The sequence below is a fragment of the Streptomyces muensis genome (assembly GCF_021474425.1).
In the GTDB taxonomy this organism is placed as follows: Bacteria; Actinomycetota; Actinomycetes; order Streptomycetales; family Streptomycetaceae; genus Streptomyces; species Streptomyces muensis.
In genome coordinates this window covers 1-47,427 of the sequence record NZ_JAKEIP010000040.1, presented here as the reverse complement: position 1 = coordinate 47,427, position 47,427 = coordinate 1, and the positions used below count along the sequence as shown (strand labels likewise).

Annotated in this window: 40 protein-coding genes and 3 pseudogenes; 29 read left to right on the top strand and 14 right to left on the bottom strand. The window is 69.7% G+C overall.

Annotated features, from left to right (window positions below):
* The first annotated feature begins 158 nt into the window (after window positions 1-158).
* Window positions 159-521 (top strand): hypothetical protein, encoded by a 363-nt coding sequence (locus L0P92_RS13615; RefSeq protein WP_234762844.1) that lies wholly within the window; start codon window positions 159-161, stop codon window positions 519-521.
* 142 nt (window positions 522-663) lie between these two features.
* Here L0P92_RS13615 and L0P92_RS13610 read toward each other — a convergent pair whose 3' ends face one another.
* Entirely contained in the window at window positions 664-831 is a 168-nt protein-coding gene (locus L0P92_RS13610; RefSeq protein ID WP_234762843.1) for a hypothetical protein, read from the bottom strand.
* 634 nt (window positions 832-1,465) lie between these two features.
* Between L0P92_RS13610 and L0P92_RS13605 the strand changes: the two genes are divergently transcribed.
* The 3 genes from L0P92_RS13605 to L0P92_RS45475 all read left to right on the top strand — a co-directional run bounded on the left by L0P92_RS13605 (window position 1,466) and on the right by L0P92_RS45475 (window position 4,318).
* Window positions 1,466-2,059 (top strand): hypothetical protein, encoded by a 594-nt coding sequence (locus L0P92_RS13605; protein WP_234762842.1) that lies wholly within the window; start codon window positions 1,466-1,468, stop codon window positions 2,057-2,059.
* Between the two features lie 463 nt (window positions 2,060-2,522).
* Window positions 2,523-3,161, top strand: a complete 639-nt coding sequence (locus tag L0P92_RS13600; protein WP_234762841.1) for a LysE family translocator — start codon at window positions 2,523-2,525, stop codon at window positions 3,159-3,161.
* 389 nt (window positions 3,162-3,550) lie between these two features.
* Window positions 3,551-4,318 (top strand): class I SAM-dependent methyltransferase, encoded by a 768-nt coding sequence (locus L0P92_RS45475; protein ID WP_372497254.1) that lies wholly within the window; start codon window positions 3,551-3,553, stop codon window positions 4,316-4,318.
* 309 nt (window positions 4,319-4,627) lie between these two features.
* On the opposite strand, the gene L0P92_RS13590 is transcribed toward L0P92_RS45475, so the two are convergent.
* On the bottom strand, window positions 4,628-4,831 hold the full coding sequence (locus tag L0P92_RS13590) for a hypothetical protein (RefSeq protein WP_234762840.1): 204 nt from the start codon (window positions 4,829-4,831) through the stop codon (window positions 4,628-4,630).
* Between the two features lie 626 nt (window positions 4,832-5,457).
* Between L0P92_RS13590 and L0P92_RS13585 the strand changes: the two genes are divergently transcribed.
* Window positions 5,458-7,227: a C40 family peptidase gene (locus L0P92_RS13585; protein ID WP_234762839.1), complete on the top strand. Its 1,770-nt coding sequence runs from the start codon at window positions 5,458-5,460 to the stop codon at window positions 7,225-7,227.
* Between the two features lie 63 nt (window positions 7,228-7,290).
* Here L0P92_RS13585 and L0P92_RS13580 read toward each other — a convergent pair.
* Window positions 7,291-7,422: pseudogene (locus L0P92_RS13580) on the bottom strand (IS701 family transposase); the annotation flags it as partial.
* Between the two features lie 35 nt (window positions 7,423-7,457).
* Here L0P92_RS13580 and L0P92_RS13575 point away from each other — a divergent pair.
* On the top strand, window positions 7,458-7,808 hold the full coding sequence (locus L0P92_RS13575) for a type II toxin-antitoxin system PemK/MazF family toxin (protein WP_234762850.1): 351 nt from the start codon (window positions 7,458-7,460) through the stop codon (window positions 7,806-7,808).
* Window positions 7,809-8,233: 425 nt separating this feature from the next.
* Window positions 8,234-8,428 (top strand): hypothetical protein, encoded by a 195-nt coding sequence (locus L0P92_RS13570; RefSeq protein ID WP_234762838.1) that lies wholly within the window; start codon window positions 8,234-8,236, stop codon window positions 8,426-8,428.
* 377 nt (window positions 8,429-8,805) lie between these two features.
* Here L0P92_RS13570 and L0P92_RS13565 read toward each other — a convergent pair whose 3' ends face one another.
* The 4 genes from L0P92_RS13565 to L0P92_RS13550 form a co-directional block, all read right to left on the bottom strand.
* Entirely contained in the window at window positions 8,806-9,258 is a 453-nt protein-coding gene (locus L0P92_RS13565) for a hypothetical protein (RefSeq protein ID WP_234762837.1), read from the bottom strand.
* Window positions 9,259-9,497: 239 nt separating this feature from the next.
* Window positions 9,498-10,151: an NUDIX hydrolase gene (locus L0P92_RS13560; RefSeq protein ID WP_234762836.1), complete on the bottom strand. Its 654-nt coding sequence runs from the start codon at window positions 10,149-10,151 to the stop codon at window positions 9,498-9,500.
* Window positions 10,152-10,478: 327 nt separating this feature from the next.
* Window positions 10,479-11,216 (bottom strand): dienelactone hydrolase family protein, encoded by a 738-nt coding sequence (locus L0P92_RS13555; RefSeq protein WP_234762835.1) that lies wholly within the window; start codon window positions 11,214-11,216, stop codon window positions 10,479-10,481.
* 338 nt (window positions 11,217-11,554) lie between these two features.
* Window positions 11,555-12,013: an SRPBCC family protein gene (locus L0P92_RS13550; RefSeq protein WP_234762834.1), complete on the bottom strand. Its 459-nt coding sequence runs from the start codon at window positions 12,011-12,013 to the stop codon at window positions 11,555-11,557.
* 354 nt (window positions 12,014-12,367) lie between these two features.
* Between L0P92_RS13550 and katG the strand changes: the two genes are divergently transcribed.
* From katG to L0P92_RS45220, 5 genes are all read left to right on the top strand, one after another.
* Window positions 12,368-14,557: a catalase/peroxidase HPI gene (gene katG, locus L0P92_RS13545; protein ID WP_234762833.1), complete on the top strand. Its 2,190-nt coding sequence runs from the start codon at window positions 12,368-12,370 to the stop codon at window positions 14,555-14,557.
* Between the two features lie 158 nt (window positions 14,558-14,715).
* Window positions 14,716-15,954 (top strand): esterase/lipase family protein, encoded by a 1,239-nt coding sequence (locus L0P92_RS13540; RefSeq protein WP_234762832.1) that lies wholly within the window; start codon window positions 14,716-14,718, stop codon window positions 15,952-15,954.
* The gene (locus tag L0P92_RS13535; protein ID WP_234762831.1) at window positions 15,938-18,229 is read left to right on the top strand and encodes a VMAP-C domain-containing protein; all 2,292 of its coding nucleotides are present in this window, start codon (window positions 15,938-15,940) and stop codon (window positions 18,227-18,229) included. The genes L0P92_RS13540 and L0P92_RS13535 overlap by 17 nt, the downstream gene beginning before the upstream one ends.
* Window positions 18,226-19,257, top strand: a complete 1,032-nt coding sequence (locus L0P92_RS13530) for an AAA family ATPase (protein WP_372497253.1) — start codon at window positions 18,226-18,228, stop codon at window positions 19,255-19,257. Before L0P92_RS13535 ends, L0P92_RS13530 begins: the two co-directional genes overlap by 4 nt.
* Window positions 19,254-21,872 carry a TIR-like protein FxsC gene (locus L0P92_RS45220; protein WP_234762830.1) on the top strand — a complete coding sequence of 873 codons (2,619 nt, stop codon included), beginning with the start codon at window positions 19,254-19,256 and terminating at the stop codon, window positions 21,870-21,872. Before L0P92_RS13530 ends, L0P92_RS45220 begins: the two co-directional genes overlap by 4 nt.
* Before the next feature lie 9 nt (window positions 21,873-21,881).
* Here the strand turns inward: L0P92_RS45220 and L0P92_RS13520 are convergent, their stop codons facing one another.
* Entirely contained in the window at window positions 21,882-22,589 is a 708-nt protein-coding gene (locus L0P92_RS13520; RefSeq protein ID WP_234762848.1) for an FAD binding domain-containing protein, read from the bottom strand.
* A 195-nt stretch (window positions 22,590-22,784) separates the two neighbouring features.
* Here L0P92_RS13520 and L0P92_RS13515 point away from each other — a divergent pair, with 195 nt between their 5' ends.
* The gene (locus L0P92_RS13515; protein WP_234762829.1) at window positions 22,785-23,087 is read left to right on the top strand and encodes an ArsR/SmtB family transcription factor; all 303 of its coding nucleotides are present in this window, start codon (window positions 22,785-22,787) and stop codon (window positions 23,085-23,087) included.
* Complete coding sequence (locus L0P92_RS13510; protein ID WP_234762828.1) at window positions 23,084-23,476, top strand: VOC family protein; 393 nt, start codon at window positions 23,084-23,086, stop codon at window positions 23,474-23,476. The genes L0P92_RS13515 and L0P92_RS13510 overlap by 4 nt, the downstream gene beginning before the upstream one ends.
* A gap of 88 nt (window positions 23,477-23,564) precedes the next feature.
* Here L0P92_RS13510 and L0P92_RS13505 read toward each other — a convergent pair whose 3' ends face one another.
* Window positions 23,565-24,665 (bottom strand): AI-2E family transporter, encoded by a 1,101-nt coding sequence (locus L0P92_RS13505; RefSeq protein WP_234762827.1) that lies wholly within the window; start codon window positions 24,663-24,665, stop codon window positions 23,565-23,567.
* 125 nt (window positions 24,666-24,790) lie between these two features.
* On the opposite strand from L0P92_RS13505, the gene L0P92_RS13500 reads away from it, so the two are divergent.
* Window positions 24,791-26,425: a PQQ-binding-like beta-propeller repeat protein gene (locus L0P92_RS13500; RefSeq protein ID WP_234762826.1), complete on the top strand. Its 1,635-nt coding sequence runs from the start codon at window positions 24,791-24,793 to the stop codon at window positions 26,423-26,425.
* A gap of 30 nt (window positions 26,426-26,455) precedes the next feature.
* Here L0P92_RS13500 and L0P92_RS13495 read toward each other — a convergent pair whose 3' ends face one another.
* The 3 genes from L0P92_RS13495 to L0P92_RS13485 form a co-directional block, all read right to left on the bottom strand.
* Complete coding sequence (locus L0P92_RS13495; protein ID WP_234762825.1) at window positions 26,456-27,550, bottom strand: carboxylate-amine ligase; 1,095 nt, start codon at window positions 27,548-27,550, stop codon at window positions 26,456-26,458.
* A gap of 154 nt (window positions 27,551-27,704) precedes the next feature.
* Window positions 27,705-28,499, bottom strand: a complete 795-nt coding sequence (locus L0P92_RS13490) for an SDR family NAD(P)-dependent oxidoreductase (RefSeq protein WP_234762824.1) — start codon at window positions 28,497-28,499, stop codon at window positions 27,705-27,707.
* A gap of 132 nt (window positions 28,500-28,631) precedes the next feature.
* The gene (locus L0P92_RS13485) at window positions 28,632-29,300 is read right to left on the bottom strand and encodes a hypothetical protein (protein WP_234762823.1); all 669 of its coding nucleotides are present in this window, start codon (window positions 29,298-29,300) and stop codon (window positions 28,632-28,634) included.
* 277 nt (window positions 29,301-29,577) lie between these two features.
* On the opposite strand from L0P92_RS13485, the gene L0P92_RS13480 reads away from it, so the two are divergent.
* The 6 genes from L0P92_RS13480 to L0P92_RS13455 all read left to right on the top strand — a co-directional run bounded on the left by L0P92_RS13480 (window position 29,578) and on the right by L0P92_RS13455 (window position 36,433).
* Window positions 29,578-30,207, top strand: a complete 630-nt coding sequence (locus L0P92_RS13480) for a TOPRIM nucleotidyl transferase/hydrolase domain-containing protein (protein WP_234762822.1) — start codon at window positions 29,578-29,580, stop codon at window positions 30,205-30,207.
* Between the two features lie 150 nt (window positions 30,208-30,357).
* The gene (locus L0P92_RS13475) at window positions 30,358-31,629 is read left to right on the top strand and encodes an N-6 DNA methylase (RefSeq protein ID WP_234762821.1); all 1,272 of its coding nucleotides are present in this window, start codon (window positions 30,358-30,360) and stop codon (window positions 31,627-31,629) included.
* Complete coding sequence (locus L0P92_RS13470; protein ID WP_234762820.1) at window positions 31,626-32,798, top strand: hypothetical protein; 1,173 nt, start codon at window positions 31,626-31,628, stop codon at window positions 32,796-32,798. Before L0P92_RS13475 ends, L0P92_RS13470 begins: the two co-directional genes overlap by 4 nt.
* A complete protein-coding gene (locus L0P92_RS13465) occupies window positions 32,786-33,727 on the top strand; it encodes a hypothetical protein (RefSeq protein WP_234762819.1) in 942 nt (313 codons plus the stop codon). The genes L0P92_RS13470 and L0P92_RS13465 overlap by 13 nt, the downstream gene beginning before the upstream one ends.
* Window positions 33,728-33,858: 131 nt before the next feature.
* Window positions 33,859-35,853, top strand: coding sequence for a spermidine synthase (locus L0P92_RS13460; RefSeq protein ID WP_234762818.1), 1,995 nt, complete (start codon window positions 33,859-33,861; stop codon window positions 35,851-35,853).
* 130 nt (window positions 35,854-35,983) lie between these two features.
* On the top strand, window positions 35,984-36,433 hold the full coding sequence (locus L0P92_RS13455; RefSeq protein ID WP_234762817.1) for a hypothetical protein: 450 nt from the start codon (window positions 35,984-35,986) through the stop codon (window positions 36,431-36,433).
* A gap of 51 nt (window positions 36,434-36,484) precedes the next feature.
* Here the strand turns inward: L0P92_RS13455 and L0P92_RS13450 are convergent, their stop codons facing one another.
* On the bottom strand, window positions 36,485-37,660 hold the full coding sequence (locus L0P92_RS13450) for a DUF418 domain-containing protein (RefSeq protein WP_234762846.1): 1,176 nt from the start codon (window positions 37,658-37,660) through the stop codon (window positions 36,485-36,487).
* 292 nt (window positions 37,661-37,952) lie between these two features.
* Between L0P92_RS13450 and L0P92_RS13445 the strand changes: the two genes are divergently transcribed.
* From L0P92_RS13445 to L0P92_RS13410, 8 genes and pseudogenes are all read left to right on the top strand, one after another.
* Complete coding sequence (locus L0P92_RS13445; protein WP_234762816.1) at window positions 37,953-38,780, top strand: helix-turn-helix domain-containing protein; 828 nt, start codon at window positions 37,953-37,955, stop codon at window positions 38,778-38,780.
* 53 nt (window positions 38,781-38,833) lie between these two features.
* Window positions 38,834-39,907, top strand: coding sequence for a methyltransferase (locus L0P92_RS13440; protein ID WP_234762815.1), 1,074 nt, complete (start codon window positions 38,834-38,836; stop codon window positions 39,905-39,907).
* Between the two features lie 345 nt (window positions 39,908-40,252).
* Window positions 40,253-40,459 carry a hypothetical protein gene (locus L0P92_RS13435; protein WP_234762814.1) on the top strand — a complete coding sequence of 69 codons (207 nt, stop codon included), beginning with the start codon at window positions 40,253-40,255 and terminating at the stop codon, window positions 40,457-40,459.
* A 17-nt stretch (window positions 40,460-40,476) separates the two neighbouring features.
* Window positions 40,477-40,605, top strand: a pseudogene (locus tag L0P92_RS45470) (DUF4291 family protein); the annotation flags it as partial.
* Between the two features lie 263 nt (window positions 40,606-40,868).
* Complete coding sequence (locus L0P92_RS13425) at window positions 40,869-43,127, top strand: tetratricopeptide repeat protein (RefSeq protein ID WP_234762813.1); 2,259 nt, start codon at window positions 40,869-40,871, stop codon at window positions 43,125-43,127.
* Between the two features lie 131 nt (window positions 43,128-43,258).
* Window positions 43,259-43,720: a hypothetical protein gene (locus tag L0P92_RS13420; RefSeq protein ID WP_234762812.1), complete on the top strand. Its 462-nt coding sequence runs from the start codon at window positions 43,259-43,261 to the stop codon at window positions 43,718-43,720.
* Window positions 43,721-44,053: 333 nt separating this feature from the next.
* Window positions 44,054-44,332: pseudogene (locus L0P92_RS13415) on the top strand (DUF4291 family protein); the annotation flags it as partial.
* A gap of 183 nt (window positions 44,333-44,515) precedes the next feature.
* Window positions 44,516-44,977 carry a nuclear transport factor 2 family protein gene (locus L0P92_RS13410; protein ID WP_234762811.1) on the top strand — a complete coding sequence of 154 codons (462 nt, stop codon included), beginning with the start codon at window positions 44,516-44,518 and terminating at the stop codon, window positions 44,975-44,977.
* A gap of 50 nt (window positions 44,978-45,027) precedes the next feature.
* Here L0P92_RS13410 and L0P92_RS13405 read toward each other — a convergent pair whose 3' ends face one another.
* Window positions 45,028-47,208: an FUSC family protein gene (locus L0P92_RS13405; protein WP_234762810.1), complete on the bottom strand. Its 2,181-nt coding sequence runs from the start codon at window positions 47,206-47,208 to the stop codon at window positions 45,028-45,030.
* Window positions 47,209-47,427 lie beyond the last annotated feature (219 nt).

Here is a 47,427-nt window from a genome sequence, read left to right as displayed (position 1 = left end):
GGACAGGCGGGAGCGGAAGCTCCGGTGAGGGCGGGAGCACCGGTGGAGGCGGGAGCACCAGTGGGGGCGGGGCGCAGGCGAGTCCGTCGGTGTCAGCCTCGGTGGCGGACAAGGCGCTCGCCGCATTCGTGCGTGGCAGGTGGGGAGTCAGGACGGAGATGCCTGACGAGTCCTCGTTCTCCTGTACGGCGACCATCGATGACGGCACCTGGACCCTGGACTTCGGCGACGGCAAGACCACGAGGGGAACCTGGGCCCTGCAGGGCGGGCGGTTGGCACTGCAGGTTCCCGAGGACCTGGGCGGCGGTGGTCCCGGCGACATGGAGGAAGCCGCAGCCGAGAACGTGCCCGCTTCCGTCGGCGACTCCCTCTCGCTGTTCCTGCCCTGGCAGCCGCCCGGCTTCCCCGGCGTCAGCGACGACCAGCGGCTCGACGTGAACTACTCCGGCAAGAACGGTGTCCTGCGGATCCGGCACATGGAATCGAGCGGAATGACCATTCATACCTGCACCCGACTGTGAACACCGGTCGGGCCAGCCACGCACGCAGGGCAAGGGCGTTGTGCCGGTGCCGAGTTGACAGTGTGATCAGCGAGGCGCCCGCATCCCGCTGACGGAGATCACCGACCTGACACCCACCGAACACCGCGTCTGGGAGGCATTCTCACAGGGGAAAGGCGTCGACTTCCGTGAGGACACCGATGTAGATGTCACTGGCGGTGCGTCGTGGGGAGCCGAGCGCACCGTACGCGCCACGGTGCTGCGTATTTACGGACGGCTGGACCTCAGGTACGGCACGGTCGAGCACCCGGTGCGGCTGCGGTCCTGTCACTTCGAACAGTTTCCGCAGCTGTACGGGGGCAGATCCGTGCCCTGGTCCTGAGCGGCTCGGGGCTGCCCAGGCTCAGTGCGGCGACCCTCCGAGTCGACGGCGTGCTGCGGATCAGCGGCTGCCGTATCGCGGGGCCCGTCCGGCTGCGGGGCGCGAAGGTCGCCGGCGGGTTCTTCCTCGACAAGGCGCGCCTGGGCACCCGTTGCGGCGGACGGTCCCGAAACGGCGGACTCGGCAGCCCACGAGGCGGATACAGAACCGATCCTCCAGCTCAACCATACGGAGATCGGGACCGATGTATGGGCCGTCGGCCTCGTCACCCACAGGCGGGTCCGGCTGGACGGGGCCACCGTCGGCGGACGGGTGAACCTGGAAGACGCCGTACCGTCCGCGCCCGGCGGCATCGCCCTGCACGCCGACGCCCCGGAACCAGGTCACCCGAGGTCGACGTCTGCGCACTCAGTCCCCGACGCCCGGCGAGGCCCGTATGACGAGACGAGCAAGACCCCGACCCAGGCTGCGGTTACGGCAGTTGCCTCCCAGGCCGCCGCTCCGGCACCAGGGGGAGACAGACCGGAATAGTCAGGAGGAGCCGACAGGCCGCGCCGCTCGCAGGACTCGGGCGGCGGCACGCTTGCACGCCTGGTACGGCACCGCGGACATCGGCCGGCATACGGCTGTTCTTGCCGCCGTCGTCGCAGCCGCAAGCCTCGCGGTGTCGGCCTGGGGCACGTACAAGACCGCGCAGGTGGCCGATGACCAGCTCGCTCAGTCCCGGGCCAGCGAGAAGGCAGCGACACGCCATCAGGTCTCTCAGGTCACGTTATGGCCGCAGACGATCGGCGGGCAGAGAACGTACGTCATCGCGAACCGGTCTTTGGACGCCGCCTACCTGTATCTGCACGTCGAAAGTGGTCCAGTCGGCAATGAGGCGGCCCACCTGGTCAGGCTCGGTGCAGCTCCGCCTTGTACCAGGATGGAGCTGAGCGTGCGTACCGCGCATCTCTCGGTCCGCGACCCGGATCGGGAACGGCCCTCGACAACGTCCTTCCGCCTCCTGGGGCTGATCGTCAGGGATGCCAGCGGGAAGGTCTGGGAACGGGAGGACACGGGTGGCCTGTCGCTCCTGCGGAAGGTCCCCGAAGTCGCCCGCACAGAACAGCATCACGTCCCGTTCGACGAGCTGACCCTGGATTCCCTGGACCAGTGTCACAGCGGCACCTCGTGAATGCCGCTGCTGTGACCTCCAGCGACAGATGGCCAGAGACGGCGGGAAGTCCCCTGGTGAGCAGCGGGTGCTCAAGCAGTTGGTCTTCTCCCCTGCGCCCGGGCGTCAGCATCGGCTCCGCGTTCACCGCGGCGGCCGAACCGGCGCCGTGCTCTCCCTGCACGTGGCCGAATCGTTGAAGCACGCGGTCGATTCTGGTCGCCGTGGGAGATCCCGACGCGACGACGTCATACCGAGAAATCGCACGCGCACTGGGCCTGGACGTCCCTTCGGACGACGACGACCTACGTGGCGTCCTTGACCGCAGGAACGTGAAGTGGCCTCACTTGGGAGCCAGTTTGGGGCCCTGTTTGGTGTTCTTGAGGGGTGGTTTGGGGAGTGAGATTTGGATCCCCTCGGGAGGTCGGGCACGGGTGAGAAATCGGCTGGAAGGGCGAGCTCTCCTCGTGCTTGCATGGGCTGCATGGTGTCTGCCGACCGTTTGCTGGCCTTCGGGGCCATGTCGTTCCTGCTGATCGTGATTCCCGGCCCCAGCGTGCTGTTCGTGATTGGACGGGCGCTGGCGCAGGGGCGCCGTGCCGCGCTGACCACGGTCGTGGGGAACACGATCGGCGCCTATGTACTCATCGTGGCCGTGGCGTTCGGGGTCGGGTCATTGGTGGAACGCTCGGTTCTGGTCTTCACGGTGCTCAAGCTGGCTGGTGCCGCCTACTTGGTGTATCTCGGCGTCAAGGCATGGCGCGGGCGTGGTTCGCTGCACGCCACTGTCACAGGTGCGGGCGCTGCGCAGGGCGGTCGGCGCACGTTTTGGGAGGGTTTCGCGGTTGGCGTGACCAACCCCAAGACCATCGTGTTCTTCGCTGCCGTGCTGCCGCAGTTCGTTGATCGCGGGCAGGGCCATGTCGCGGTGCAGATGCTGGTGCTCGGCCTGGTCTTCAACATCATTGCCATTGCTTCCGACATGGTGTGGGGGCTCGTCGCGGCCACCGCTCGGGACTGGTTCGCCCGCTCACCGCAGCGGCTGTCCCTGGTCGGCGGGATCGGAGGGCTGACCATGATCGGCCTGGGTGTCACCGTCGCTACGACTGGCCGTAAGGACTGACCCCACGCTCGCCCGATCACGGACGCGGTCGTGGCTCGAGAGCTGCTGTTGCGCCAGGGATTAGCGTGATGCGGCCCTGATGCCGCGCCGGCATGGGCCGTCGGCGTCGTCCCGTACGAGAGTGGCGAGGCAGTCGCCCACGCTCACGTCGCGGTCCTGGCGCGAGCTCTGGCCGGTTCTGCGATCTCGTCGTCGACGCGGGCGCGTGCGCGGGCGCCATGTGTCTTCGCCACCCCCCGGTGGGGACAGCTGTTACCAGGAAAGTGGTGTACGGGACGGGCGGCGTCAGGGTATGGAGCTTCGCGTGCTGTACGGGCGCGCCTGTCCGATCCTGCGCGGACATCGCCGCGGCCTCTTGCCGTGCCCTCGGAAGGGGCATACTGCGGCGTATGGCGACTTACGACCGCATCGGGGCGGCCTACGCCGGCACTCGGCGTCCGGACGCCCGGATCGCCGCGAGGATCCATCGGGCTCTGGGCGATGCCACTGCCGTGGTCAATGTGGGGGCCGGCAGCGGCTCCTACGAGCCGCCGGGGACCGTGTGGGCCGTGGAACCCAGCGCGGTGATGATCGCCCAGCGTCCGGCCGGTTCCGCTCCCGCGCTGCAGGCGTCCGCGGAGTCGATCCCGCTGCCCGACGACTCGGCCGATGCGGTGATGGCCCTGCTGACCGTGCACCACTGGAGCGATCTGGAGGCCGGGATCGGGGAGTTGCGCCGTATCGCGCGGGAACGGATCGTCATCCTCACCTTCGACCCCGACGTCAATCACCGGTTCTGGCTGCTGGAGGAGTACCTGCCGCAGGCAGCCGTGTTCGACAGCACCCGAGCGGTCGCGGTCGACCGACTGGTCACACTCCTGGGAGGAGCCCGCGTCGAAACCGTCCCCGTCCCGCACGACTGCACCGATGGATTCCTCGCCGCGTACTGGCGCCGGCCCGAGGCGTACCTCGATCCGCAGGTGCGGGCCGGTATCTCGTTGTTCGCCCAGATCAGCGATGACGTCCTCCGCCCTGGCCTGGCCCGGCTGGAGGACGACCTGTCCTGCGGCAGGTGGCACGACCGCCACGCCGACCTGCTCGGCCGCGAAGCGCTCGATGCCGGGTACCGGCTCGTTGTCGCCGAACTGGAGAAGCAGCAGGGGCAAGTGAGCCGCTGACCGGCTGCGTAGCTGAGCCTTCATGTGGAGCCGGTCGGAGCGGTCCGCTGCAGTTGACGGCCAATACTGGTACCGGTTCCTGGCGGCCGCACGGGGTGCTGGCGTGCGTGCCAAGGGCGCTTAGGAACAAGCCTGCCGCGTCGGTGGGTTGGTGGTGGTCGAGGGTCGTGATCGTCCGAGAACGCCGCGCAGGGCCGGGTGGCGGGGCGGGGCAGTGAAGCCGACGTAGGCCAGACCGGGCGATCCGGACGATGGCTGCGAGAGGGCCGACAGGTCCCGCTCGGCGGCCGTGAGCCAGGCGTGGGACCGTCAGCCGGTCAAGCTGAGGTTGAGTGCGGCGGCCGCCAGCACGTCCAGGAGGCCGACGTCGTCCGTGTCGAGCGCGGCAAGGGCCAGCAGGCCGACAGGTACAGGCGAGGTGGGTAGGTCCTGCACGGCGTCGGCGAGACCATGAGGGACGGGCAGGGCAGGGCAGGCCAGGTCGTGAACCGCCTGGAGCCGGTCGACCACCACGCGGGCAGTGCCATGCCATGGACGTCAGGGACAGTCGAGGCGATCACCGCGGCGTCCACGGCATCCTCGGCACCCCGGCATCTGTGGCGGCGAGGAGCAGCCAACGCCTCGGCGAACGGGGCAGGACGCCGCGGCACCGGTCTCGGCCCCATCATGGACACAGGCAGGCACAGGCACGCACGCCGCAGCGGACGCCCCCACAGGCCCGACGCGGAATGCGGCCACAGACGGCATCCACACACGAGCGCGGACCGAATCCAACCCCACAACTGCCGCATCAGGCACCCACGCCGGAACCCACAACCACCCGCCGCCAACCCCTCCTGCCAGATCCCCCAGCCTGCACAGAACTCGCCGCCCGGGACAGGCACACCAGAGCCTGCACCACACCGAGAGACTGGCGAGATCGTCCACCACCCGCAGCCACCCGACCTCCGCTCCGAGCAGCCCGCGTGCTCCCGCCGGCCAACCTCACGGAACTCGGCCGAACAACCGGACCCCAGCCGCAGGCCGGACCTGGGAGAACCGGAGAACCGGAGAACCGAAGAGCTGGAGAGCTGGAGAGCTGGGTAATCTCACTCCTCGCACGATCATCCGATCATGCGTTTTCCGCAGGGGGGCCTCAAATGTCCGCACCGAAATTCTCACTGAGCCGCAGAACGGCCCTCACCGCCCTCGCGGGAGTCGCGACGGGCAGCGCCCTGCCGGCCGTCGCAGCACCGACCGCGGAGGCCGCCGCCCCCGCCCTCCCTCAGACACTGACCGCGGCGGCGGCAACGGCGGCCTCGGAGACTGTCGCGCAGCCGCCCGGCTTCCGCGTCCCGGTACTGATCGACCCGGCCGACCCCTGGCACTACGCCCCTCACCCGGCCGGCGCCCTGACCACCCGTACGATCACCGGCGGGCTGGAGGTCTCGGACGACACGGGCGTGATCGCGACGCTGACCACGGGGGCGCGGACGGTGACGCTGAGCGGGGCGCGGCGCTGGTTCACCGAGCAGAAGAAGGCGGTCCGCGACGCCTTCGACCGGACCCCGCCCACCGGCGGCTGGGGCATGTCGCCCGGCGGTGGGACGTGGTCCCACCACAACGGCACCGACACGGACTACTTCATCGACAGCGGCCGGGCCGCCATCACGCTCGCCGCCGGCAAGAGCCGCTACAGCCTGCTTCCCGACCGCGGCATCGGCGACGTGTACGCCGCCGCGCGGTTCTCCTTCGACAAGCTGCCCGCCGGAGCGCCCGTCTCCCTCGGCCTCGTCCTCACCGCCAAGGACGTCAACAACCACTACCGGGCACGGCTGATCGTCACCCCCGCCGGCGAGGTACAGCTGGTCCTCGAAAAGGAACTCGCCGACACAACGACCACCCTGAGCACGGCCGTCACGGTCGGCACCGGCTTCAAGCCGTTCGACCACTGGTGGGTGCGGGCCGAGAAAACCGACGACATCCTGCGCGCCCGGGCCTGGCGGCATTTCACTACAGGTGTGGACGACGAGCCCACGGACCTGTGGCACCACAGCGTGCGCGACCCGGAGAAGGCCCCGGATGCCGTCCTGCGCTCGGGCACGGTCGGGGTCCGCGGCCTCGCCTCAACCGGTGCCACCGTGCTGCCGCAGGCACGCGTGTACGACTTCCGCATCGACACGGCGACCTGGGCCGACCCGCCCGTCATCACCCACAGCACCTGGGTACGGCTCCTCCCGGAGCCCTTCGACGGCACGTGGACCGCCGCCCTGGAACAGCGGATCCGCGCGTGGGCGGGCGACACCTCGCCCGACGCCCTCACGTACTCCTCGATGTACCGGCCGTTCGCACCGCCCGTCACCGACCCCGCACGCCAAAACAGACAGGTACTCGGCGAATCCGGCTACAGCGAACTGCTGGACACCGGACTGCGTGAGGTGGGCGCCGACTTCCACGAGTACATGGGGCTCCCATGGACGTTCCCCAGCGGCGAGAGCGCCCAGACCCCGGATCCGAAATGGGTCAGGCACCTCGACTGCTCAGGCTTCGTCCGCATGGTCTACGGCTATCACCTCGGCGTCCCCATGAGTCTCGACCCCGACCCCGCACATCCCGGCTTCCTGCCCCGCACATCACAGCAGCAGGCCGCCGCCGGCCCCGGCATCATCGTCGCCCGGACCACCGACACGCCGCCCCCGCTCGACGCCCTGCGCATCGGCGACCTCCTCTTCTGGAACGACCCCGACGACGGCGCCGTATCCCACACCGGCATCTACATGGGTCGCGACCAACACGGCAAACACCGCTTCGTCTCCAGCCGTAAAACACCCAATGGACCGACCATCGCCGACATCGGCGGAAAATCAATCATCGACGGCACCGCCAGCGACCTCTACACCGACCAACTACGCGTCATCCGCCGCCTCTGAACCAACCCAGCCGAACCCGTCACCGATCCCAACGGACGCACAGGCCGGAAACGGACAGGGCTCATTGGCGTCCCACTTTGCCCGCCCGAGCAGGTGCTGCAGCCCGTCCGGGGTGGTTTCCCGGATGCGCTCGGCCATGGTCCAGCAGTTCTTGCGCGGCAGGTCCGAGAGCAGTCCAAGGACCAAGTCCTGCACCCGGCGCCGGGGGTCAACCCGCGCGAAGCGGCCCGCTGCTGCCGGGAGACGAGGCGTCCGGGCTCCGGGCGATGCAGGTCGTCGCTCCGGCGGGCGTCGACATCAGCGGTCTGGGCATCGAAGTGGCGGTGGGTGCCACGGAAGGACTGCCCTTTGAAGGGGTGCTGCGGTTCGCGTTCCCGCGTCCAGGCTTCACCTCTTGCACGTGGCTGACCATCGTGTCCCGGGACGACCTTGTCGAGCGGGCAGGCGTGCTGTCCTCCGTGAAGCTCACGGAGATTGAGGACGCCCTCCGTGTTGCTGGACAGCCGCAGGAGTTTACCGGGACGGCAGCCGCGAAGCTCAGCGAGATGAAGGATGCCCTCCGCCTCGGTGGACTGGAGTAAGCGGGCAAGGGACGGACGCCGCCGACGGTGTGGGCGATCTCGTCCAGATGATCAACGCTGGCCATCTCCGCGGCGTCCCACTCCAGCAAGATCACGATCCACGGCTGACGCATTCGCGAACGCTTCGCCCGGACCGGCGTCAGGCAGCAGACTCACCTTCACGTCCTTCGTCTCGATCAGTGCACCTTGGTCGGAGTACATGATCAGACGAAGGCCGCCCCAGCGTCCGGCGAACGCCATCCGTACGATCAAGTTCGACGGCTCGTTCGACTGTGACGACGAGGGGCGTAATGCCGGAGATCGTTCAATGGCTCATGGACTGGCGTGCCGCACAAGAGCACGAACTCCGCTCTCGCGGGATCAGCCCCACGGTGAATCAGCCAGCCCCTGGGGCAGCAACCAGAGGGCGTCCGAAGGCGACGGCCGTGAGCCTCACTCTGGAGTCGGACGAGCGCCTGGGGAAGCTGTTCGTATGGGAATCGGGAAGCGCTTCACTGCTCTTCATCGACTCCAAGATCGAGTACACCTGGCAAGACCAGCAGGTGGTCACCTCGGAGGACGACCTGCCCCGGATCCTGGCTCCGCTCCTGAAGCTTGTCGAAGGATCGTCAATTATGTGAATTGAGCCGGAGCCGCTTCTTCCTGAACCAGCGGCGGAACTTCCCAACCTCTTTCTCACGCCCGAGTTCCTCGAGTAAATCCGCCAGCAGGCCCAGTACGAGGTCAAGTTGGGGAACCAAGGAGGGCGGCGTATCAATGCCGGTCGTATAGCTCCGCAGCCGCCTCAGTCGCGGTGGGGGCCTCGCGGCGGTGTCCTGCCTCGGCCAGGCAGACCTCGAGGTTGGACAGTGAGCTGAGAAGATGTAGGTTCCCGCGATCCGTGTCATCTGCCGCACCTCTGACCTCGACGGTTCTCGGGCTTCGCGCCGTGTCATCCTTCTGGCTCGCCCAGCCAAGAACGCCGACGCGGTTGCCCAAGATGTGGTTCACCGGACGGTCAGAAGCTCCAGCTGTAGAGGCCGCCGCCCGTGTTCACCGCAGACGCCGCAAGCCGGGACACTCCCCGCAGGACCGCCAGCAGATCATCGTCGGTCATTTCGTCCCCGTGGGCAGACCTGAGCCTCGCGGTCCAGCGATCTGCCAGCTCCTCCAGGTCTGTGGAAGTGGCGTCGGCCAACGCCCGGATCAACCGCGGCGGCAGAGCGAACACCTCGACGCCATCGTTCAAGGGGGAAATGCCCCACTCCGGCCACGACCATCCAAGGAGCTGCTCGATCGGCGGAATCTCGGCAGAGAGCTCCTCGAAGTACATGTCCCACTCAGCGATGGCACTGTCCGGCTCAATGAAATGGCAGGTCACAGACTCAAACGCCTGACCAGGTCCCCGCCGGCGCGTCGCAGCGGCACTCTCATCGTCCGGAGCGAGGAAGATCACTATGTCGTGGGCCATCTCAGCATGGTGGCAGCCTGCCGAGCTGAGTGCCGATAACGGGTATCGCGACCAGTGACCGTGCTGCTCTCTCAGGGGTGGGCCAGGCCACGTTCGAGCGAGCTGCCCAGGACCCCGACGCTCTGGCGGAGCGCTGGGACGTGCGAAATGAGATCGAAGCGTTGCGCAGGTTGCCGCAGCCGAGTTCCAAGTTCCCGATCACAATGCGGCCCTGAGCTGGCGAAAGGGTCGCCCGCCGGTCAGCTTCCCTCCGCTCTCTGAAGCGGGGTATGGCTGGCGGCCTGATGCCTTCCGGTCCGGGCGTGCTGCAGCTTGTGGGTGAAGCGGTGCATGTGGGGGTCGAGCAGCTCGTCCGGCTCCTCGAGCACCTCCTCGTCGGTCAGCCACCGGATCGCGTTGAACTCGTCCTGGTCGTAGGAGGTGATGGTGTCAGCGTCGGCTGTGAGGAGATACCAGAGCGAGACGTCGGTGTGTGCGCCCTGCCCCCGTGTTTCTGTGACGGTGAGGAAAAGGGGGAGCTCGCCGGTGATCGGCGATGCCGTGGCGTGGATACCCAGCTCCTCACGACATTCACGGACCACCGCGGCCCATGGGTCCTCACCCGGCTCGACGTGTCCGCCGGCCGGCAGCCACAGGCCCGCCTTGCGGTGCGCGACGAGCAAGAGCTGACCGCGCGTGTCGTCGAGGACGACGAAGTAACTCACCAAGTGCATCGCGGGAACATCAGGCTTGTGCACCCGGTAGACCGGGGCTCCGCCGGCGATCCACTGCGCGGCGGTCTTCAGGTGAACGCGCTCCAGACTGTCCCAGGGTTCAATGCCGCCAACCAGCTCCAGAAGGAGGGCACGCGACTGATCGTCGTTGTCGGTGAGCGGGTGGCCAGTTGAAGTCATCCGCGCATCCTGCCAGGAGGCACTGACAGGCGATGTCGATGTTGGATCCGTACCGTGGGTTCATCGAAGGCGCGTGCACGCGCTGCTCCCACTGACCCTGCGAGCGCAGGCCTCGTCCCCGGCAGCTGCAAGACACCGTTGGCGGGCTCCTGTGTCAACGGAGGTTGGTGATCACTAGTGCCGCATCAAGGAACGTTGGCTCTGGTTGTCGCCCGGCCCCGTCGGCTCGATCGGGCCGACGCAGCAGATGGGCGGCGCCCATCCGGCTCCGGCGAGGACCTCTTCGGCGTCGATGACTCGTTACGGATCCATGCATGCCTGCCTGTGTCATGCTCCCAGGTCCTCCGTCACGGGCAGGCACTCGGCGAGCAGGTCGACCACGTCGCGCCAGGCTCGCTGCGCGTGCTGTGGGTGGTAGCCGACACCGGGGACCACGGGGTGGTCGACCGGCGGGTGGTGGAAGGCGTGCAAGGCGCCGCCGTAAATCGCGAGGCGCCAGTCGACGCCCGCGGCCTGCATCTCAGCGGTGAACGCGTTGCGTTGCGCGGGCGGCATGATCGGGTCTTCCGATCCGACCCCGGCCCACACCGGGCAGCGGATGCGCGCTGCCTCGCCCGGTCGGCCCGTGGTGGTTGCGTTGACTGTCCCGATCGCGCGCAGGTTGACGCCGTCGCGCCCGAGTTCCAGCGCGATGGCGCCCCCGGTGCCGTAGCCGATGGCGGCGATCCGGTCGGGGTCGGTCCGAGGCTCGGTGCGCAACTCGTCGAGTGCCGCGTGGCCGATGCGCCGCATCCGGTCGGGATCAGCGAGCAGTGGCATGCAACGGGCCAGCATCTCCTCGGGGTCACCCAAATAGCGCCCGCCATGAAGGTCGAAGGCCAGCGCTACATATCCCAGCTCGGCGAGAGCATCGGCCCGGCGGCGCTCGACGTCGCTGAGCCCCATGCCCTCTGGTCCGATCAGCACTGCGGGCCGGCGGTCGACACCGGCCGGGAGCGCGAGATGCCCGATCATCGTCAAACCGTCGGCCGGGTACTCGACCGTACGCGTCGTAATCGTCGTCATGAGGCCGGACTGTAGTGATCGTCGAGCCAGGTCCGGCCGGTGTTCTGCCGCTGGCAGAACAGCGTAGGTGTCCCTCTGGAACGCGGAACGGGCCCGGCGTCCCGGGCGTCCCGCAGAGCGATCACCCTCGCCCGCACCCGGCGGGCCTGGTGCCAGTGCCTGGAACGACACACCGCCGAACAGAACCGGGCCCGCGGGTCGGCGTCCGACCGAAGCCGTTCACCACGGGCCGGGCAATACCGGGCAGCCACCCGGCCGACCCTCACCGAGACGCCTGGCCGTAGCCTGCGCTGCGGTTCTCCGCAGCGCCCCGATCCCTCTACCGGCCAAGGGCCGGCTCAACCTGGCGTGATGCGGCCCCGCCAGCTTCCGGTTTCACTTCCCCGGTGCTCGATGTAGTCCTTGAAGCGTCGCATGTCACCCTTGACGCGCCGGTCGATGGTCCCCAGCACATCGGCGGCCTTCTCCGCGGCGCCGCTGGCCTCGACGTCCATGACGAGTTCCACCCGGGTGTGGGTGTCGTCCATTCGCTGGAATCGGACCGTGCCCTTCTGTCGGGTGTCACCGCTGGTGGTGCGCCACGTGATCCGCTCGTCAGGGAGCTGGTCGACGATCTCGGTGTCGAACTCACGCCGTACCCCACCGATCTTGGTGGTCCAGTGATTGTGGCGGTCGTCGAGCTGCCTGACCTCCTCGACGCCTTCCATGAAGTTCGGGAACTCCTCGAACTGCGTCCACTGGTTGTAGGCGGTGCCGAGGGGTACCTCGACCTCCACTGCTTCCTTGACCGTGCTCATCTCGTTGCCTCCTTTCAGCGCCGCGAGCACCCACGAGCCCGCTCCCTACAGCGCCGCAGGTCACCGACGTCCCTGCTGGGCGCCACCTGGTCGGCGAGGTGCGCGGTCCGTCGGCGAAGCGCCGGCCTCCCCCGCCGCGCCCTGCCGGAACACCGCTTCTTCCCGGGCCCGATTAGCAAACGGGAACCCGACGCGCACCGGAAAAGGAGGCTCTTCCCGCCCGGTTGTTGTGCGGGCGCGCTCTGCGTGTTTCGTCGCCGTCCGCTTTGTGGTGCGCGACCATACGGACAACGCCGACACCTCACGATCATCGGCATTGCGTGCGGAATCATCAGACCAGAAAGAAGGACGTACGTGTCCGGCAGCGAAAGCGAAAACCCAGCAATCGCGTCCCCGACCCCGACGGCGACTCGGCCCAGGACGAACCGGGACTGGTGGCCGAATCAGCTGGATCTTCAGATTCTCCACCAGCACTCGTCCCGTTCCAATCCGATGGACGAGGACTTCGACTATGCGAGCGAGTTCGCGACCCTCGATCTCGACGCGCTGAAGCAGGATGTCTTCGACGTGATGACGGCGTCGCAGGATTGGTGGCCTGCCGACTACGGGCACTATGGGCCGCTCTTCATCAGGATGAGCTGGCACGCCGCGGGGACGTACCGCATCGCCGACGGTCGGGGCGGTGGCGGCAGCGGTGCTCAGCGCTTTGCCCCGCTCAACAGCTGGCCGGACAACGCGAGCCTCGACAAGGCGCGCCGGCTGCTCTGGCCGGTGAAGCAGAAGTACGGGCAGAAGATCTCCTGGGCCGATCTGCTGGTCTTCGCCGGCAACTGTGCCATGGAATCGATGGGGTTCAAGACGTTCGGGTTCGGCTTCGGGCGAGAGGACATCTGGGAGCCGGAGGAGATTTTCTGGGGGCCCGAGGACACCTGGCTCGGGGATGAGCGTTACAGCGGCGACCGGGAACTGGCCACTCCGTTCGGTGCCGTGCAGATGGGGCTGATCTACGTGAATCCGGAGGGGCCCAATGGAAATCCGGATCCGTTGGCCGCCGCCCGGGACATTCGCGAGACGTTCGGGCGTATGGCGATGAACGACGAGGAGACGGTCGCGCTCATCGTCGGCGGTCACACCTTCGGCAAGTGTCATGGCGCCGTCGACCCCGAGTACATCGGTCCGGAGCCCGAGGCCTGTCCCATCGAGCAGCAGGGTCTCGGCTGGCGGAACACGTACGGCAGCGGCAAGGGCGGCGACACGCTCACCAGTGGGCTCGAAGGGGCGTGGACCCCCGAACCGACCAGGTGGGACAACGGGTATCTGGACACGCTGTTCGGGTACGAGTGGGAGCTGACGACTAGCCCTGCCGGTGCCAAGCAGTGGACGCCTACGGATCCTTCGGCCAGGGACACGGTGCCCGACGCTCATGATCCGGCGAAGAGGCACGCTCCGATGATGCTGACGACGGACCTCGCACTGAAGCTGGATCCGGTGTACGGGCCGATCTCGAAGAGCTTCCACGAGAACCCGGACCGGCTCGCCGACGCGTTCGCCAGGGCGTGGTACAAGCTGTTGCACCGTGACATGGGGCCCCTGACCCGCTATCTCGGCCCGTGGGTGGCCGAGCCGCAGCTGTGGCAGGACCCCGTCCCGGCCGTCGATCATGAACTCGTCACGGACGCGGACGTCGCCGCGCTCAAGGACAGGATCCTCGCCTCGGGGCTGTCCGTCTCCCAGCTGGTCACCACCGCGTGGGCGGCGGCAGCGAGCTTCCGCGGCACCGACAAGCGCGGCGGGGCCAACGGGGCACGGATCCGGCTCGCGCCGCAGCGGGACTGGGAGGTCAACCGCCTGCCCGAGGTGGCCGAGGTGCTGGAGAAGCTGGAGCAGATCCAGCAGGACTTCAACCGCTCCCAGGCCGGCGGAACGAAGGTCTCGCTCGCCGATCTGATCGTCCTGGGCGGGTCCGCGGCCGTCGAGCGGGCCGCGAAGAACGCCGGCCACGACATCACGGTGCCGTTCGCCCCGGGGCGCACGGACGCCTCGCAGGAGCAGACCGACGTGGAGTCGTTCGCCGTACTCGAACCCAGGGCGGACGGGTTCCGCAACTACCTCCGGGCGGGCGAGAAGCTGTCGCCGGAGACCCTGCTGCTGGACCGCGCCAACCTGTTGACGCTGACCGCTCCCGAGATGACCGCGCTGGTCGGCGGCATGCGGGTCCTGGACACCGGCTTCAAGCGGTCCCCGCACGGCGTCTTCACGGACCGGCCGGAGACGTTGACGAACGACTTCTTCGTCAACCTCCTCGACATGGGCATGGAGTGGAAGGCGTCGACCTCGGACGAGAACGTGTTCGATGGCCGGGACCGCGCCACGGGCGAACTCAAGTGGACCGCCACCGCCGTCGACCTCATCTTCGGCTCGAACTCCCAGCTCCGGGCCGTCTCGGAGGTCTACGCCGCCCAGGACGGGGGCGCCAAGTTCGTACGTGACTTCGTGACCGCGTGGACCAAGGTGATGAACCTCGATCGGTTCGACCTGTCCTGAAGCAGCTCCGGCGGCGGGCACGCGTGCTTCATCCATAGCACGCGTGCCCGGCGCCTGGGCGTGACTCCCGGGCATCCGTTGTCCGTTCTGTCCAGTGGGGGTCGGATTGAGGGTGGCTCTGCCACACTGACCGCAAGGGGACGGCCACGGGGGGTTGTATGACGAGCGTTGTTCTGGTGCATGGCACAGGTGTCCGTGAAGACGGCTATGCCTCGCTCTTCGATCTGGTCTCGGGGAACCTGGCGAAGCTGAACCGCGATCTGAAGCTGGTGCGTTGCTTCTGGGGGGATGCGCACGGCGCTCGTCTCCACCGCGACGGCGCGTCTATGCCGCCCCGGGCCGGGGAGGACGAGGCGCGGGCACCGGATCCGGGCCGGCCTGCCGAGGACGTACGTCTGGCGTCCTGGGCGTTGCTGGACGCCGACCCGTTCGCGGAACTGCTCCTGCTGGCCGAGGAGGACGCGCGCCGCGGCGCGAAGTACGTGCCCCTGGACGTGACACCGGCGGAGGACCTGTGTCCCCGCCTGGACAAGTTGCGCGACGACGCCGCCGTCAGGGCGACAGCCGACACGCACGGGCTGTTGATCGAGGAACTCGCAGGCGCGGCCGACGAGGTGTCCGGCATCCTGGCGACGACCTTGCGGGAGTCGACGGCACCGCTGTCGACGGTGCGTCAGGTCGCGGCGCGTGCCGTGATCGCGGCGGCGCTCGCCTCGGCGGATCGGCGATGGGACTCCGCGGGAGCGAGCCTCGACGGGAACGCGCTCGACGCCCTGCTCGAGGTGGTGCTGAGGGCGCTGGGCGAGCCGGGTGCGGCGCTCGGCATCGTCTCCGATGTGACGCGGCCGGTGTGGCTGCCGTTCTGGCGCAGTGCGGAGTGGACGGCTTCCTGGCGGGTGCGCCGGCGCCGGTCCGACCTCAGCCGTCAGGCCGCGCCGCCCATCGGTGACATCCTGCGCTATCAGGCCCGGGGTGAGGGGCTGCGCCGGCACATCGCCGAGGTGCTGCGGGAGACGCCCCCGCCGGTGGTCGTCCTCGCTCACAGCCTCGGCGGCGTCGCGTGTGTCGACCTGCTGGCCACCGAGGACCACCGCGACCGGGTCGAGGCCGTGGTGACGGTGGGATCGCAGGCTCCGTTCCTGTACGAGCTGGACGCGCTGAGCTCCTTGTCCTTCGGTGATCCGCTGCCGTCGTTCTTCCCGGAGCGCTGGCTCAACGTGTACGACCCTCGCGACCCGCTCGCCTACGTGGGCGCCGGGGTGTTCGGCGCCGACCGGGTCAGGGACGTCGCGTTCAACACGCGCCGCCCGCTGCTGCGCGCGCACTCCGCCTACTGGGATCACGCGCCGTTCTACCAATGGCTCGACAAAGAGCTCTTCGATGCCCCACGTGATTGATCCACGGCGTACGCACGCACTGGTCGTCGCCGTCGAGGAGTACGAGGACAGTGAGTGGAACGTCTCGGGCCCCTATGCGGACGCCTGCGCGTTCATCTCCTGGCTGGTCGACACGTGCGACGTGCCCGACACGAATGTCACGCTCTTCGCCTCCCCGCTCGACTCCAGTCTGCCCGGGCCGGAGGACGCCCCTCTTCTCCCGGCGGGTGTGCGGTCTCAGGATGCCTCTTCCGCTGTCGTGTCACGTCATCTGCAGGAGGGCTTGCGGCACCTGGAGGCCGACCTTCTGTGGGTGTTCTGGTCCGGTCACGGCCTGATCGACAGCAGCGGCAGTCATGTGCTGGTGCTGTCCGACAGTTCGGTGGACACGAAGCGGGTGGTGGATGTGGACGCGCTGCAGCTCGCTCTTCAGTCCACCCGGGTGGGAGTGCGCGAGGGCAGGGGGGTGCCGAAGGTGGCCGTCGCCGTCAACGCCTGCCAGAACCAGCCGCGCGAGGACTGGATCAGCAAGGTCGAGGTGGGTGTCCGGCACAGCTATGTCACCGAGCGCGGTCTGTTCGTCATGCACGCGTGCAGCACGGGCCAGCGGGCACGCGTGGCACCACGGGACGGGCAGAGACGGGGTGCGGCCGCCAGTCTCTTCCCTCGCGCTCTTCTGCGGTTCCTCGACGACGGCACCCGCGACGTCCTGCCGGACCTCCACCGGGTCAGCGACCGCGTCGACGCCGAGTTCGAGGTACTGCGAGAGCAGCAGCTGACCTGGCAGAAGCCGAGTCTGTTACGGCGTAACTGGGACGGGCGGACCGTGGCCACCGGCGAGTTCCTCGTGCCGCCCACGGTGGAGGAGCAGCGTCTGGCGGCGCTCCTGGACGCGGCGCTGCCCGACGGGGCGGCGCGTGAGGCGTGTGCCGCGCGGCTCAAGGAGCGCGTGCCCGTCGTGGTGCCGGTGAGCGTGGGTGCGCGGGAGCCGACGGCGCAGCAGATCGTCACAGCGGCGGCCCGGACGCCGCACGGGGTGCCGACCCTGCTCGACCTGCTGGCCGTCCTGCCGGAGGCCCGGGTCGACGACGAGGCCCTGCGCACGGTCCGGGAGGCGGGGCGGGACCTGCGTCCCAACGAGTTCCTGACGAGCGAGGAGCACTCCCGCCTCGTCGGTCTGTTGTCCGCCCCGGGGCTGCCGGACGTCCGTGCCACCGCGCTGTACGACAGGAGGCTGCGCCATCATGTCGCTGCGGCCGTGGACACGGATGCGCTGGTGCGTTCGTTGGAGGCCGCCGGGTGCCGCAAGGACACCGGGGCCATTCCCCCGCTGTTGCGCTTCACCTCGCTGCTGGCCGCCGAGGCGGAGGCACGTGCGAACCACGTCGCGGGTCTTGCGGAGTGGGGCACGCGGGTGGCTCGGCGGACCGGGCACGGCATGGCCCTGGCCGCCCGGCTCGCGACGGTGCGGCGTGAGGCGGTGCGCCGGCGCGGCAGCAAGGCCTGGCTGCTGGTGCGTCTCGACGTCGACGATCCGGAGGCCCGGACCGGATGCGCGCGCTATGTCCACTCGGCCTGGCTGATCGATCCTGTCAGCGGACCCCCGCAGGCCCTGCCGTGCCCGTCCGGGGCGGAGTTCTCCACCTGGCGCCACACGCAGCTGGCCCTGGCGGAGCTGATCGAGCCGTTGATCGACATGCGGCACGAGGGCGCGCGAGGGCAGATCGACCTCGGTGTGGAGTTCTTCCTGCCGCACAACCAGCTGGAGCTCCAGGTCGAGCGCGTCCCCGTGTGCCATCGGGAGGTGGACGGCGTCCCGCTGGGCCAGATCGCGACGGTCGTCGTCCGCTGCTCCGGACGGCGCACGCCCTGGCGCCATCGATGGGACGCGTGCCACCGGGACGGCGCTCCCGGCGACCACCACTGGCTGCGGCAGGACGCGAACGATCTGGTGGCGCTCAAGGCGGCCCTCGACAAGCAGCCGCACATCGGGTGCGTCGAACTCACCGGCACCTGGCTGGAGTTCACTCCGGCGCTCGCCTACTGCGCCGAGGCAGGAGTGCCCGTCATGACATGGCATCGCCGTATCGACGGCCGGCGGCGCGAGGACGACCTCGCCGATCTGCGGACGATCGTTCATCCGGGCCATCTGCCGGAGGAGGTCCGGCAGTTGCGCGGCGAGGCGGACGAGGCGAGCGCGCACAGCCGGAAAGATCTGGTTCTCCTGTGGGACGATCCGGGCCGTCTGCCCCCACGGATCCGCCCCCGCGTTCCCGGAAGGATCCCTCGCTCGTGACCAGTTCCGATTCCCCGCAGGGGCTGTTCGGTGACCCTCATGACACGCTCCCGGTGCGGCTGCCTCCCGGCCCGCCCTGGCGGCGGTTCGGGCCCCAGCGGCCGAAGCGCCCGGCCTATGTGATCAGGCCCGAGGACACCGATGTCGTCAACGCGGCCCTCCAGCTACGGCGGCCGCTGCTGGTCACCGGCTTTCCCGGAGTCGGCAAGTCGTCCCTGGCGTACGCGCTCGCGGACGACCTCGGCCTCGGCGACGTACTGCACTGGCCCGTCAACTCGCGCTCGGTCCTCACGGAGGCGCTCTACCGTTACGACGCCGTGGCCCGTCTCCGGGACGCCACCGCGCCCGAGCACTCGGGTCGTCGTCTCCCGGTGGAGAAGTACGTGGTCCTGGGCCCGCTCGGCACCGCCTTGGCGTCGGCGGCCGGCAGCCCCCGTGTCCTGCTGATCGACGAACTGGACAAAGGGGACATCGATCTGCCCAACGATCTTCTGACCGTGTTCGAGGACGGCGCCTTCGAGATCCCGGAACTGAGCCGACAGGCTCTGGAGACCGGTGACCGCACGGCGCGGGTCTCGCTCACCCGCCCCGCTCCCTACCAGGCCCCGGACACCGGCGACGAACCCTCAAAGGCCTCGTCGGATGCCGCCGGGTCCTCGGCCACCGTGGTCGACGGATGGGTGTACTGCCAGGAATTCCCGGTCGTCGTCATCACCAGCAACGGCGAGCGGGACTTCCCTCCGGCGTTCCTGCGGCGCTGTGTGCGCCTGGACCTGCGGGATCCGGAACCCGATCATCTCAAGGACGTGGTCAAAGCCCAGTTCGGGGAGGACTTCAGCGGCGCCGACGAGGACACGCTGGCCGCCGTGGAGGAGATGATCGACAAGTTCGGGGAGGCGGGACGCCACGGGAGGCTGGCCACAGACCAGTTGCTCAACGCCATTCATCTGCGGCTGAGCACTGTCCACCTCGATCCGCGCGTCCTCGACGTCGTGCTCCGGCCGCTCGACAACACGGACGCGCCGTGATCGCTGCGCTTCGCGCGGTCCTCGCCTCCGCCGGCTACGACCCGACGCCGGAGGAACTGGCCGACATCCTGTGGCTGGCGGTGCAGCCACGGCGTGGCGCGCTCCAGCGGCCGCTCGGCGACGGGCCCTTGCCGGTGGGAGGTTCCGGCTCGCCGGGGTTCGGCCGTGACGGCGACGGCGGGCAGGCCACCGGGCCGGAGCAGGCCGACAGCCGTGTCCTCTACGCCTCGGTGGACTGGTCGGGGACGGCGGGCGTGGCCGTCTCCCCGACGCGTATCCCCACACCGAGGGCGCTCGCCGACGCCCGCGGCATGGCCAGGGCGCTGCGGCCGCTGCGCTCCACGGTCCGCTCACGCACCCATTTCCACCTCGACATCGCAGCGACGGTGGCGGCACTCGCCGACGGCTTCCGCGACATCATCCTCACCCCGACGCGCGAGCCGTTGCTCGACCTGACCTTCATCGTCGACGACGGCATCTCCATGGCCGTATGGCATGACGTGGCCAAGGAACTGCACCAGGAGTTTCACCGGCTCAAGGCGTTCCGTCGCACGCGGCTCCTGGGCATGAACACCGACGATCCCGAGCAGATCCGTTTCACTGCCGAGCCGTTCCGGCACAACGCTCCCACGGCTCAGCCCGCCGCTGGCGACCGCGGTCTCGTGCTCGTCCTCACCGACGGGGTGGGGCCGACCTGGCAGAGCGGCATGGCGCAGGAACACGCGCTGCGCTGGGCGGCGAAGGGGCCTGCCGCGATCTTCCATGTGCTGCCCGAGGACATGTGGCCGGGCACGGCTCTGCCCACCGTGCGGCTGATGGCCTCGGCCCCGCGCCCCGCCGTTCCCAATCACCACATCCGGCTGCGCCACCCCCGACTGCCACGGGGCATCCTGCCCCTGCCCTCACCGCCGATCCCGGTGATCGACATCATGCGTGGCTCATCGGCCCGGGCTTGGGCGCAGTTGGTCGGGGCGCCGGCGGGTGAGCACGCCCTCCACTTCTACGACCCTGAGCAGCTGCGCTCACGGCCGGCGGTGGAGCCGGGCGACGAGGCGGCCGTGGTGTCCGAGGAGGACGCGCTCGAGGAGTTCCTCGCCCTGGCGTCGGACGACGCACGTCTCCTGGCCGCTCATCTGGCGTGCGCGGGAAGCTCGTTGACGGTTCCACTGATGCGGCTGGTGCAACGCGCCGCGGTGCCGAAGTCCGGTCCCGAGCATCTGGCCGAGGTGTTTCTGGCGGGCATGCTGACGCCGCACGAACCCGTGACGGCGGACGAGGCCGACCCGCTCCCCCATGAGGCGATGCCGTGGGACCGGCGCTCCTTCACGTTCCCTCCCGCCGTCGCGGAATCGTTGCGGGAACTGGTGCGGCGCTCCGACGAACGCGCCACGCAGCACTATGTGACCGAATACCTCGCGCGGCAGCACAGAGAGGTCCAGGCGGGCGCGGCTCTCATCTCGGACCGGCACGGAGCGCTGCGTGCACGCACCGACCTGCCGCTGGGCAGCGCCGCCCCGGCCGGGCCCACGGCCCGAGGACCCGCCGAGATGGGCCGCCAGGCCTCCCTCAGCTCGCTGACGCGGCAGTTGGACGCGTTCATGGACCGTATCCACGGCCCCCGTCTGGACTGGGTCGACGACGCGGTCGCCGCCGGCTCCGGGTCCGCCGACGCCCAGCGGGCGGCGGACCTGCTCAGCCAGGTGGCGGCACAGGAGAGGGTCGTCGACCGTTCGGGCGACTCCGCCGAGCTGCAACGCCTCCTTGAGTCCCTGGCCCGGGAACTGGGGCGGCCGGAGCTGGCCATCACCTACCGGCGGGCGATCTCGGCCTTGGGCCGGGCCATGCCGGAACCATCCCTCTCGAGCCATGGAGTCAGCTCGTACGAGGAGTCGGGAGAGTCCGCTCCGTACTTCTTCCTGAGTTACGCCCACATACCCCGGGACGACTCGGACGATTCCGATCCCAACCTGTGGGTCACCCGGCTCTTCAGCGATCTGTGCGAGCACATCAGGAGCATGACCGTGGTGCCCTGGGGCTCAGCGGGGTTCATGGACCGGTCGGTGCGGGCGGGGGCGGTCTGGACCAGCGAGCTCTCCGACGCCATTGCCACCTGCCGGGTGTTCGTACCGCTCTACTCCCCTCGCTACTTCGTCAGCCCCTGGTGCGGCAAGGAGTGGACCGCGTTCACAAGGCGCCAGGCGCGCCATCCGGGCGACGGAGCCCGCGGCTTGCCGAGCGGGATCGTCCCGGCGCTGTGGTCCCCGGTGCCGGACAGCCAACTCCCCCTACCCGTCAGGGATGTGCAGTTCATGCACCCAGAACTGGGGGAGCGATACCGCACCTTCGGCCTGTACGGCCTGGCGAAGCTCCGCTCGTTCCGCAACGATTACCAGAAGGCCGTGCTCCATCTGGCCCGGCGCATCGTGGAGGTCGGCGAGGGGGTCGTCGTGGAACGGGGAGAGCGGGTCGATCTCTCCGCGCTGCCGGACGCGTTCGCACCGCCGCCGGCACCCGGGGCGCCCGCCGAGTCCGACTCGCACTCGTCACCGGAGTCCGGACCCGGGGCACCCCGCTTCCGCCTCGTCAGGCCCGAGCGGCCCCCTCAGGACGAGTGACCACTCATGTCACCCCAACAGGGCGGCGGCCTTCGAGCGAACGACGTCCCAGGCGGCGGAAGAGAGGTCGATGAGCTCCGTGCCTCGTAGCGCGTGCAGGGTCTGCTCGGCGTCGGCGGCGCAGGTGGCGCTTGCGCTGAGCACGTCGTAGCCGTCGCGGACGGCGACTCGAAGGCGGCGGTGACCGGCGTCGTCGGCGTGTACCGCGGCGGCGACGACCAGGGGCGGCGGTCCGCCGGCCTCGCCGTCCAGCTTGCTGAACGAGCTGGCGACCGGCTCGCGCCAGCGGAGGCTGAGCAGGACGGGGCGCTTGGCCGTCAGCTCACCCAGGTCGGTCTCGCGGACGCCGTCGGGCTCCAGGACCCTCGCCCTGGCGTCCAGCACGATGGCCGCGGGCAGCAGGCAGCGAAGGGTGCTGCCGACGATGTTGCCGCCCACCGTCGCGCTCCGCCGTACGGCGCCGGTGCCCACCTGGGCGGCGGCCAGGCGCAGGGCGTCCGGGACGCGGTCGTCCATTCGGTGCAGCACCACGGCGCCGCCCACGGCGTCCCGCTCCAGGACATTGGCCTCGGGCAACTCCCGCAGTGACATGGCGACCTTGGGGAAACCGTCCCGCTGCCAAGTGGCCCAGAGGAGCGTGGCCCCGCCGATCGGCACGGCCCCCTCGGCCAGACACTCCTGCGCATCGGACACAGACGTGGGCAGACGCAACAGCACGCTCACCACCCTGCCTTCCCTCAAGAGTCGGTTGGAGGCGACAGGCGGCGCATTTCGGCCACCCGCTCCGCGGTAAGACAATCCCTCCGCCGGGGGGCGCGTACAGGGCTCACACAAGCACGCGGGCGTCGCGTTCGGGCCGCCGCGGCGCACCTCCGGTTGATAGGCAAGCGTTCACTTGCCTATGCTGTGGACGTGGCCGATGACCTCTTCAAAGCCCTGGCCGACTCCACCCGCCGGACCATCCTCGACGAGCTCACACAGAAATCCGGGCAGACACTGTTCGAGATCTGTTCACGGCTGAGCATGAAGCATCGGCTCGGTATCTCACGCCAGGCGATCTCCCAGCACCTGGCCGTGCTGGAGGCCGCCGGGCTGGTCGAGACCAGGCGGGAAGGCCGCTACAAGTTCCACGATCTGAACACGGCGCCGCTGCGGCAGATCACCGATCGGTGGCTCGCACCCGACACGTCCGACCAGGAGGAGAGCACCCCATGAAAATCCATCTGACCAGCGTCTTCGTCGATGACCAGGCCAAGGCCCTGCACTTCTACACCGAGATCCTCGGCTTCGTGAAGAAGCACGACGTACCCGTGGGTGAGAAGGACCGGTGGCTGACCGTCGTCTCGCCCGAGGAGCCGGGCGGCACCGAGCTCCTCCTGGAGCCCCTCGGCCACCCGGCCGCCAGGACCTACCGCGACGCGCTCACCGAGGACGGCATCCCGCTCGCCCAGTTCGCCGTCGACGACGTGAACGCGGAGTACGAGCGCCTGCGCGGCCTCGGCGTCCGCTTCACCCAGGAGCCCCTGGAGATGGGCCCCGTGACCACCGCCGTCCTCGACGACACCTGCGGCAACCTGATCCAGATCGCGACACAGCCGCAGTAGGGGGCGGGGACGGCCCCAGGCGCGAGGGCAGCAGGGGCAGGGGCGACCAGGACAGAAGGTGCCCTTGTGCCCTTGACCCAGGTCCGGCTCACACCACGTCGGCGGACCGGCTCCGCAGCGCCTGGTACACCGACCACGCCACGGCCACCAGCGGTACGGCCACCACGGCACCGATCGCCCCCGCCGCGACCGCGCCACCGACGACCGCCAGCGCGACCACGACCGGGTGCAGCCGTACGGCCCAGCTCATCACGATGGGGTGCAGGAGGTGGCCTTCGATCTGTCCGATGACCACGACCAGGGCGACGACCAGCAGAGCGATCAGAGGTCCCTTCGTGGCCAGCGCGACGACGGCCGCGACGGCCAGGGCGATCGGCGAACCGATCAACGGGATGAAGGCGGCGACGAACTCCAGCAGCGCGAGCGGCACTGCCAGTGGCACGCCGAGTGCGAACAGTGCGATGCCCACGAGGACCGCGTTGGTGCCCGCCACCAGCAGGATGCCGTGCGTGTACCCCGTGAAGGTCCGCCAGGCGGCCGCGCCGCCGACCGTGCAGCGCTGCCGCGCGGCGGCGGGGAGCTGGTCGCACAGCCACTGCCACTGCCGGTCGCCGGAGTGCGTGAAGAAGACCGCGCAGAACAGCGCCAGGGCCAGCACGGTCAGCACCTCCACCAGCCGACTCACGCCGCTGAGTGCCGTACTGATGAGAGTGGAGCGGTGGCTCGACAGGAGTTTGCCGATCCGGGACTGGAGATCGTCGAAGGCGTCCGGCGGCAGCCGGAAGGGAGGCTCCTCCAGCCGACGCTCGATCCGGTCGATGCCCGCCACGAACTCGTTCTCCAGCCCCCTGCGCTGGTCCGCCACGATCTCGCCCACCAGGGCCAGTCCGCCGAGGACCAGGACGATGCCGCCGATGAGCGCGGTGGCGACCGCGAGCGGCCGGGGCATCACACGCGTCAGGAGCCCGGCCACGGGACGGAGCACAGCCGTGATGACTAGTCCGAGGAACACGGCGACGGCGATCCGGTGAAACTGCCCGAGCACGGAGAAGACCACTCGGACGACGACGCCGACGGCGATGATCCGCCATGCGTAGGCGGCGGCGGTCCGCAGGGCGTCCGGCACTCGCGCCTCCCCGCCGCTCGGACGTCCGAACGGCGGAGCGGGCGGATCAGGGGGCGTGGACATCTCATGCCGGTACCACCCGCCGGGCGTCCGGCCACGCGGTCGGCGCGCAATTCGCCCGAAGGCCGGTACCGGCCGGGGCCGACCCCACCGTGGGCCGCTCGGCCCGGATCAGCGATCATGGCCGAATGCCTGACTCTCCCACCGTTCGCCGGGTCCTCGGCGACCGCCCCTTCGCCGAGGTCGGAACGCCGTCGGCCGTCGCCGTCAGCGAGGAACGAGGGATGGCCGTCGTGGCCGGCGGCCTGGGGGGCCTGAGCTGGTCGGGGTGCGGCGTCGCCGGGTACGGGTGGAAGCCGTACCGGGTGGGCGTCTACGGCACGGACGATCTGCGCTGCCGTCTGCTCGTGGAGTCGCGATTGCCCGTCCATTCCGTCGCCGTCCATCCGACGCTTCCGCTCGTGGCCGTCGGCACGGGCGCGTACGACGGGGAGTACACCTTCGAAGGCGAACTGCTGCTGATCGACCTGGAGTCGGGGCGCTCGCGCTCGATGATGCGCCGGTCTCGTGAGGTCCTGCGGGTGCAGTGGGAGAGTGCGCGGGCGTTGCGGCTCATGGTCGCGGCGACGGATGACGACGACCCCGACGAACTGGACTCGCACGCGTACGACGTCATCGTCGAACGGCCCGACTGGGCTGCCGCGCCCAGGGGTTCGGTGCAGCAGAAGGAACTGGCCGGGACGTGGGTCGAGTTCGACCGGTCCGCGCTGTCCGACGAGGCAGCGCGCCGGACCGTCGAGCGGCTGGCCGGCGAGTCCGGCGGGGAAACCCGCCGGCAGGTGTGGGACGTCCACGGTCTGCCGGACGGTCGTGTGCTGGCGTGTCTGCACGGGGTGCTCGCGGAAGCGTGGCTGCCGGACGGGCGTATGGACTGGCGCGTCGCGGACGAGGTGGGCGGGCGTCAGCTGGTCGTCCGGGACCGCGACGCCTGGGTCAACGTGGCGCGACAGCGGGAGACCTGGAGGGGCCGGGAGCAGGGCGCCGAGCCGCCGTTCGTCACCCGGATCTCCCTCGCGGACGGCAGGACGCTCAGCACGGTGGCCGTCGGCCACTCCGTCACGATCGCCACCCGCCAGGACGGCTGGCTCGCGCTCCGCTCGACGGCCCCCAACAGGCAGTACGAGCCTCAGCCGCAGCCGGTCGCCCTGATACCGCCCGCCGAGGACACCCCGCGGGCGACCACGAGCCTGGGAGAGTTCAGTCCCTACAACCACCCCTTCCCCGTTCGGCACAGCAGTCGGCTGCTCTTCCTCGACGGCAAGGAGCGCGTGCCGTCACAGGACAAGTGGGTCGTCGCCATCGATCCCGACGGCGAACCCGTGTCCGAGCGGCTGTTCCCGCTCGACTGGCAGTCGCCGCCCAGGCATCTCCAGGGCGGCCCCGGCATCGAGCTCGGTCCTCCGGAGTGCCGCGAGTTGGTGCACACGGGCACCGCGCAGGCGGGCCTCGGCGAGACGGCGTTCGTCGTACGACGCAGCCTCACGGACGGAGCGGTCCGCTGGGTGTTCACCGCGAAGTACCCCGCCACTGCCGTGGACGGCGACGAGGACACCGTGTACGTCGCCTTCAACACCGGCGAACTGGTCGCCCTGGACGCCTCGGACGGAACCGTCCACTGGCGGCGACACCTGAAAGTCGGCGGCCAGAGCGTCGTAGCGCTCTCCCTCGAACTCAGCGATCCGGGCCGGCTGCTGGTCGGCACCGTGGACGGGCGGATTCTCGACTGCTCGGTGGGGACGGCGGCGCGGCGGGAATCGTCGTAGCCGGGGCGGCGGTGCCGCCTGCGTCCGGGGTCACGGCACGGTGCTGCGGATGCTGATCAGGTCGGTGACGGCCCGGAGGCCGCCGTCGGCGAGGGCGGCTCGTTGGCGTTCCGCGCCGGTCCCGTGGCGCAGGAGGCGGTCGGTCAAGGCCGTCACCTGCCGGGTGTCGTCGGATGCGTCGAGCGCGGGGGCGATGTGGTTCAGGAGCTCGTGGAGCACGTCGGCGGCGCGCCGGGACGCCCCGCCGGGGTCGACCAGGGTGGCGGCGAGACCGTGGCGGGCGGCGTGCCACATGGCGGCCCGCAACAGTTCTGGGTCGTGGTCGGGCACGGGGGCCTCCGCGGCCGTTTCCTTCAGGGCGGTCCGCACCAGGGCCCGGACGACCCCGGCGAGCATGACCGCCTCGTCCGCGCTCAGCTGGACGTCCGCGCACCGCACCTCCACTGTGGGGTAGCGGTCCGACAGACGGGCCTGCCAGTACACCTGCCCCATGTCGGCGATGAGGCCGGCGTCCAGCAGTCGCCGTATGCGCCGGTCGTAGTCCGTGGCGTCCTGGAAGGGCGGCGGCATGCCGCTGACCGGCCAGCGGCCGAAGATCACCGTGCGCCAGCTCGCGAAGCCGGTGTCCTGGCCGTCCCACAGCGGGGAGTTCGCCGACATGGCGGTCAGGGCCGGCAGCCATGCCCGGATCCGGTTCAGGACCTGTACGCCCTGCTCGCGGCCGGGTACGGCGACGTGCACGTGCATGCCGTTGACCAGCTGCTCCGCCACCAGCTGGGGCGCCTGCACAACCATGGCCCGATAGCGTGCCTCGTCGGTGACGGCCACGGGACGACCGCGGCGCAGGGGCCAGGCCCCGCAGGCCGCGATCCGGCAGCCGTGCTCCTCGGCGGCCATCGCGACGGCCTGCCGGAGACGCAGCAGATGGCCTCCGGCCTCCTCCAGCGTCTCGCAGACCGGGGTCGCCACCTCGACCTGCGCCTGGAGCAGCTCGTGCTGCACCTCCCGGTCCGCCGCGAGGCGGCCGAGCCCGGCAGCGCCCAGCACCTCCTCCCCCAGGGGTACCGGCAGGCCCGTGGCCGGGTCGAGCAGCAGGTACTCCTCTTCCACGCCGATCGTCGTCATCGACCGCCCTTTGTTCCGCGCCTCCGCGCGTCCTCCGCCGTCTCCGCCCGTCCTCTGCCGTCTCCGCCCGTCCTCGCCGGAACGATCCCGACTCCGAGTGCCGCGGCCGCGGGAAGACAAACCATGCGACAGTCGCCCCTGGGTGGTCACCCGGTCACGGCAGGATGGAGTCGACGTAGCCGCCGTCCACGCGCAGCGCCCCGCCGGTGGTGGCCGAGGCCTGGTCGGAGCTGAGGTAGACCACCATGTGGGCGATCTCCTCCGGTTCGATCAGCCGTTGCAGCAGGCTCTGGGGGCGGTGCTCACGCATGAAGGCGCGCTGGGCCTGGTCCCAGGGCAGGTCGCGGTCCACCAGTTCGTAGACGAAGTCCTCGACTCCGCCCGTGTGGGTGGGCCCGGCGATGACGGAGTTCACCGTCACTCCGGTGCCGGCCGCCTGCTTGGCGAAGCCCCGGCTGACCGCGAGCAGCGCCGTCTTGGACATGCCGTAGTGGATCATCTCGGCCGGGGTGACGAGCGCCGAGTCGCTGGCGATGTACTGCACGCGACCCCAGCCGCGTTCGGTCATGCCGGGCAGGAACTGCCGGGTCAGTCGTACGGCGGACAGCACGTTGACCTCGAAGTAGCGCCGCCACTCGTCGTCGCTGATCTCCAGGGGGTCGGCGGCGCCGAAGACGCCGAGGTTGTTGACGAGGACGTCCACGTCGGGCAGCGTCTCGGCCACCGTGTCCGCGCCCTCCCGCGTGGTCACGTCCGCCGGGACCGGCACCCAGGCCGCTCCGGGCACCGCCTGGGCCAGCTCGGCGACGCTGCGCTCCACCCGCTCCGGGTTGCGGCCGTTGACACCCACCCGGGCCCCGGCACGGGCCAGCCCGGCGGCTATCGCCGCGCCGATGCCCTGGGTGGATCCGGTGACGAGGGCGGTGCGGCCCCTGAGATCGATGTGCATGCCTGGCAGCCCTTCTCGCGTGCGGGTTGGCGCGGGTCCGGCTCCGGGTACCCGGAGGAGATCAATTGCACACGCGCATTACACGCCCACGCGGCACGGATCGGACCCGCGCGCCTTCCCGCTCCGCTCGGATCAGCCGCCGCGCGTGAAGACGTCGTCCCTGGTGGACCCGCCGGCGCAGAGCTTCTTCTCGTCGGCCGTCATCTTGCGGGACTTGACCACGACAGCGTTGTGCTTGCCGTCCGTGCCGTTCGGGGCGGGGCCGGTGATCACGTCGGGGACGAACCAGTAGTAGTGGCCCCACTTGGGGTCGTCGTAGTGGGTCTGCCAGGTGCCGGATATCCGCTGCATGACCTGGGCACGGGAGATCCAGCCCACTTCGCCGGGCCGCACGGTCACGGTGAAGGTGCTGGTCTCGGTGTGCGAGCTCTGCCAGGTGTAGTTGTACGTCGCGGTCACACTGGCGGTGATGATGCCCTCGATGCCTCCGCCGACGGTGACCGAGCCGCCCACCGAGTGGGAGGAGCCCACGGTGTCGGCCCATGCCATCGACTGGGAGGCCGGTGAGGCCGTGCAGTTGTAGAGCAGTTCGGAGACCTGACGGGGCTCCCCGAGGTAGGCCTCGCCGATCTCCGGGGTGTTGAAGCTGCACTTGCCCTGCCCGGAGGCGCAGTCGGCCATGATCTGCTCCGCGGTGGGCTGCTCGTCGGCCACCGCGGGCACGGCGGCCACCGCGATCGTCCCGAGTGCGGTGGCCGTCAACGCCAGCGTGCGGCCGCCGTACCGCAGTGCGCGGCTCATCGTCATCGTTGTTGCCTCTCACGTACGTGGGGGGTGCGGCGACTGTGCGCTGACCGCTGTTACGGATGGGGTCACAGTCACCTTGTGATGCTCACGAGGCTCACGTAATCGGCGTCGGAGCTACACCAAGAGCTCGCAAAGTTGTATTTGATTTTCAAAAATGATGCACGGTCAATTTCCTTGCCGGTAAGGCGATTTCGGGATGAGGGCGCCCTGAGCGGCGCGGCGCGCGAAAACTCGGTGCCCCGTCCGCTTCCGCTGGAGCAGAATCGGCCTCATGGCGGACATGGGAGCGTTCCGGGACGCGGTCACCAGTTGGGCGGCGGGAAGTCCCGGCGGGCCGGCCGGCGCATTGGCCGGCGAGCTGGCCGCGCGCGTGGGGGTACGGACCGCGGTGCTGCTGGAAGGACCGAGCGACCTCGCGGCCGTGGAGGCACTGGCCGCCCGCCATGGCCGGGACCTTTCCGCCGAGGGAATCTGCGCCCTGCCGATGGGCGGAGCCATGAGCGTCGGCCGCTACGCCGGCCTCCTCGGGCCGACCGGGTTGGGGCTGCGCCTGGCCGGCCTGTGCGACGAGCGCGAGCAGCCGTTCTACGACCGCGGTCTCGAACGTGCCCGGGCGCCGCGTCACGGGGTCTTCGTGTGTGTGTCGGACCTGGAGGACGAACTCATCCGCGCGCTGGGCGTGCCCCGGGTCGAGAGGATCGTGCAGGCGGAGGGCGACCTCCAGGCCTGGCGGATCTTCGAACGCCAACCGGCACAGCAGGGCCGGCCCCCGCAGCAGCAGATGCGGCGCTTCCTCGGCACGAAGCGGGGCCGCAAGATCCGCTACGGCCGTCTCCTCGTCGAGGCCCTCGAACCGGAGCAGGTGCCCGCTCCCCTCGACCGACTGCTCGCGAGCCTGTGACGCCACCGCGGGACGCCCCTGACTCGATCCTTGCAGGCAGGCGCCGCGCACAGCCACGGAGACTGCGAGTTGCGGTCGTTGACCAGGAGCGATACTTTTCGCGGTCGGCTTGATCCGGAGAGGGGGACGATGTCGGACAGGAACGTGAAGGTGGGGGACGTTCGGTCCAGGCTGCGCGCCGCGGGCTACACGCTTCTCCAGTCGGAGCCGCGCCTCGAGAAGCTGCCGAACTTCCGGCCCGATGTGCTCGCTTGGGCGTCCAACGCCGACGGCGACCTGGTGCCCTGGGCCGTCGTCGAGGTCAAGAACCGGCTCAAGCAGCCGGAGTTCGCCCTTCCGGCACTGGCGCGAAGCCGGGATCTCATGGGCACGGTCGAGCACTACGCCGTCATCGACGGCGAGTGGTTCAAGGCCGACCGCGGCGTCCGCTCCCTGGAGCCCGTCGACGGTCCCACGCCGCCCGCGTACGGTTCGCAGGGCCGGCTCACCGACGAGGGGCTCGCGACGTCCCTGCTGGTGCAGCGCCTCTGGTTCGAGGCCAACCGTCTGCGTGACGCCGGGGTGCGCGTCGGCGACGGGTTTCCGTCGGGAACCATCCTGGCGGAGACGGCGCGGCCCGGTATCGAGTTGCCGGAGGGTGCCTTCCTCCCCGTGCGGCCGGACGTGCTGTGGCGTGCCAAGCGGGAGGCGCTGATCGAGTTCGCCTCACGCGGCAGCTCCGGCTCCAGTTCCCACCCCGCGGTCGCCTCCGCCGTCGCGGCCCTGGTGGAGAAGCGTCTGACCGGGACGGTCCTGGACCCCTTCTGCGGGACCGGCTCGTTCCTGTGGGCCACCCTCGACCGCGCCGCGGATCGAGGCGTCCAGGCCCGGTTCGTCGGCTACGAGATCAATCCGCGGCTCGCCGACCTCGCGGCCGGAATCGGTCACGGCGCCCCGTCGCCCGTGGAGATCGACAAGGCGGACGCCTTCCGCGCGGACTTCCCGGCAGCCGACGTCATCGTCACCGCTCCCCCGCTCCATGTCCGGTCGGAGGACCGCCATGCGCTCCTGAACGGGTCCACCACCACCGACGGTGAGGTCGCGGCGGTGGACAGGGTCCTGCGGGCGTTGAAGGCCGGCGGGCGTGCCGTGTTCCATCTGGCGAGCGGGTTCACCTCGGCGGAGCGCCACGCGTCGTACCGGACGTTTCTGGCCCGTGAGTTCCGCGTGGCCGCCCTGATCGGACTGCCGCGGGGCGCCCTGTCCGGTACGGGAGTGCGGTCCGTGCTCGTGGTGATCGACAGGGCGGAACCGTCGGAGACATTCGTGGCCCAGCTCGGCGAGGACTGGGAGACCCAGTTGGAGCCGGAGGGCGCCGCCCTGAGTGCGGCACTGGAGTTCATCGACCCCGCGGCGACTCCGCGCGTACCGGGGCGGCCATGAGCACGTCTCTGGTGGTCGACCTGCGACGGGACGGGCTCGGCTGGGACCCGGTCCGGCTGGCCGCCTCCGCGTTCGAGTGGCCGACGCGAGCGCCGCTGGCCTCCGTGCGCGAGCTTGCCGATACTCCGCGGCCCAGCACGGTGACGAGGGCCGGTTCACCCGTCATCACACCCGCCAACCTGGCGGCGTCGACGGGCGCGATCCGGCGGCGCAGCACGAAGTACCAGGGCAGTGCGTTCGTCGTCGGCCGGCACGGGCTGCGACCTGGTGACGTCCTGGTCCCGCCCTCGGTGTCCGGACCGGCCCTTCTCATCGACGAACGGCTGAACGGCGCCCTGTTCTCGTCCCGCTTCACGGCACTGCGTCCGGCCGCGTCGTCCGACGCCCTCTGGATCTGGGGGGTACTGAACAGCCGGACCGGGCACGCCCGTCGGGCCCTTCTGGCGGCCGGTTCGCCCACGGGCGCCGTGAAGGCGTCGGATCTGCTCGACATGGAACTGCCGGTGCCGCCGTTGTCGGACACCCGGCGTCTGGATGAGGTCCTGACCCGGATCGAGGAGCGCACGCACCGCGCGGAGGCCTCCGCGGAGTCGACGTGGTGGCGCACGGCGGACCTGCGCCTGAGGAACGACTGGGCGATCCTGCTCGCGACCCCCAGGCCCGAACTGCTGGAGGACGGCGAGCCCCTGGGTTCCTTCGTCCGGGAGCTGGCGCGGTCCCGGTCGACCCGCGCCACCGAAGTCCCGGAGCCACTGCCCGACACCCTGCCGGTGGTGAACGTGAGCGCCCTCGCCGGGAAGCCGATCCGACGCTGGGTCGATCCGGCGGCTGCCGGAACGGCCGTCATCGCTCCCGGAGACCTCCTCGTCGCGGGTCTGGGCGACTACGCCTACGCGACGGTCGCTCAGCACCCGGGTGTGGCGGATCCCCATGTCTTCGTCCTGCGCCTGCTCGACCCCACACAGGGACCGGCTCTGGCCCACTACCTCAACGGCCGCGAAGGCCAGGCGACCCGGCGGATCCTGCTGCGGGGTGTGACCGTGCCGTCGCTGCGGCGCTCGGACGTCGAGCGCTTCCCCGTTCCTCGCGAGGCCCTCGACTTCGACGGTGACATCGAACCGGCCGTGCCCCTGGCCGATCAGCTGGAACAGGTTCTATGGACGAACTGAGCTGCACCCTCTCGCCGCTCGTGTTCGCCGAGCTGTACCGGCTGCTGGCGGCGGACCTGACACGCCAGGAGGTCCTGGAAGACCGCCTCGCCGAGATCGGCTACGACCATGCCTGGCTCGGTACCGCGGCCGACGCCTACGACGCGTACTGGGAGGCACAGCTCAAGTGGACCGACGCCACCGGCGTCGGCGACCTCGTGGTGCCGAGCGCCGAGCACGCCCGGTTGGCCACCTGGATCCTGGCCGGCCTGCGCATCACGGGCGACGACCGGGAGCTGGGTTCCGCGCTGGCGACGAACGTGCTCCAGCGGGCCCTCACCGAAGTGCCCGGCCTCAAGACGCCCCTGCCCCCGAGCCTCAGCCCCGTCATCGTCGGCTGGACCCTCGGCCAGATCATCGGTGTGCCGCCGTACGAGTGGCCTGTCGCTCCGGCGGAGCTGCCCGACGACGTGAACCTGAGGTCGGCGTTCCTGGGGCTGGTGCACCATGTCCTCGTCCTCGAAGGCATGGCGCAGCCGTGGCCCGAGATGATGCAGACGTCCATGTACTGGCGCGGGTACGGGATAGCCGAGGCACTCAAGCCGGACGCCCATGAGGGCAGCCCGGCGATACTGCGGTTGCTCCAGGAGTCACGTCCGCTGCTCTCGCAGCATCTCAGCACCCAACTCAACCGGCACTTCAGCGGGTTCGGCCAGCGTCGTAACGCGCTGTCCCATGTCACGGACGACGCTCGCCGGGAACGTTTCGTGGATGTCGTCGCCAGTACTCGGGGCTGGGAGGACCTCCGTATGACGGTGCTCGGCATGACGCAGTTCGTCTGCCAGGAGATCTCCCGGTCGCTGTACGACGCCGAAGAACCACCGCCCGCGCTGCGCAACGACCCGTGGACGTATCTCAAGCGGGAGATCTCCACGGAGTGGCTGGCCTAGCCACCCCCACACCAATGGCGGTGGTGCGCACCGGCAAGGCATCTCGACTAGCCGACCCGAACCTGGCACCGTAAACCGCTATGAAGATGACCAAAACGGGACAATCGGCGTTTTCGGTGCGCTGGAGGCTCGTGCTGGCCAGCACCACCATGCTCTTCGTCGAGCTGGCGCTGATCAGATGGGCCGGCGCCAACGTCGTCCACCTCAGCTACTTCTCGAACTTCATCCTGCTGGGGTCGTTCCTGGGCATCGGCATCGGGTTCCTGATCCCGGCCGGGCGCGGACAGTGGCTCAAACGCTGGACACCGATTCCGCTGGCGCTGCTCGTCATCTTCGTACGGGCGTACCCGGTGCAGGTGCGTCAGAGCAGCAGCGAGGTCATCTACTTCACCGCCGTGAAGACCACCGGCCTGCCGCAGTGGGTGACGCTGCCGGCCATCTTCCTGCTGACCGCGGTGATCATGGCCGGGATCGGCAAGATCACCGCCGACCTCTTCCGTCAGCTCCCCTCCCTCGACGCCTACCGCTACGACCTGCTCGGCAGCATCACCGGTTCGGTGTCGTTCGCCGTACTGTCCTGGCTGCGGGCCCCGTCGGTCGTGTGGGGCGTGCTGGCCGCCGTGGCCCTGCTGGTCCTGGGCGGGCGCCGCAACACGCTGCTGTACGGCGTCCCCCTCACCGCGATGGTCGCCGCGCTGTTCCTGGAGTCGACGGCGGCCGGCGTGTCCTGGTCGCCGTACTACAAGATCGAGCTCAAGGCGTCGCCGACCGCCACCCGGACGTACTACATCTCCGCCAACGGTGTCCCGCACCAGAGCACCGCACCGCTGCCGGTGCTGCTGCGGGAGAACTCGCCCTATCGGCAGGCCTATGAGCAGACGCCCCGCAACCCGCACAAGCGCGTGCTGGTCATCGGGGCCGGCAACGGCAATGACGTCGCGGTGGCGCTGGCGCACGGCGCGGAGCACGTGGACGCGGTCGAGATCGATCCCCGCCTTCAGGAGATCGGCGCGCAGTTGCATCCCGCCAGGCCGTACGACGACCCCAGGGTGCATGTCCACATCGACGACGGGCGGGCCTTCCTGGAGCGGACGAACGCCAAGTACGACCTGATCATCCTGGCGCTGCCGGACTCCCTGACGCTGGTGTCGGGCGCGAGCAATCTGCGGCTGGAGAGCTATCTGTTCACGCGGGAGGCGTTCGAGGCCGCCCGGGATCATCTGACGCCGGACGGCGCGTTCGCCATGTACAACTACTACCGCAAGGCCTGGCTGGTCGACCGCTTCGCCGGCGACCTCGACGACCTCTACGGCCACGCCCCCTGTATGACGACGTTCAAGCGGAACGCGGCCGTACTGGTGGCCGGGATGACCCCCGCCGACCAGTCCTGCCAGCAGATCTGGCAGCCCAGCGGACCGGTCCCGGCGGCCGCGACCGACGACCACCCCTTCCCGTATCTGCTGCACCGGGGCATCCCCACGCTCTATGTGGGCGCCCTGGGCGCGATCCTGCTGGTGACGCTGCTGGCGGTGCGCCTGACCGGGGTCCGTATCCGCGACACCGTCCGCTACACCGACATGTTCCTGCTGGGCGCGGCCTTCATGCTGCTCGAAACGAAGAACGTGATCGGGTTCGCCCTGTACTTCGGTACGACCTGGCTGGTCAACGCCCTGGTCTTCTTCGGTGTGCTGCTCTCCGTCCTCGCCGCCGTCGAGGTCCGGCGCAGGCTGCGGCGGGTCAACCAACTGCTGCTGCAGCTGCTGCTCTTCGGCTCGCTCGCGGTGGCCTGGCTCGTCCCGACGCAGGCCGTGCTCTCGCTGCCGCCCGTCGGCCGGCTCGCGGCCGCCATCGCCCTGGCCTTCGCCCCCATCTTCTGCGCCAACCTCATCTTCTCCGACCGCCTCGCCCTGGCCCCCGACCCGACGTCCGCGTTCGGCGCGAACCTGCTGGGCGCGCTGACCGGAGGTGCGCTGGAGTACCTGGCGCTGCTGACGGGCTATCAGGCACTGCTGCTGGTCGTCGCCTTGCTGTACCTGGGGGCGTGCGTCGCCATGCGCTTCGCGGGGCGCGGGTCGGACGGGCAGACCACGCCGATGCCGGACGAGACGGTGGCCGTCAAGAGCTGACCACGACAGACGGCGGCTGCTCTGCCGAGCGGTGGTACGGCCGTACAACCCCTCCTCCGTGTCGTGTGTCTCCACCGGTGACGGGCGCTCGTCCGAGCGTCCGTCCCAACTCGTTCCAACGGGGGAACACATGAGCTTGGCCAGCACTCGTACACGCCGCGGCACGGCCGCGCTTCTCACCGCCCTGACGGCGGCAGCTCTCGGTGCCGCGAGCGCCGGGGCCTCCAGCGCCGATGCCGCAGGGCCGCAGACACGGCAGATCGCCTCGTCCCAGCTCGGCAGCGACTACAAGGTCACACTGACCGCGCTGCGGTCGACGCAGGACGAGTACGCCGCCTCGGTGCGGCTGCAGGTCTACACGCAGTCGAACGGCGCCTGGAAGGAGTCGGACCGGGTGACCGTGGGCGAGGTGGACGGCTGGTTCTGGTACCCGCTCACCGGCACGGGGGCCGTCTGCGAGTTCTCGACCGCGAGCACCGAACCGGCGCCCCTGACGGTGAGTCTGCTGCTCACCCCGTCCCTCGGCTGCTCCGACCCGACGCACCTGGTCATCAAGGAGGGCCGGGTGTACGCGGGCTGAGCGGCACGCGCCGTATCGCGGACGCGGATACGTGACGTATCCGCGTCCGGATCAAGTGCGGCGGTACACCAGCCGTCGCAGCACCGTCTCCATCGGCCCTTGTCGCCCGGCGCGTTCCAGCGCGTACGCGCCGGCGACCGTCACCAGCCAGACGCCGACCGCGAACAACACCATGGTGACGCTGCTCAGGTGCTCGCCGAGGCCGAGGCCCCAGGCCGCGAGCAGTGGGGCGAACATCAGCGAGTGGGCCAGGTAGCAGGACAGCGACCGCTTGCCCACCGCCGCGACCGCCATGACGGTCCGGCTTCCCCGGCGATCCTGCTTTCCGAGGCGTCGGCGGGTCCACCAGTGGGCGAAGAGGGCGACGGCTGCGACGTAGCCGATCCCGGCGGCGTTCCCGGTGACGTCGCGCAGGATGGTGAGCGCCCCCTCCTCGCTCTGTGCGTCGTCCGGCACGTCCAGCGCGCCGACGTGGGCGAGCGCGGCGGGCAGCGCGCCCAGCCAGCCGATCGCGATTCCGCCGACGGCGGTGCGGCGCAGCAGGCGCAGATGCCGCCCGGGCTCCTCCAGGACGCGTCGGCGTGCCGCCCAGAAGCCGAGGAGGAACACCAGGTAGCCGCCGCCGACGAGGGCGAGCGGGGCGGCGACGAAGGTGATGAACAGGCCGGTCGTCAGGCGGGTGCCGAGCGCCGCGAGGAAGCCCTCCTCTCCCGAGGCGTACGCCACGAAGCCCGGCTCCGCCGCCGTGTCCCCCAGGGAGCCCAACTCGCCCCGCAGCAAGGCCGCGACGACGGGCAACGCCGAGATCAGCAGCAGTTGTACGGCCGCGACGCCGATCCACCACTTCAGCGCACGCTCGCTCCGCCTGACGAAGAGCAAGCCCAGGACGAGGCTCAGGACGCCGTAGTAGCCGACGATGTCACCGGCCATCAGCAGCGTGGCGTGCGACAGCCCGATGACGATCAGCCACAGGCTGCGGCGGCGCAGGATGCCGACGGCGGCGCGGCCGGTCGCTCCGGCCTCGGTCTGGCGCAGGTAGAGCTGCATCATGCCGTAGCCGAAGAGGAACGCGAAGAGCGGGTACACCCGCAGATCCAACACGGTGATCATGGTGAACTGTGCCGCCCGGTCCGCCCAGGAACCGTCGACCGGCTGCCACCCGGAGGGGCCGTGGCGAGCCGCGTAGAGGTGGAAGGCGGTGTTGGACACGACGATCAGCAAGAGCATGAGGCCCCGCGCCAGGTCGGGTGCGAGTGCTCGCTCCCCACTGCGCACGGCCCCGCGTGGCGGCCGGGCCTTCCCGGCGCTGTCGAGGGCTCCAGTGCTGCCCGGGTGTCCTGTGCTGTCGGGGGTCTCGGCGTCAGTCGTCGTCACACCGTCACGCTAGGAAAGCGTCGGGTCCCGGGACATCCGCCTTCGGTCTCGGCGTGGCCGACCAAAGTATGGCGCCCACACGCCAAAGATGGCCGGGGAACATTCGTCCAAGACAGGAGGCCCTGGCGTCGGCGACCGTGGAGGCATGCGCAGCTACGACGTGGGGCCCGCACGCACGGATCTCGATGCCGCGAGCGGCTGGGAAGTCGCCCACCCGGTCGGCGGTACGTTGCTGGACGGCGTCCGGATGGCCGGGTTCCGTGACCGGCTCGCCGCGGGTCTGGACCTGCAGGTACTCCCTCAGCCCGCTGTGATCGTCGTCATCGGACTCGGGGACGAGCCGCTCGGCGTGGACAGCGCCACGGGGCGTCGGCCGCTGAACAGCCTGGTCGCCGGAGTGTCGCCCGGTCGGGCCCGTATTCGTGGCCCGCGTGTCGAGTGCGTCGAGGTTCGTCTGTCGCCGCCTGCCGCCTACCGGGTGCTCGGGGTATCCCCACGCGAGCTGGAAGGGTCCGTCATCGGGCTCGCGGATCTGTGGGGATGCCAGGAGCGACGTCTGCGCGAGCGGCTGGGCGAGGCCGGGACCTGGCAGGAACGCCTCGCGCTGACCGACGAGTTCCTCGTCGGGCGGGCCGCTGACGCGCCGTCGATGACGGCCGAGGTCGCCGCGGTCTGGGAGACCATCGTCGCCCGCCGGGGCCGGGTCCGCGTCGAGGACCTCGCCGCTTCCTGTGGCTGGAGCCGTAAGCGACTGTGGTCCCGGTTCACGGACCAGGTCGGCCTCACCCCCAAGCGCGCCGCCATGCTGGTCCGCTTCGACCATGCCGCGCAGGCGCTGAGCTCAGGTCACAGCGCCGCCGACGTGGCACTCGCCTGTGGCTACACCGACCAGTCCCACCTCCACCGCGACGTGTTCACGCACGCGGGATGCACGCCGGGCGCCCTCGCCGGCAGCTCCACGACGGCCGCCTGACGCACGTCCGCACGTACCGAAACGGGACCCCACCGAAGGAAGGGAAGACATCCGTGGCGAACACCGATGCCCCGGCAGTGAGCACAGCCGACCGTGACCAGATCGTCCGGCTCGTCTTCGGCACCATGGCCGCGCAGACCCTGCGCGCGACCGTGAGGTTGAGGGTGGTCGAGCACATCGGCGACACACCGCGCACCGCCGCCGATGTCGCCGCCGAGGCCGGAACCGAGGAGCAGCCCATGTCCCGGCTGCTCCGCGCCCTGACCAGCCTCGGCCTGCTGAACGAGCACACCCCCGGCACCTACTCGGTGACCGGTACGGGCACACTCCTCCACCGGCACCACCCCGCTTCCCTCACCTCATTCGTGCGGGTGTTCACCGAACCGGCCGTCGTGCGCGCCTGGGAGCACCTGGACGACAGCATCCGCACCGGCCGGCCCGCCTTCGACACCGTCTTCGGCACCGACTTCTTCACCCACCTCGGCCAAAGCCCGGAACTCTCAGGCCAGTTCAACGCCGCCATGAGCCAGGCCGTGTCCGAGACCGCGGCGGCTCTGCCCCACGCCTACGACTTCGGCCGGTTCACCTCCGTCACCGATGTCGGCGGCGGCGACGCGACCCTGCTGGCAGGCGTACTCGCCGCGCATCCGCACCTCACCGGCGTGCTCTTCGACACCGCCGAGGGCCTGGCCCAGGCACCTGCCACTCTGGAGCGGCACGGGCTGAAGGAACGCTGCTCCCTGGTCGCCGGGGACTTCTTCACCTCCGTGCCCGAGGGGTCCGACCTCTACCTGATGAAGAGCGTCCTGCACGACTGGACAGACGACCAGGCAGTCACCATCCTCGGCCACTGCCGCGACGCCCTGCCGCCCGACGGCCGCCTCCTCATCGTGGAACCGCTGCTCCCCGAGGCCGCCGACACCCACACCGGGGCCAGCCTCACCGATGGCGCGATCACCTACCTGAGCGACCTCAACATGCTCGTCAACCTCGGCGGCCGGGAACGGACCCGCAAGGACTTCGAGGACCTGTGCCGTCGGGCCGGCCTCACCCTCACGTCGAGCACACCGCTCGCCGACGCCGAGCCCTTCTGGCTCCTTGAAGCGAGGCTTGAGTCCGGAACCTGACGACGTCCTACGTCAGAGCGGTCGGTCGGGCGATGGCGGGGCCAGTCCAGCTGCATCGATCTTGATCTATCCTCGGTCCTTCACGACCGGGACAGAGGGCGATCAGACATGGCGTATCGGGTTGGCGACGAAGTGATCGTCTCTTGCGAGCCGGCGAGCGCTCGGGTCGTCTCGGTGAATGCGACCCATGTCCGTCTCCAATGGCCTTGGGGAGAGATCGACAACTCCGGGCGGGTTCGCTGGGACGGGACGTTCCACCTCCCTTGGGCTGACTCAAGCGGTGAGTGGACCCCCTATCACTTTGAGCCGGCACCCGCTGCCCTTCGTGCAGGAGACGTCTGCACGGTGTCGATCCCTCCCACTCGCCTCTGCGTGGGGCACTACGAGGAGTACGACCCTCCCCGTGACTTCGGCTGGGTTCCCACCCCCGCCGTCGGAATCTACGTCGTGCCGCCGGAGAGCTTCGACATGGAGGACGTGGACGAGACCGCGGGGTGCATGCTCTACCTCGGCGGAGCGGAACCACATCAGGTCGAACTCGTCCAGGACTGAGTCGCCAACCTCACGTCATCTCATCCACAAGCCTTGGCCATTGCTCCACCGACTCCACGATCACCATCTACCAGGCTTACTCCACAGAGATCGGCCTCCCCGCAGCCCGTGACGGCCGGTTCCCCGCGGCCTGGAAGCATGATCGGTCATCAATGTGTGTTCACAGACGACTCCCCAGCGACTGATGATGCCAGGGGCGACGAGTAGCCCCGGAACTCCTCATCCACGCCCGCCTCTATACCGACTGGCTCCTTGGCCACTACCCGGTGTCGTGAGCCAGAACCGCGGGCATTGATAGCCCGGCAACCACACGGTGGGCGAGGAGCAGCGCATGCGACGTCAGTCTCAAGCCCGCACTGGTGCGGGAGTCGCAGGTTTGTTGGCTGTCATAGCTGTGCTCCTGGGACCGGTGACGAACTACGCCAGCGACTCCGTACCTTCGTGGGCCGGCCATGCGTGGGTGATCTGGCCGACCTTCGCTGCGCTGGCCCTGCTGAGCATTGGTTTGACGTGGTTCAGCACGCGCCAGGACGGCGAGTCGTCATCGCCCTCGACGTTGACCCCGGTCCGTCCACTCGCCGCGGTGAGTCCAGCCTCTCTTCGCCCCCCGCACATCGAGGCGGAGCTGATGCACGGTCGACAGGCGGAACTGGACCGCCTCACCCACATGCTCCGCACACCGAACGGACGCTTCGCCGTGATCTGCGCAGGTGGCGGCATGGGGAAGACCACGGTGGCCGCGATGCTGTGCGCCAAAGCGGCTGAAGCCGGGTACGACGCCTACTGGGTACGGTGGCAGGGCCTTGAGTCCTTGCAAGCACAACTCACACAGGTCGCCCTCGACTGTGGCCTTCCCCCTGCACTCCTGGAGCGGGCCCGGGCCGGCCATGACAGCCTTCCAGACGTCTTTTGGCTGCATTTGGCCCGCACCCGCAAGTGGCTGTTGGTCATCGACAACATCGACGATCCCAGCCCGATCGTTCCGGCGACAGAACAACTGAGTGACTACCGCGGTTGGGTCCGACCCTACGGCGCCGGCCTCCTGCTCCTGACGAGCCGAGATACGAGCCAGGACGTCTGGGGATCCGCAGCCGAACTGCTGAGGCTTCGGCCACTGACCACAACAGCAGGCGGACAGGTTCTCCTCGACCTGGCCCCACAGTCGGGGACGTTGTCCGAGGCCGAGTCGCTCGCCGTTCGCCTCGGAGGTCTGCCCCTTGCGCTGCGAGCAGCCGGGCGCTACCTGACCGAGACGACCAGCCGGTACCGTACTTTCACCGCATACCAGCAGGCGCTGGAGCAGGATCTGTCTCCCTTGCTCGGCCCGGAACAGCCCGATGCGACCGACCCAGAGGTGGCCCGGGACGTGGTTCGCCATACCTGGGAGATCTCGCTCGACCAACTCGCCGGGGACCGGAGGCCGCTGGCCCGCCCCGTTCTGCGGCTGCTGTCTCTTTTCGCCGATGCGCCGATTCCCAGGGATCTCGTCTTGGGTGGTTTTGTCCAGGCGGTCATCGGCGAAACCGTCACCGAAGGGGCCCTCGACGACGCCCTATCAGGTCTCCGCCGTTATGACCTTCTACAGGCCACGGAGACTGCCCACGGCGGTGATGCCTCTTTCCCATGCCTCGTCCTGCACCCGCTGGTGCGCGAAGTGAACGTGTACATCCTGTCCACGACGACGGCAGACGTTCCTGGATGGCGTCGGAAGGTTGCGCTGCATCTGATTTCCTGGACCCGGGAATTGTCGGAAGTCTCGCAGTCGTCATGGGACCGCGCCCGGCTTATCGCACCTCACTTCGCTCTCGTCGCCGAACTCGGCGCAGACGGCTCCATTCCACTGCCGAATGCCCTGGACGCACTGGAGAATCTCGCCGCGCTCCTTAGTGACGCGGGCGCCCATCCACTCCAGTTGACCTTACGACGGAGCGCGCACGACATAGCCAGGCAGATTCTGGGCGCCGACCACCCGGACACTCTGGAGTGTCTCAGCAAGTACGCTCGCGCGCTACGCGCCACGGGAGACTACAGTGCGGCCATCGACCGACACAGAGAAGTGCTGGCCGTGCGGACCCGTGTACTCGGTCCGCGTCACCTCGACACGGTCTCCAGCGGTCATCACCTCGCAAGGGCACTGCGGTACATGGGTCGTCATGCCGAGAGCGTCGACCTGGCCATGGGCACCACCAGCGCCTTGACCAACGCGCTCGGCCCGGACCATCCCGAAACGCTGGCCAGCCGAGACGTCCTTGCGCTGGCCCTGGACAGCTTAGGAAATCACCGGGAAGCGGCCGAGATCCATACCGCGGTGGCGGAGATCCGTACGAGGGTGCTGGGGCCCACTCACCCTCGTACTATTTCCAGCCTCAACCACCTGGCCGATTCCCTGAACCGCCTTGGCGAACACACGCGAGCTGCTCGTCTCGCGCGCGAGACGGTTCGGACGGCCCACCACGCGCTCGGCCCCGATCACCCCCGCACGCTGAACGGCCGCCACGCACTCGCCACGGCCTTGCACGGGCTCGGTGAGTTCGCGGAAGCGGCTCGAATCCACCGAGACGTACTGCAGGCGAGGACGCGGATCCTGGACGCCGAACATCCGGAAGCCATTGAAAGCCGCGATGCGCTCGAACGCTCATTGGCCGCGCTGCGAGGTGCGAGGCGATGACGGTCAGCGACACCACGGCAGATGCTGTCCGCAGAGGTCGGCCGAGAACACACATGCTCTGACTGTGAAGCGACGTATGGAACCGTAGACTTGCCCTCGAAAATGGCGTGGGATGTGGGGGAAGGAGTCCCATGACACCTTCGATGTGTTGTCGCCACTGCGGAAGCACCAACGGCTATCGGCGGACCAACAGCGAGCAGTGGTGGTGTAACAGCTGCGACCACGGAACTCGCATCCCCCCTTGGGTGTTCCATGTACTCGACACCGGCAAGGAGTCTGGTCCGGCCCCAGCAGAGGATCCAGCTCGCACGCCTGAGATCACCGCGTGTCCTAAGAACGGCCGCCACGTCCTGCCCGACGGCGCGCAGGGGATGATCACTGGAGATGAGAACGGCATCGCCGAGGCACTCGCCGCCGCTTACGCGGTCTGCGAGCCGTGCAAGGTCAACCTGGAAAGACGGATCGCGTCCGACGACGGCACCTTGACCGTGTTGATGACCGCAGTCTGGCTGTGCTCCTACGCCCAGGTACGCGCTTCTCAGGGCCTTCCGCCGGCTGACGCCGCTGACGAGCTTTTCCCCCGGTCGTACTAAGGGAACTGGATGCCAAGACTCGCCGTCTCCTCCGTAGGTTGGCACTGCAACCAGTCGAAGCCCCGGGCGGACGACTCGCTGCCCAGCCTGAACCTCATGAGCTGGCTGACCTGATCATCAATGTCGCGGGCGACGAGGAGCGCGCCGCGCTGTGGCGAGACGCCCTCGACGGTGCAGTCTCCATCGTAATGATGGAAGCCGCCCACCTCTGACCAGGCAGGCTGGGCACACGGAAAGGTCCGTGAGCGTGGCCTGACGTGACCCATCAAGCGACGATGACAGACTTCTGTGCGTCGCCAGCGGCCAAAGCCGCAGGGGGTGAGCGCGTGAATGCGGCGATCCGCCCGCGCTCGGGATGCAGCCGCGGGGGACCCCGAGCGCGACATGCGTCTGCGGCCCCTTGACCACCGTTCCCTGCAGCTCGGGCTCTCCGCCGAAGCCGCGCATCGCTACGCGGACGAGTGGACGGTCTCCATCACCGACGTGACGCCTCTCGCGCACGAGATACACCGGCATGTGCGGGCCGGCGACCTGGACGTCGCCCAGGGCCTGCTCCCCCGGGAATCCCCCTATCCCACGCCTGCCGGGCTTTTGGATCACCTGAGCCCATGAGCGGTGTCATCCCTTGAGAGGTCCTGAGACGTCCTCCAAGGCCATGGCCCCACAGGTACATGACCCCAGACGTAATCGACCGCGCTCCTCTCCCCCGGCAGGATCAAGCACACAACGACGTCGAACCCGATACCGACATCTACGGGAATCCCGGAATCCGCCCGCAGCCGCGAGGAGAGCGCCATGTCCGTCAAGTCCACGCCGTCAACGGCCAGTTCAGTGTCGGCCGACTCGGGGTCCGTCGCCGAGGTCACCCGTTCCGTGGTGCGGGAGTTCGTCGCCGCCCGGCTGGCCGGCGACACCGAGCGGCTCGTTTCGCTCTTCGCCGACGAGGTCGACTGGCTGCTCGCCGAGAACCCCGGGGTTCCGTGGATCCGGCCACGGTCCACCGCCGCCGAATGCGCCGCCCAGTTCACGGAGTTGACGGAGCACACCGTCCCCGAGGACGCGCGAGCCTCCGTCGACACCTTTCTCGTCGACGGCACCGATGCCGTGCTGATGGGGCACTTGTCTGGGACCGTACGGGCCACGGGGAAGAGCTTCGAAGGGCCGTTCGCGCTGCGCCTCACCGTCGAGGACGGCCGGATCACGCGGCACCACCTGTACGAGAACAGCCTGTCGATCGCGCAGGCCTGCGCCCCGTGAGGGCGTGAGCCCCTCTGGAGGACCGGAGCCCTTGGAGAGCGCGGAGCCCCTCAGCCTGGCGGGCCCTCGTTCATCGCTCGCAGGTCCGCCCGCAGGGTGACGAGCCAGTTCTCCACGTCCGTCAGGGCCGGCAGCAACGGTGGGACCGGAACGTCCGGGGAGGGGGCGTCGGAGGCGGAGGCAGTCGTGTACGGGGCGTGCAGCGGCGGCATCCGGATGCCGCTCGGCGGGAAGGCGGCCGCGCGGGTGGCGGCGGTTGCCGTGGACTCGGCCGCCTCGCGTGCCCAGCGTGCCACGGCGTCGGGCACCTCGCGGTCGAGGTCGCGTGCCGCGATGCGGGGCAGCCAGTTGGCGCCGACCAGGGTGTGAATCGCGAAGTTGAGGGCGGCCGGCCAGTCGGGGGCGTCGTCGTGGTGGGTGGCGGGTTCACTGCGGTACTGGGCGTATGCCGCTTCGGCGAGCCGTAGTCGGTGCCGGGTCTCCCAACGGGTGCGTTCGCCATCCTCTGGGGATTGCGTGTGCGCCGATGAGGCCTGGTGCGGTGCGGTGGCGGGCAGTGTGGCGGCCACCGTGGCCGGGATGAGGGGCGCGGCTTCCTCGAGCAGTGCGCTCATGCCGCGCCGGACCTCGCCCGCCGCTCCGGCCGGCCAGGCCAGGACCCCGCAGAGCAGTCCGATGCAGGAGCCGGTGAGGACGTCCACGACGCGGACCTCGCCGATCTGCCAGGTGACGGGCGCGAGCTGGGCGAAGGCGGTGGAGACGACGAGGGTGAACAGCCCTTGGGCCCAGGCGATGCCGGCGATCGGTCCGACGGTGAAGGCCAGCAGCATGACGGGCGCCAGCAGCGCGGCGTAGACGTCGGTCGCCTCGCCCGCCCAGAGGATCAGTGCTCCCGCTGTCAGCGCTCCCGCGAACGTGCCGATCACCGCCAGCCGCACCGCGGAGAGGGTGGCTCCGGCCGTGGTGCGTCCGAGTGTCAGCACGGCGAGCAGCACCCAGAAGCCGTGGGAGAGGTCCAGCGAACCGGCGACGAGACGCGCCACGCCCAGCCCGAGCGCGGTGCGCACGGCGTTCTGGAACACGACCGAGCGCAGTGTCAGGTTGCCGGTGAGCCGTCGCAGCCACAGGTGGATCGCGGACGGCTCGGCGTACCAGAGTTGTTCGCTCGGCAGGCCGCGGACGCTGCGTCTGCCGCCGATCGCGATCGACAGTGCGGCCCGCGCGGTCACGGCCGAGGCCGCCTCGGCGAGGACGGCCGACTGCCGGCGCAGGGTGGGGGACGACGGCGGGTCGCGGGCGAGCGTGGCGCTTGCTCGGGCGGTGAGGAACTGCTCGACCATCTCCTCCAGCGCCTCGGGACCCGCGACCGGGCGCCGGCCGCGCAGGTTCTCCGCCATGGCGAGGCACTCCGCCGTGATCGCGGCCAGCAGCGGCGCCGACACGGGGTCCGCGACGGCCTGCGTGGGCGCATCCCTGGGGGCGTCCGCTGAGTGCTCGGCGGCGCGGGCCAGCTGGTCGAGGAGGCGCCGGGTCGCACCGCCCGTGTGGGCCAGGGCGCGGTCGGTGCGTCCGGCTCCGGTCGGGCGTACGGCGGGCGGCAGCCGCGACAGCCGCAGGGCCTGGCCGGCGTCCCGCAGCTCTCGGGCGCGACCGGGTTCGGCCACCCCGCCGTGCACCGAGGCGCGCGTCGCGCGGGCCGCCAGTTCCAGTGCCGAGGCGAGCCGCTCGGGGTAGGGGACCTCCGCGGGCGCGGGCAGCACGAGCAGTTCGCAGAGGGTCAACAGGGTGCCCCCGACGAGCAGGCCGGCCAGGCGTTCGGGGAGGGTGTCGGGTGCGTACGGCGGGAAGCAGGCCAGGATGTAGAACAGCTGGAGCCCGGGGGCGGCGCCGGCCGGAGCCGGGCCGCAGGCCGCGCCGAAGGTCATCACGAAACCCACCAGGACCATCCCCGCGACCGCCGGTGCGGTGGCCACGGCGAGGGCGGTGCCGAGCGCGGTCAGCGCCATGGCGACCGGCAGGGCACGCAGGACGACGCGTGCGCGGTCCCGGCCCGAGCCGGGCAGGGGGGAGAGGATGCCGAGCGCGATGGGGGTGAAGAGGGCGTACAGCGCCACTGCGGGCTCGTCCAGGGCGTACACGGCCGGGTAGAAGCCGACGCCGGCCGCGACGGTGATCCGTACCGCTCGGCGCGCGGCCTGCACATGGTCGGGTGACGAGGGCCACCGCGGCATGGCGCTCCTTCCCGCGGCCCCGCCCCGGGGAGCATCCCACCGCCGTCCTTCCATTGTCCGCGGCCACACGCCGACGGCAGCTCCGCGAGCCATGGGGGCGGACGCCTGACCGGACCGTACGGTGACAGAGAGCGCGGCCCGGCTCCTCTCGCACACCCGCGTCCCTCGCCTCCCCCGTATCCCCTCGCTCCCCGCGACCCTTCACCTCCCGTATCCCTC

What these genes read in the sequence shown, in the direction of transcription:
- L0P92_RS13560 (WP_234762836.1), bottom strand. Translation starts at nt 10,151, where the DNA reads ATGACTTCAACTGGCCACCCGCTCACCGACAACGACGATCAGTCGCGT.
- L0P92_RS13455 (WP_234762817.1), top strand. Translation starts at nt 35,984, where the DNA reads ATGAGCTTGGCCAGCACTCGTACACGCCGCGGCACGGCCGCGCTTCTC.
- L0P92_RS13540 (WP_234762832.1), top strand. Translation starts at nt 14,716, where the DNA reads ATGACGAGCGTTGTTCTGGTGCATGGCACAGGTGTCCGTGAAGACGGC.
- L0P92_RS13465 (WP_234762819.1), top strand. Translation starts at nt 32,786, where the DNA reads ATGGACGAACTGAGCTGCACCCTCTCGCCGCTCGTGTTCGCCGAGCTG.
- L0P92_RS13485 (WP_234762823.1), bottom strand. Translation starts at nt 29,300, where the DNA reads ATGAGCCGCGCACTGCGGTACGGCGGCCGCACGCTGGCGTTGACGGCC.
- L0P92_RS13535 (WP_234762831.1), top strand. Translation starts at nt 15,938, where the DNA reads ATGCCCCACGTGATTGATCCACGGCGTACGCACGCACTGGTCGTCGCC.
- L0P92_RS13450 (WP_234762846.1), bottom strand. Translation starts at nt 37,660, where the DNA reads ATGCTCTTGCTGATCGTCGTGTCCAACACCGCCTTCCACCTCTACGCG.
- L0P92_RS13555 (WP_234762835.1), bottom strand. Translation starts at nt 11,216, where the DNA reads ATGACGACGATTACGACGCGTACGGTCGAGTACCCGGCCGACGGTTTG.
- L0P92_RS13600 (WP_234762841.1), top strand. Translation starts at nt 2,523, where the DNA reads ATGGTGTCTGCCGACCGTTTGCTGGCCTTCGGGGCCATGTCGTTCCTG.
- L0P92_RS13405 (WP_234762810.1), bottom strand. Translation starts at nt 47,208, where the DNA reads ATGCCGCGGTGGCCCTCGTCACCCGACCATGTGCAGGCCGCGCGCCGA.
- L0P92_RS13495 (WP_234762825.1), bottom strand. Translation starts at nt 27,550, where the DNA reads ATGACGACGATCGGCGTGGAAGAGGAGTACCTGCTGCTCGACCCGGCC.
- L0P92_RS13510 (WP_234762828.1), top strand. Translation starts at nt 23,084, where the DNA reads ATGAAAATCCATCTGACCAGCGTCTTCGTCGATGACCAGGCCAAGGCC.
- L0P92_RS13615 (WP_234762844.1), top strand. Translation starts at nt 159, where the DNA reads ATGCCTGACGAGTCCTCGTTCTCCTGTACGGCGACCATCGATGACGGC.
- L0P92_RS13480 (WP_234762822.1), top strand. Translation starts at nt 29,578, where the DNA reads ATGGCGGACATGGGAGCGTTCCGGGACGCGGTCACCAGTTGGGCGGCG.
- L0P92_RS13500 (WP_234762826.1), top strand. Translation starts at nt 24,791, where the DNA reads ATGCCTGACTCTCCCACCGTTCGCCGGGTCCTCGGCGACCGCCCCTTC.
- L0P92_RS13585 (WP_234762839.1), top strand. Translation starts at nt 5,458, where the DNA reads ATGTCCGCACCGAAATTCTCACTGAGCCGCAGAACGGCCCTCACCGCC.
- L0P92_RS13470 (WP_234762820.1), top strand. Translation starts at nt 31,626, where the DNA reads ATGAGCACGTCTCTGGTGGTCGACCTGCGACGGGACGGGCTCGGCTGG.
- L0P92_RS13445 (WP_234762816.1), top strand. Translation starts at nt 37,953, where the DNA reads ATGCGCAGCTACGACGTGGGGCCCGCACGCACGGATCTCGATGCCGCG.
- L0P92_RS13565 (WP_234762837.1), bottom strand. Translation starts at nt 9,258, where the DNA reads ATGGCCCACGACATAGTGATCTTCCTCGCTCCGGACGATGAGAGTGCC.
- L0P92_RS13550 (WP_234762834.1), bottom strand. Translation starts at nt 12,013, where the DNA reads ATGAGCACGGTCAAGGAAGCAGTGGAGGTCGAGGTACCCCTCGGCACC.
- L0P92_RS13505 (WP_234762827.1), bottom strand. Translation starts at nt 24,665, where the DNA reads ATGTCCACGCCCCCTGATCCGCCCGCTCCGCCGTTCGGACGTCCGAGC.
- L0P92_RS45475 (WP_372497254.1), top strand. Translation starts at nt 3,551, where the DNA reads ATGGCGACTTACGACCGCATCGGGGCGGCCTACGCCGGCACTCGGCGT.
- L0P92_RS13420 (WP_234762812.1), top strand. Translation starts at nt 43,259, where the DNA reads ATGACACCTTCGATGTGTTGTCGCCACTGCGGAAGCACCAACGGCTAT.
- L0P92_RS13490 (WP_234762824.1), bottom strand. Translation starts at nt 28,499, where the DNA reads ATGCACATCGATCTCAGGGGCCGCACCGCCCTCGTCACCGGATCCACC.
- L0P92_RS13410 (WP_234762811.1), top strand. Translation starts at nt 44,516, where the DNA reads ATGTCCGTCAAGTCCACGCCGTCAACGGCCAGTTCAGTGTCGGCCGAC.